Source organism: Sporolactobacillus putidus (assembly GCF_014647035.1).
GTDB lineage: Bacteria > Bacillota > Bacilli > Bacillales > Sporolactobacillaceae > Sporolactobacillus > Sporolactobacillus putidus.
In genome coordinates this window covers 1-57,671 of record NZ_BMOK01000004.1, presented here as the reverse complement: position 1 = coordinate 57,671, position 57,671 = coordinate 1, and the positions used below count along the sequence as shown (strand labels likewise).

Genomic DNA, 57,671 nt, shown 5'->3' with positions numbered 1-57,671 from the left:
CCAAGATAGCCGAACAGGGAAGTCAGCGTCCCGCCGATCTGAAAAATGCCGTACAGAAAGGACGCGACAATCACGGACACTTTATTTCCATAGCCCAATGCTCCAAGCTTTGCAATATAGAGCGTTGGAAGCCAGATGAGACTCCCTGTCGCGATGTTCATGAAGAAGCCCTGAAGAAACAGGAGCAGGTTGCTTCTCTTTCCAAGCATCATAGACATCTGGCTCAGGGTGATCCGGTAATTATAGCTCTGTCCTTCTTCAATCAGCGCTCGAAGTTCCGGCTCGGTATTCCCGATTTTCGGTTCTTCTACAAAAAAATAAAAAACGATCAGGAGCAAGCCGAGCAGGCTGAGTACCTCAAACGGCACGCGCCAATCCGACAGCGTCGAGATGATTGACGCAATCAGAGCACCCGCGATGCCGCCGAATCCCTGCGACATCCCCCAGAGGCTGAGGATCATGCCTCTGGAATGGTAGGGAACATAGTCGGTCAGCGCGCTGAAACCGATCGAGGCCACGCAGCCGAGACCGATTCCGGTCACGATCTGAAAGGCCAGCAACAGAAGATAGGATGGGCTCAGCGAGGTCAGGTAGACGCCGGCCACCCAGATCAGCGTCCCGGCAATAATTAATTTTTTCCGGTTATATTTCCCCGATAGGTAGCCCCAGAAAAGGGAGGAAACCGCTGTCGCAAGAATGTTCACCGCCGAAACGACGCCCATCGCCGATATGGGGACGCCCAGATCCTGTGAAATATTTTTAAACAGAGGAGGAAAAAGCCCGATGACAATGTTGTCAAATGCCGCAAGACTGACATAAACACAAATGGCGTAAATTGTTTTGAATTTCTGAAATGACATGGAATGCCTGTCTCCTTAAGGTTTGGTGTTGCACAACCTTTAACTTTTTGCTAGCATTATTTTATAACTTTCTTAAAATAAATTGTTTCTTGTCCCAGTTTATCATACAATGTAATTTAGACAGAAGAGGCTGTTTATCTAGCGAGTCAGTCCAATTGTTAGAGAAAGGATATCTTCGATGATTAAAAACATACTCATCATATCGTCTAATTACACCGGCCATGGACATAAGAGCATTACCGAATCTTTGAGCGAGAAATTCGATATTGTTCCGGATGTCAAGATCCATGTTGTCGATGGCTTTTCTCTTGGCGGAAGCACACTGCTCAAAGTAGGCAAAATGTACGGGCCGATCACAAGAAATTCAGAGAACCTGTGGAAGATCATCTGGGATTACACTTCGGTGAAAGTGCCGTTTGTCAACCATTTGATTGAACTGAAAATCAGAACGAGATTTCTTGCACTGCTCGATCAAGTCAAGCCGGATCTGATTCTGACTGTACATCCGAACTTCAATGGTTCAATTATTAACATATTGGAAAAAAATAATATTCATATTCCTTTTGTAACACTGATTGCCGATCTGATCAGCATCACGCCGTTCTGGGCCGATCCCCGCGCCGATTATATCATCAGTCCTACCGAAGAAGCAAAGGACAAGTGTATTGAATTCGGCGTTCCTGCCGACAAGATCAAAGTGCTCGGCTTTCCCGTCCGTTCACGCTTCTACAACCACGCAGCCAAGGATGTCCCGGATCATTATACCCCGGGCAAGCCTTTGAACTGCCTGATCATGAGCGGCGGCGAAGGTGTCGGTAATATGGGCAAGATGGCTAAGACGCTGATTGAAAATTTTGGGTTCAATATTACCATTGTAGCCGGAAGAAATGAAAAATTACAAGCTCATCTAAAAAAATCTCTGGGAAAAAAATACGGCGATAAAGTAAAGATCTACGGTTTCACAAGAAACATACAGGATCTGATCGCCAGTTCCGACATTGCCTTTATCAGGAGCAGCCCGAATGTCATGATGGAAGCTGTCTCATGCAACACGCCGATCGTGATCACCGGTGCGCTCCCCGGCCAGGAATCGGGCAATCCGAAATTTGCGGAAAAGTACCATCTGGCCATCACCTGTGATTCGATGAACGACCTTGTCCCGACGATCAACGAACTGCTTGAAAATAACGTGGCCATGCTAAAAGAAATCAAGAAATCGCAGCAAGAATATGTTGATCCGCTAATCCCTGAAAACATCGTCAAGTTTATCTTGAATATTCCAAGCGAATCCCTGCAGACGGCCGGTGTCTCACATGAAGCCTCTTCAATGAACAAAATGAATTACGAATCCTGAGATTCTCTGAAGCTCAGATGCACAGCGGCAGAAGGCGCGCCGGTTTTATATGAACAGGCGCAGGCTTTCTGCCGCTTTTACAATGTTTCCCCAGCCCTCGCCAAGAATTATGTTTCACTGAGGATGTCTCAAAAGTCAATTTGATGTGAGACATCCTTTTAATAAGCTAATAAAGCGCCTGAAGCGTACATTTTGAATCAAGCGCGCAGGCGCGGGACTCCTGCGGGAAAGCGAGCAACCGGAGCGCAGCAAAAGTTGTTTGCGGATAACCTTTTAGGACAGCCCCATGCGTCTCTATTCTGTCACTATTTCCCTTGATTTTCATTTTCATACTTGAGGCAATTTTATTAACAAATCTTTCAATCAGTAAAAAATTTTGAATTTATGTTAAACTGATTCTATCGCTAACTTATTTCAGATCTCTGTTGAATTGGACAAACTGGTGAAAAAAAAAGGGGGCGTTTTCTTCATTCCAGCAGGCGGAAATCGTTTTTCCCCCAAATGATGAAAAAGCGAATTGAAATGGCTGGTCCCGATGTGTACACAGGAGCAAAGAGCCTGAAGTCGTCAGTAAGTGCTGAGAATCATTAGTAAACGTTGGAAAAATCAACAGTAAGCAACCCAAAATAAATAAGACTGAATAATCAGAATTACAATAAAATATTTTTATCCGGCACGGACACGAAAAATATCTGGGCCTTTTCCATGTATGCCTTCACCTTCTGTGCCATGCTCACTCTAGTGATTCTGCAGGTCAAAATGTACGCCGGACTGAGGAAAAAGGCGAAGCGCTGTGAGAAGAGCATTAAAAAAGTGCTGAATCAATAACTTGCCGGACTGAACCGTGAGGTGAAAAAATTGGAACATTTCCTGCTTTTTATACTTGTCTCCATCCCGCTTATTCTGCTTCCGGGACCTGATATGGCCCTTACGACAAAAAACACACTGGTCTCGGGAAAGGCGGGCGGTATCCTGACTATCAGCGGTACCACAACCGCTCTTCTCATTCATACAACCGCCGCTGCTCTTGGCCTGTCCGCGCTTCTTGTAAAATCCGCTTTTCTCTTTTCTCTATTCAAATATGCGGGAGCGGTCTATCTGACGTATCTGGGTACCCGTGCTCTCTTTGCTCTGCGCAAGAACGAGCGTCCTGCGTTCGAAATTGGGCCATCCGCAGCAAGGCCCGCTGTCCGCTCCGGAAATAATTACCTTCAGGGCCTACTGACCGATCTGCTGAATCCGAAGGTCGCTGTTTTCTTTCTGACCTTTCTGCCGCAATTTATCAGTCCGGACAACCGTTCGGCGCTTCCGTTCATCATTCTCGGACTGACTCATGTTCTGTTGAACTTTATTCTTTTTTCGGTTTATGTCGTACTCATTGACCTCATCAGGGTATGGATCCAAAAGCCTGCTGTCCGGCGGGCCATTCAGGGCATGACAGGGTTTATTTTAATCGGATTCGGCATTAAGCTGGCGTTTGACAGGCAGAACTGAGCCCGCGCACACTCGACTTAAAAAGTATCAGGGTGAGTTTCCCCACCCTGATATGGACTTTCCATATGCACTTGTCCGGATCCATCCAGTTCAGGATCTGCGCACCTTTTCTTTCCTGATCTGTTTGCTTCGCAGCTGCCCGCAGGCAGCGTCGATATCCGTTCCGAATTCCTTACGGACAACAGCATTAATGCCCTTTTTCTGCAGCGTGTCGTAAAAAGCGGCGACCGCGTCTTTTTCACTGCGCTGATATTCCGAATGCTCCTCGACCGGATTGTACGGAATCAGATTGACAAAGGCCAGATGACGCTTGTCCTCCAGCAGCCCGGCAAGCTGAAGCGCCTCTTCTTTATGATCGTTAATGTCTTTAAGCATAATATATTCAAATGTGATTCGGCGATTGGTCTTTTTCAGATAATAGTCCACGGCTTCCATCAGTTTCTCGATCGGATAGGCGCGATTGATCTTCATGATCCGGCTGCGCAGCTCGTTATTCGGCGCGTGAAGCGAAATAGCCAGATTAACCTGCCAGTCGATATCGGCGAACTCATAAATCTTCGGAACAATTCCGCTCGTCGACACCGTGATGTGCCGGGCACCGATCGACAGACCCTTTTGATCATTGATAATCCGCAGGAAGTCTATGACGTGATCAAAATTATCGAACGGTTCGCCAATCCCCATGACGACGATATGGCCGACCCGTTCCCCGTTTCCCGCCTGATCAAGACGCTTCTGAATCGCGACAAGCTGTTCAACCATTTCGCCGCTTGTCAGATCACGGTTCTTCCGCAGCAGCCCGCTTGCACAGAAACTGCAGCCGATGTTGCAGCCGACCTGCGAGGTCACGCAGACTGAAAGCCCGTATTCATGCGGCATCAGCACGGTCTCGATCAGGTTGCCGTCCGTCAGCTGAAAAAGAAATTTTGTCGTTCCGTCCTTCGCCTTCTGTGCAATCTGCTCCTTCAAAGTCCCCATCACAAAATACGCTTTAAGCAGCCCGATGCTTTTCCCGGACAGATTGGTCATCTCGTCGAAATCGCCGGCGCGTTTCACATAAAGCCAGTCCCAGATCTGCGCCGCGCGAAACTTTTTCTCTCCGTGCTCCAATACCCATGCCGTCAACTGTTCGAATGTCAAACCGTATATGGATTGTTTGTCCATTTCCTAACCTCTTTCAAAAAACCGCGTGATGTTTTCATCATACCGACTACCGTTTCAATGTGCAAGAATGACCGGAATATTTTCGAAGATCCGGAATACCCCGCGCGGATCCGGGAGAAATATCGCGGTCAGTCCTTGGACCGCCTGAAAGATAATTTTTTCCCCGGACGTTTGTATTGCACGTCAAGAACATCAATCAGAAAGACGAAAACCGGAAGTCCGACGATCAGGCCCCAGATGCCAAAAAAATGCTCGGAGAAAATTAATACGACAAAAGTCAGGAAGACAGGCAGTTCGGTTTTAGCCGACATCAGTTTGGGATTAAGTACGTAAGCCTCCACACCATGTACGGCGAGAATCGTCAGCACCATATAGATGACATCCTGGATTCCACCGATAGTATAACCGATCATGCAAAGCGGTATAAGAGAAATAATAACTCCCGCAACAGGGATCAGACTCAGCACAAAGATCATCAGAATCAAGCTGAACAATTGCGGAAAATGAAGAATTGAGAGAATCACTGATGTGATCGCAGTGTTTACAATCGCTATTACGAACTGTGCCTCCAGCACTTTACCAAACGTATCGATAAAACGTGCGCCGAAAAAAGCCGCTTCATCGTAAAGAAAACCGATTTGGCTTTTTTTAAAGCCGGCCGCAAACGTAATCAGGCGGTCTTTTTCCAGTGAAAAGAACAGGCTGAGCAGCAGCGCAAGAAAGAGATCGACGGCGAACGAGCCGAATGTTGAGAATGAATCGATCAGAATCTTCACACCGGAACCCAGATACGTATTCACATTGTATTTCTTCAATTGGTCAAGAATCGCATTTCCGAGAACGGAACCTTGAAAGTCTTTAATGGTTTTCATGATGGATTTAAACAGTTCGACCGTCTGTTCGGATATAACCGGCAGATAGAAGGTTATCGAAACATAAATGCCGAGCGCAATCAGTAAATAAAGAAGAACGACGATCAGCCGGCGTGGGATCTTGAGCTTTTGGTGAACAAAAGTTTCCAGACGGTCAATCAGGAACGAAAAAATAAAGGTCAGCAAAAGCAAATTAATCAAGCTTTTCAAAAGGTACAAAATAAAAATCAGCAGGCCAAAAATAAGCACCCGCCTGACAGATTGCTTCTTCAAATAATCAATAAGTCTGTTCATAATTGATCCAGTTTCCCCATTCTGTTTTCTCAGGTCCGGTTTTCCGTTCCTTATTCTTTTTATCTTGGACATGGCAATATACTTTCATTCTAGATGGTTTTCAGAAATTATGCAAAATAAAATTAGAAGAAACACGGTCTCAGCCGGGCTCCGTCAAGAAATTTTCAGAATTTCACTTATTGCCAAACAATCCGAATCAATGATCTGCTATTTTAAACCGGCCCTGAAGCCGGGGACCCGGGGCTTAACCTGCAGAAAAAGCCGCCCGGATTTGCTGCCGGACGGCTTTCGGCTGTTTAAGCCTCGTTTACTTCATCAAGGCGAGGGCCCCCATCGGATCCCATGGCTTCAACTCAACAGGCTCCTGTTCATAGGCCTCTTTCAATTCATCGGAAAGATATTTTTTGTTGACCACAACCTGGTAGGTGAATTCATCCATCCATTTGTCGCTCATCACAAAATATCCTTTATTTCCGACTTTTTCTCCCCAGCTATTTTCAACCTTCCAACGGTTCGGCTTGCCGTCAACAAGATTGACACCGGACAAAACCATAGCATGCGTCAGACAGCTTTCCTTATAGTCCAAACGCTCTGCTTTGGAAAGTTTGAATTCCGTGCTGAACGCCGTGTCGTAATCGTAGAGATCCTTATCCATGATGCCGAGCTTGCTGTCCGAATAAAGAACCACGTCACACCCGAACCAGACAGTTTCCTTGTCTTTAATCTGACTGATGGCCAGATTCTTCAGCGTATCGATGTCGACATTTAAATACTTGATCTTGCGGCCACCGGCAACGGTCCCGAGAAACTGCACTGTGTAGGTCTTCTTGAATGGTTTGTCTGCCGTTGGCGCATTGATGATGCTGACATAGTCATCCAGATTCAGCCCGACGTATTTCTTAAAAAACTCCTTGGGAGTGATACCTGTTTCCCTGTGAAATTCTTTCTTATCCTCATCACGGTACTCGAAATCAAATGTCTTCGGAGGTTCACCAAGTGAGAAAGCGAGAATTCTGTAGATATCACCAAGCATTTCATCCTTGACTTCTTCAAGATCGGCTTTCGACTTTCCCTTTTCATGCATTTTTCGCAGCACGCCCGCGTCTTCGCGCAGCTTGGCGTTGAGAAGACCATTCAGTTCCCTTGTACGGCTGCTCTGAAATGTTTCCGGCATGACCTGCTTCGGAACGACACCGTATTTTTCGATGATGGCCACAAGCATATCCCACTGACCGCCGTCCTGCTGAGGTGTCGCCATAAGCCATGAAACAAGCCGGCCGTCCAGCGGCTCATCGGCTGTTTCGATGACACTTTCCAGAAAATAGTTTGATTTTTCAAATTTATCCCAGAACAACGTATAATTCTGAGACAGCTCGAAGTCTTTCAAATTGAACATATCGTTCAGTTTGTGGCGGAACGTGTTCAGTGCTGCAAACATCCAGCATCTGCCGCTCATTTTCTGGTCGGTGACTTTCCCGGTTTCGATCTCCTCAGAGAATACAGGATTCATAGATACGAGCGAATCGTTGTTTAAAGTTGCGGCATTGATACCGTTTTTCATGATCGCATCTTTGACAATTTTGTTCTTCGGCTTTGTCTGTATTTTGTCGGAATACTTAGTAACCATGGATGCTGAAATTTCCTTTGTCAATTCCGTTTCCCCCTCCGTAAACAACTCCCAAGATCATTATATGCTTAAAAAGAAACACTAGCAAAACCGTTAACTGCTAAAGATGCCCATCCGTACAAAAATATGTAAGAATTTCTGACATACTTTTGTACGGACTGGACTGTCCCTTCCTGCCGAAGCGACAGGGACCCGGCCTCTAATGCCGTCCCGCCCGCAGGCTTTCCAGTTTCCGGGTCACTCTTTTTTGCAGAAGTTCCAGCCGTTCGGCTTGTTTCAAAAAAAGTTGCTCCGCCTGAAGCACGGTAATTTTTTTGAAATTCAGTACGCTGCCCGGCGGAAGCTGAGACAAGAGAGGCAGATCCACGGCTGCGACCTGCGCGATACGCGGATAACCGCCGGTCGATTGATGATCGGTTAAAAGAATAATCGGCTGCCCGCTGCGGGGAACCTGTATCGAACCGTTTGTGACCGCCTCCGAGTAGAGCTCAAGCGGATGTTCGAGCGACAGATTCTCACCCTCCAGTCTGTATCCCATTCGATCGGACGATGCCGTCACGCGATAAGCGGATCTGAGAAACTTATTTCGGCTTTCAGCTGAAAATCTCGGCCAGAGCGTATCTAATGTTACCCGGATCGTCTGAACGCCCTGATAGGACCGGCGCAGTGAGAAAAACCAGCCGTCTTCCGGAACAGGATCGTCCATGACCCCGGCTGCAAGAGAAGAAGGCCGGCCGACGGGCAGACGGTCCTGCTCCATTAAAGGGCGGCCCTTAAAACCGCCCTGTTTTGCCCGTTCGTAAGTCGACCGGCTGTTAAACCACGGATCGGTGTCAATTCCCCCGGCTACCGCAAAATAGCCTCTGCTGCCAGATGCAAGCCCACCGATGGAAAGAATCTGGCCTTCCCGCGCCAGAAGCGGCCGGCCGATGCCGACTGCCCGATTATCCAGTTTCGGCCTGCACTCCGCGCCCGTTATCGCGAACAGCGTGTCCTCGGTAAAGAGCACGGTCGGTCCCATAAAAGAATATTCAATCACGGCGGTCGACGAAGGATTGGCGACAAGCCAGTTAGCCAGTTTGGCCGAAGGCGGATCCATGACACCCCCCACAATCATTCCGAACCGCTGGTAACCCGTGCGGCCGAGGTCCTGCACGGAGGCGGCGAAACCCTTTTGAATCACTGTGAAAGCCATCATCTTCTCTCCTTTGTCCGTTTGTACTCCTGCTCTGTGATCGGATCGAACTTAACGAGGTCCCCGGCCATGAGCAGCGTCGGGGGATCGGTATCGGGAGTGAAGAGAGGCAAAGGTGTGCGGCCGATAATCTGCCAGCCGCCCGGCGAATCAAGCGGGTACGCACCGGTCTGTCGGCCGGCAATGCCGACCGAACCAGCGGCGATTTTTACCCTCGGGGCAGCCCGCCTCGGTGTGGCAAGCTCTTCCGGCAGTCCTCCAAGAAATGGAAAACCCGGAGCAAAACCAAGCATATACACGAGATATTCCGGTTCGGAATGTTTGGCGATCACTTCATCAACGGACAGATTGTGGATGTCCGCGACTTCCCTCAGATCCGGTCCAAAATCGCCGCCATAACACACGGGGATATGCACCGTTCTTCTGCTTTTCTCCTGCTTCTTCCTTTCTGCCATACGCTCTAGGAGCCCCAGCAGATAATCGACCACCTGCTGCTGGGCCGGCAGATCCTTTTTCCCATATGCAATCACTTGGCGCGGATCATAGTAAAAGACCACATTAGTATAGGCGGGTACATATTCAATGAATCCGCCGAATGGATGCCTGTCAAAAAAAGCTGTGAACTGATTGATTTTCTGCTGAATGACCGGATCAATGCGATCCCCGAAAATGACGCGGACCGCCAGTTCACCAAAAGGTTCTATTTTCATTTCTGTATTCCACCCTGCATCTAATTAAAAAGAAAACTCGCCCATGGGCAAGTTCCCCTTGTTCGCACCGACAAAAAACGGAATGAACAGACTTATTTTCTATTCATGCATATGAGTGAAGCGCTTGTGTTAAAGAATACTGAACGCCGTATCCTTTCGGTCTGTAATGAACATATGCCCGGGGGCATGCGTAATCGCAATCTCGGGTCTGGAAGCCATCACCGCGGCCTGCGGCGTCACACCGCAAGCCCAGAATACCGGGATCTCATAATCATGAATCGTGACCGCATCGCCAAAATCCGGATGGGACAGATCGGAAACACCGATTTTCGCGGGATCGCCGAAGTGAACCGGAGCACCATGAACAGACGGAAAGCGGCTGGTCACCTGAATCGCTCTTATCGCCTGCCGTTCGGTCATCGGACGCATGCTGACAACCATCGGTCCTTTGAAGACGCCTGCCGATCTGCAGGGAATATTCGTCCGGTACATCGGGACATTGCATTGCTCTTCAATCTGGCGGACGGGAACATCATTTTCCAGCAGCGCCTGTTCAAAGCTGAAACTGCAGCCGATCAGAAAAGAAACAAAATCCTCCCGCCACATCCGTTTGATATCGGTGACTTCATCGGTCAATACCCCGTGTTTGTATATACGGTATTTCGGAATTTCTGTCCGTATATCCGCGTGATCCGCCATCAATTTCACGATCGCATCCCCGGTATCAAGCACTTCCAGCAAAGGGCAGGGACGCGGATTGCGCTGGCAGAAAAGCAAAAAGTCGTACGCGTATTTTTGGGGTAATATGACCAGGTTCGCCTGTGTATAGCCATTGGAAAGACCGCTTGTTGGTTTTCGCCATTTACCTTCGCGAATCAATTGACGAACCTTGGAAGGCAGCATACCGGATAAATTTTCAAACTCAGTCATTTCAGTCATCTCCATAACATCAATGCCAGGCCGCTATCTCAATGCCCTGATTCTTTAACTCCCGATTTATTTTTTCTGCAAAAGCGAGCGCCGCTTCGCCATCTCCATGCAGGCAGATCGTTTCGGCGCGGACAGAAACTTTTTTGCCGCTTGCAGTCGTCACTGTTCCGTCATGGATCATCTGCAGAACCTGCCTGATCGCCTGATCCTCGTCTGTGATCAGCGCATTCGGCTGCGAACGGGCAGTCAGGGATCCGTCCGGTTGATAGGTGCGGTCCGCATAAGCCTCATAAACCACATGAAGACCCGCCTTTTCAGCGGCCGCTGTCAGATAAGTGCCGTCCATGCCAAAAAGCAGCAAATCGGCGCTGACGTCTTTTACAGCCTGAACGACCGCCTCAGCCATGTCCTCGTGATCGGAAGCCATATGATATAACGCCCCGTGAGGCTTGACGTGATTCACCCTGACCTTCTGGGTGCGGGCGAACGCCTGCAAAGCCCCCACCTGGTAGACGACCATATCGTAGACTTCCGCCGGAGTAACGTTCATCTCCCGCCGTCCGAACCCTTCGAGATCGCGAAGCCCGGGATGTGCGCCGATCGCAACCGCGTTTTTCTTCGCCCGGCCAACCGTCCGGTGCATTTCTGAAGAGTCTCCCGCGTGAAACCCGCAGGCAATATTTGCGGATGAAATCAGCGGCAGGACTTTTTCGTCATTTCCGATGACATAGCGGCCGAAGCTTTCTCCCAAATCGCAGTTCAAATCGATCTGAACCATTTTAAAATCATTCTCCTTCAAAAACAATTAATCTCTCAGAAAAGAGACGAGAATCCCTTGATGAGCGATTGAACACCCGCGTATGCCATAAATGCGACAATAATCCAGCCGGTAATCGAAAGCCAGATCGGGTGTTTGTATCCATCCCCCATAATCCTCTTTTTTGTCACGGCGATCAGCAGAATAGCCAGTGCAATCGGAAGAATGAGCCCGTTAATCGCACCGACCATGACAAGCACCTTCGCCGGGCTGCCGATAAAATAGAAGATTGCCGTTGAAAAGACAATAAAGAAAATAACCAGATACGGCCGGATTTTTTGGTACAGATCATTTTTCTGTTCAGATCTAGAATAATCCAGAAATGAAACGGATGTAAAGGTTGAACCCAGTGTTGAAGTCATTCCGGCCGCAAATAAAATGAGCCCGAAAAATTTATAACCGAAATTCCCTGCTGCCGACTGGAAAACGCTCGCCGCCGGGTTCAGGGGATTAAGCTTAAATCCTTCGGCAATCACAGCCAGGGCTGCCAGAAACAGCAGGATGCGGATGACCGATGCAACGCCGATACCTGTCAGCGCGCCTTCGTTTATGTAACGTACACTGTTTTTTCCTCTGAGACCGCCCTCAAGCAAACGGTGTCCGCCTGAAAATGAAATGTACCCGCCGACGGTACCGCCGACAATGGTCACAATCGAGTAAAAATCAATATGGGAGGGAAGAAAGGCGTGGTAGGCCGCCTGGCCGACCGGTGGAGCACTGATCGCAACAATAAAAACGATCAGCAGAACTTTTACGACCGCAAGAACCTGAACGGTCCGGTCCATCACAATAAGTGCATTGCGAACAAGAAAAATGATAAGAGCAATGGCTCCCCCGATCAGCGCTCCGTTCTCCGGCGATATACCGAACAGGACATTAAAACCCAGCCCAACACCGCCAATATTGCCGATGTTGAAAGTCAGGCCGCCCATGACAATCAACGCGGTCAATAAATAACCGAGACCGGGAAGCAGTTCATTGGCAATCGTCTGCGCTTTTTTCCCTGAAACAACGATGATACGCCAGATATTAAGCTGGACGCCAATATCCACCAATATACAAATTAAAATAGCGAAACCAAAATCCGCACCCAATTGCGAGGTAAAAGTCGCCGTCTGGGTCAGAAAACCGGGACCGACGGCCGACATCGCCATAAGGAAGGCCGCTCCCATCGCAATATTGAATGCTGTCCGTTTGTTCTTTTCCAAATAACTCACCGCCTGAAACTGAAATATAGCACGATTATACGCGAATTTAAAAAAGTTTTCAAATTACGATTAATTTCTGGAAATTTATATCAACATATATTCGATGGTTTTAAGGATAAAATTTTCCTTTCAGCGCTCTTCAAAAGTATCAAGTCTCGACGTTTTCACTCTTTGACGGGTACATTAGAAAACTTGACTTCGTCAAGCCTTTGGCGCGGGGGTTGCCTTAGTTGCGCTTATACTATAATCCTTTAAAAATTTGTACTTTCTTATAGTAATCGAAAGAACCCGGGGTGATTCACCCCGGGTCTTAGACATAAACCTATGATTCAGCTGTCTGGACGGCTCATACTTGTTTCAGAATACGGCTGAGAAACTGCTTGGTCCGTTCATGACGCGGATGCCCGAAAATAGATTCAGGGCTGCCTTGTTCAAGAATAACACCGTTATCCATGAACAGCACTTCATCCGCGACTTCCGATGCAAATTTAAGTTCGTGAGTGACAATGACCATCGTCCACCCTTCCTGAGCCAGGTCTTTCATCACCTTCAGAACATCGGCAACCAGTTCCGGATCGAGAGCCGAAGTTGGTTCATCAAAGAGCAGCAGTTTCGGTTTCAAGGCTACCGCCCGGGCGATGCCGACCCGCTGCTGCTGTCCGCCCGATAATTGATGCGGGTATTTGTCCAGATGTGCCGACAATCCGACTTTGCTGAGAAGCTGCTTCGCATGAACGACCGCTTTTTCTCTTGGCACCTTTTGAACAAAAACCGGCCCTTCGATGACATTTTCCAGCACCGTTTTATGCGGAAACAGGTTGTAGCCTTGAAAAACCATCGCTGATTTTTTACGTATCTCCCGCCTGCTGTTTTGTGAAACCGTCTGCTCAAAATCAATCGTCCTATCATCAATCTGAAGTGTTCCCTTCTCCGGAATCTCGAGCAGGTTGAGACTGCGGAGGATGGTTGTTTTTCCTGAACCGGACGGACCGATAATGACCAGCACTTTTCCTTCATCCAGAGTAAAATCAATGCCCTTCAATATTTTATTATCGCCAAACGACTTATGAATCCCGCTTACTGTGAGCATCATAAATCTTCTTCCTCCTTAATTTGAAGCCACATAACGGTCCAGTCTGGCTTCGATCCGTCCCTGCAGGAGAGAAAGGAAAAAACAGAAAATCCAGTAAATCAAGGCGGCCTCTGAATAGAGCAGCAGAAAGTCGTAGCTTGTAGCCGTTATTTCCTGCGCTTTTCTGAAAAGTTCCGTCACCGTAACCGTTGAAGCAAGTGATGTATCTTTAACAAGACTGATAAATGTATTCGACAGCGGCGGAACCGACACGCGTGCGGCCTGCGGCAGGATAATCCGCCGCAGCGTCTGAAAATAGTTCATGCCGATCGTGTAGCCTGCCTCCCACTGGCCCTTGGGCACGGAGAGTATCGACGCGCGGATCGTTTCAGCCGCATAGCCGCCGACGTTCATTGAAAGAGCAACGATTGCGCCGAGAAACGGACTGATTTCAATGCCGAGATCAGGCAGACCGAAGTAGATGATCGAAAGCTGCACAAGCAGAGGCGTCCCGCGAATGATCGAAATATAGACACGGGCAATCGTTTGAAGCGGTTTGATATGCGAAAGGCGCAAAATTGCCATAACCATCGCAATCATGAGTCCAAAAATAAAAGAGATAATGGCCAGCGGGATCGTGTAGACTAAACCGCCCTGTAAAATCGGCCAGAAAGAGTGAGCGGCAAGCTGCCAGTCTACTGTAACCTGGCCCAGTACAAAGAATGACATTTACTTACTGATGTCCTTTCCAAAATACTTCTCTGATATTTTCTTCAGTGTGCCGTCTTTCTTCAGCGCCTGCAGCTCTTTTGTGAAGGCTTTATCCAGTCCGCTGCCTTTCAGAACAGGGAAAGCAACGTTTGCGGTATCGGTCGGCACGACAGCGGCAATTTTCAGGGAGTTGTCTTTCGTTGTATTGAAGTACTGCAGCACGGCACCCTGATCGTTAACGAGCGCATCCGCTCTGCCCTGACTGACGAGCTTCAGGGCCTTCGACAAGTCATCTTCGCCGACGATAACCGCTCCCGCTTTCTTTGTCTCTTCACCAAAGTTGCTGGTCAAACTTTGGGCAACTTTAACACCTTTCAAGTCGTTCAGAGTTTTAGTCTTATTATTATTTGCGCGTGTCACGATCACGGATTCTGATGTCGAATAAACACTGGAAAAATCATATTTTTTCAGACGATCCGGCGTCACGGCTACATCATTGGCAATGGTGTCAAATCGCTTGGCGTTCAGTCCGGCAAACAGTGAATCCCAGACCGATTCCTTGAACTGTACCTTTACACCGAGACGCTGGCCGACCGCCCGAATGACATCGACATCAAATCCGACCAGGTCGTTCGTCTTGTTGTCATGGTAGGTGTACGGTGCGTAGGTGCCCTCCGTGCCAACCGTCAGTACACCTTTTTTCTTTATCTGATCCAGTGCACTACTTCCGGATTTCGAGGAGCCACTGCTTTGCGAGCCGCAGGCTGCCAATGACAGCGCCAGAACGGCAATCAATAAGCTTAAAATTATTTTTTTCATTTTTATTCCTCCCTGTCCCGTACATTCTGGCCGCATGTTCTGTTTCTGTATTCATGCGCCTTAAAGTATCATCACGTTTCATGCTTGCCTAACCCGTACGATTCCTTATCAGCAATCCGCCCTGAAAGCTCAATTATATAGGCAGGTGAATCAATTCCAAGTAAACGTATGTAATTAAGCGGCCATTATCAGCGATAATTCTACCACCACTTTCTCAATTAGGCAACCGGAAATCCAGGCAGGTATTTCTGCGATTGTTCCATCTTTTGGAGCGATTCGCTCTCCTTTCCGGGTGATTGACTCATGACGGGACGATTCGCCAGCTGTACAGGGCGATTCCGGACTGTTTTGGGGCGATTGTTCCATCTTTTGAGCGATTCGTTCTCCTTTCCGGGCGATTGACTCATGACGGGGCGATTCGCCAACTGTACAGGGCGATTCCGGACTGTTTTGGGGCGATTGTTCCATCTTTTGGAGCGATTCGTTCTCCTTTCCGGGCGATTGACTCATGACGGGGCGATTCGCCAACTGTACAGGGCGATTCCGGACTGTTTTGGGGCGATTGTTCCATCTTTTGGAGCGATTCGCTCTCCTTTCCGGGTGATTGACTCATGACGGGACGATTCGCCAGCTGTACAGGGCGATTCCGGACTGTTTTGGGGCGATTGTTCCATCTTTTGGGGCGATTCGTTCTCCTTTCCGGGCGATTGACTCACGACGGGCGATTTACCCATGACGAAGCATTCTCTGCGTGAGGAGGTGATCGTTCGTTTCCTTCAACTTGATTTTCTCAAAATGGCTGCAATTAACAGAGAAGCGTACGCCGACAAGGTCAGCACCTGATCTTGCCTTGGCAAGGCGTTTTCGCGTTTTAATTCCTGTAGTACACAGTTGGAGAGAAGCGGCCAAATTCCTAAGGGATCTGAGGAATACAGGCTTTACAGCCTGCTGGCGGACTTTTTATTTCACTCGGTCAGTTTAATAATGCCCGCTGCCGTCTCTTCGGTCGTCACCAGCGCATTGATATAGCCGCCCCTCAACGCGCCGGCAATTCCGGGCACTTTTTCCAGAGATTCGGCGACGCCGATGGCATAGCGGGCCCGCTTGAGTTTTTCAAGCTGTATCGTAATTGTCCGCTCCGACAGACTCGTTTGAACAGGCACACCCTTTTCATCAAAAAAGCGCGAACAGATGTCTCCCGCAGCTTTCCTGTCACCCAGTTCTTTCACCGTTTCCTCACCATAGAAAGCATGCCATGTCGATCGCCCCGTGATGTTCATCGAGCCTATTCCGAAGACAGCGACCGACAGGTGCTCCCACATCGACGCAATTTCCCGAAAGTGGCTCGAGCGAAGAATATCGTCTCTCGTTTCCTTTTTTTCTACAATGGTCGGCAGATCAATCATCAGTGACTGAGCCCCAAGCTTTAATGCCGCCTGGTAGCATATGGTGTTGGAATGAAAACGGCTTTCAAGTTTGCCTGAAGATCCGCCGACAAGAGGCACACAGACAACGCCTTTTCTACGTGAAGTCTCAAGGGCATCCACCGTCTCCGCCAGACTGCTCCCCCAGGAAAACCCGATCACATCGCCGTCCTTGATGATCTTGGCCAGCAACCTAGCGCAGGCCTGCCCGATCGCCTGAAGCTTCACCGCACCGGACTGATTGCGGTCTACGGACACGACAATCGCCTCTTTCAGTCTGAATCGTTTCTTCAACGTTTGTTCGGCAGCTATGTTGTCTCCCGCAATACCGTAATTTATCGTGATCCTGACTATGCCGTCTTCCTTCACTTTTTTCAGCAGCCTGCTGATCGTCGTGCGGTAGATCCCCAGTTCTTTGGCAATCTGGCTCTGTGTCATGTTCTGCTCATAATACATTTGGGCAATTCTGATTAACAGCATCCTGTCCGTCTTTTTTTCCACTGCATTTCCCGCTTTCCTCTTTCGGCACATTTGTTCAGCATCCGATAATTTGTGCGTTTCATTTTCTGTCCATTATACTCGCGGGGTCCCCTTCGTGTAAAACGTTCTCATTTTGAAAACTCGCTGATCATCCGCTGTATCACAATTTTTTTCAAAGAGGTAGTAAGGGCTTCCAAAAAAAGTTTGACAGGGATCGGGGGCGACGGTATACTTGAGCCAGAAAGATGCACATATTGCTTTTAATTGCACAAATGTGCAAATGTGGGGAGATGATGGAGACGAGCCAGGACACGATTAAACAAGACTGCGCCAGAGAAGCCTTAAAACTGATTCGCAGCCACATGATCATTGGTTTGGGCGGCGGAAGCACAATCGGTTACCTGATCGGGTACATTAAGCAAGCAAAAGAACTTCACGTTAAAATTGTAACCCCTTCCTTAAAAACCAAACTGCAATGCCTGGAAAACGGGCTCGACGTCCTTCATACCGAGACGATCGACCATGTTGATCTCGCTTTTGATGGATGCGATCAGGTTGATAAATGGCTCCATGCGCTGAAAAGCGGGGGCGGTATCCACACCAAAGAAAAACTGATTGCTTCGATGGCGGACGACTATATTCTGCTCGTCGACGAATCAAAAGTTGCGGACAGGCTGACCTTTGAACAGCCCGTCGTTCTGGAAATTCTGCAGGACGCGGCGGCCTACGTCAAAAGAAAAGCGGCCGCTCTGGGCGGCGAACCCATGATGCGCAAAAGTGCGGCAAAGGACGGTTTTACGGTGAGCGATAACGGCCATCTGCTGATGGATGTCTTCTTCAAACAAGTCGACGATATAGATATCCTTGAAAAGGATTTAAAAGCAATCAGCGGTGTGATCGATACTTCCCTTTTTACAAACGTTGTGACCCGGGCACTTGTTGCCGGCGACAGTGGTTTACGCTGGATCTTGAAAAATCAAAATCAATGAGGTGAAAACAATGAAAACGCTCAATTGGGCCATTCTCGGTCCCGGAGGAATCGCCGCGGAATTTGCCGAGGCGGTACATGGGGCAGGCGGAACCATTTACGCCGCAGGGTCTCGCAGTCTGGACCGGGCGAAAGATTTTGCCGAAAAACATCATATTGAAAAGGCATTCGGCGACTATGACGAGATGCTGAAGGACAACAACATCGACATCGTCTATCTCTCAACACCGCACTCCAACCACTATGAGTATTTGATCAAGTGTCTGGAAAACGGTAAACACGTACTTTGTGAGAAGGCCATCACGGTCAGCAGCAAGCAGCTGAACCGTGTCGTTCAGCTGGCGAAGGACAAACATCTTATTGTTGCTGAGGCCATGACGATTTACCACATGCCACTTTACCGGAAACTGAAAGAAATGGTGGCCGGCGGAAAAATCGGCCAACTGAAGATGGTCCAGGTCTCCTTCGGCAGCCTGAAACCGTATGATGTCAAAAGCCGTTTCTTCAACATGGATCTTGCCGGCGGCGCGCTGCTGGATATCGGTACTTATGCTTTATCCTTCACCCGTTTCTTTCTGTCGAGCCAGCCGGGCGAAATTCTGACTACGGTTAAACCGTTTGAGACTGGTGTCGACGAGCAATCCGGCATTATTTTAAAAAATCCGGATGATGAAATGGCTGTGATTACCCTGACCATGCGGGCAAAACTGCCGAAAAGGGGAATCGTCACGGGAGACAAAGCCTATATCACGGTGGATAATTTCCCGCGGGCGAGCAGTGCTACGATCACCTACCCTGACGGAACAGCCGAAGTCATTGAGGCGGGCGACACATCAAAAGCCATGGTCTATGAATTCGAAGATATGAATTCGGCGGTCTGCGGGGACGGCACCGAGAACACCCTTCCTCTATCCATCGACGTCATGTCGATTCTGAGCAATGTCAGAGAGCAATGGGGGATCCGTTATCCTTTTGAATCACTTAAATCCGATCACTGAAAAAATAAAAATTTTATAAACATCAAAAAAACAGAGCGTTTTCATTTTGTTTTCAGTTCATTGCATTATAATGAAAGCGTATCAAAAAATACATTTCTCTACAGAAAGGAGATTCATTCATGAGTGTACCAGAATCTGTATTGAACCAAACGGTTGACTCCGCATATAAACTTTACATTGGCGGAAAATGGGTTGACGGTTCAGGCAACCGGAAACTGGCAAGCTATAATCCTAGCAATGGGGAAAAACTCGCAGAATTCGTTAATGCCAGCCATGAAGATGTGGACGCTGCCGTAGAAGCAGCGACAAAAGCGTTTGAATCCTGGAAAGACGTAGGCGTTCAGGAAAAAAGCGCAATATTACTGAAAATAGCAGATCTGATTGACGCCAATGCCGACCGTCTGGCTCTTGTCGAAACTCTGGACAACGGTAAACCTTTGAGAGAAACGAAAAATGTAGACGTTCCCGCAAGTTCCGACCATTTTCGCTATTTTGCCGGTGTGATCCGTTCCGAAGAGGGTACGGCAAAGGCGCTTGATGAAAATACGCTGACCATTAATCTGAAAGAACCGATCGGCGTAGTCGGCCAGATCGTTCCGTGGAACTTCCCTCTGCTGATGGCCGCATGGAAAATTGCACCGGCTATCGCCGCAGGCAACACGGTCGTCATTCATCCTTCTTCATCGACATCGCTGAGCCTTCTGGAACTGGCCAAACTGCTCGACCAGGTTCTTCCGGCCGGTGTCGTTAACGTTGTGACCGGAAGAGGCTCTGATTCCGGCGACTACATGCTTCACCATCCGGGTTTTGCAAAACTCGCCTTCACCGGTTCAACCCAAGTCGGCTATGAAGTCGCCGACGCTGCTGCAAAAGCGCTGATTCCGGCGACTCTGGAACTTGGAGGCAAATCGGCCAATATCTTCTTCGACGACGCTCCGTGGGAAAGAGCGATCGAGGGCGCTCAGCTCGGCATCCTGTTCAACCAGGGACAGGTTTGCTGCGCGGGCTCCCGACTGTTCGTTCAAGAAGGCATTTACGACAAATTCGTCGCTGCCCTGAAAACCGCCTTTGAAAAGGTCAAAGTCGGTCTTCCTTGGGAAGACGGCGTTCAGATGGGCGCTCAGGTCAATGAACGCCAGCTGGACAAGATTCTGGACTACGTCAAGATTGGTGAAGATGAAGGGGCTAAACTGGTAACAGGCGGCTGCAAGCTGACTAACGAAGGCCTCGAAAAAGGCGTTTTCCTGGCACCAACCATTCTCGCTGATGCGACGAACGACATGCGCATTGCTCAGGAGGAAATCTTCGGACCTGTGGCAACTGTGATTAAGTTTAAAGATGCGGACGAAGCGATCAAACTGGCCAATCAGTCGGAATACGGACTTGGCGGCGCCGTGTGGACCAGCAATCTCAACACGGCGCTTCGCGTGGCTCGCGGCGTGCGGACCGGACGCATGTGGGTCAACACTTACAACCAGCTGCCGGCGGGCGCGCCATTCGGCGGCTACAAGAAATCCGGTATCGGGCGTGAAACCTACAAGAGCATTCTTGATGCTTATACGCAGACAAAGAACATCTTCATTAGCACAAAGGAAACGGCAGACGGATTGTATTAATTCAAGCATTTCAATTTAAAAGGCCCGGAATGCAGGGCATTTATCCTTTAGGAGGCAAGCATGAGACGCTTGCCTCTTTTTTCATGATTTTTCTCATTTACAATTTTTTCATATTTGAAACACCATTGAGAGGCCCGATAAAAACGTTAAAATACGAATAGTATACGTGTTTTTTTTGTTTGTGATCCCGATCAATACTTTTCACAGGCAGGGCTTAATCAGCATTTTCAGTTCTTAATAAATATGCTGAAGATGAGTAATTGTTTGCAGATACAGATTCCGTGTAAGATCGAAACGGCGTGCCACCGGTGTGATTTAAGAAAAATTTGGTGAAGCCACGTCTTTGACGACGGCCTGAGCCCTAGTTTTTCTTATACTAGACACCTCTAATCCTTTATTTTTATTTGTATAAGAAATATCTTCGGCATCCGTACGGTATGAAACCGTATTAAGTTACACGATAATAGGATAAGAACAACTTGCTGTCTCTTCGGAAAAGAAATAATCGAGAAAAGGGAGTTATTCATGAACCGTGTATTAAAATTTAATAAGCTTACTGCTGTCTATTTATTGACGATGGTGGTTCTCTTAGCTGTTGCCATTTTTAATCTGTTCTATCATCTAGGCAATTTTCCGCTCATCAGTTATGATGAGTCCCGGCACGGAGTCAGTGCCTACGAAATGCTGCAGAGCGGCAATTATCTCGTGAATACATATATGTACAACCCGGATTACTGGAATCTGAAGCCCCCGCTCAGTTTCTGGAGCATTGTGCTCGGCTATAAAATTGCGGGATATAATGCGCTGGGACTGCGGCTGGCCTCGGCTGTCTGCGGTCTCCTGACGATCATTATGGTGGCCGTCTTCATGCTGAAAAGGCACGGAAAACTTGCCTCGGTTATATCGGCACTTGTTCTCACGACATGCGTTCAATTTTTAACCAACCACAGTGCAAGAAACGGAGACCCGGATTCCCTTTATGTCTTTCTTTTTACGGCAGCTATTCTGGCTTTGCTGCTTTCAGGGAAAAATAATAAATGGATCTATGTTTCGGGACTTGGGTTTTCACTCGCTTTTTTAACAAAAAGCTGGCATTCATTTAACATCGTTGTCATTATTGGACTTTATCTGATCTTTTCAGGTAAATACAAATCGTTTTCATTTAAAAACTGGCTCCTGCTCGGTTTGAGTATGATCACGCCGATCATGGTTTGGGCGGCTTTCCGCTATCAATACGACGGCCTGACTTTTTTCAAGGAGATGATTACCTACGATCTGCTTACCAGATCCACGACGACGATTGAAGGCCATGTCGGGGGCAGGCTCTACTACGCCAGGATCATTTCCCAGTTTTTCATTTACTGGCTTGCCATCCTTTATGGGTTGATGCTCGTCTTTCTGAATCGAAAGTTCTCGTTTAAATCGATCAAAATGCTGAAACCCGAAGAAAGGGCCTATTGGATCGGGATTATCTCGTGGGTTATTGTTCCTTTGATCTTCTTCAGTTTCGCCAAAACAAAAATAAGGTGGTATATCCTTCCTGTCTATCCCGCGCTGTCCATCATTATTGGCATTCTCGCCAGCCGGCTTGTGCGAAATGGAAAATTGATGCTGAAAATTGTTCTTCTGGCCTCTGTGCTGCTTGTCTCAGCCTCGTATGAATTGAAAATTCACAGAGACTTAAGCCATATCACCCCCAACGTGCAGCTGGAGCTGATTCAGAAACTGCGCGGAGTGAACGGAATTAAGGGAGACAGCCTGTTTTATTACAATAGAAAAAAGATATGGCCGCAAAATGCGGTTTTAGCCGCGGAACTGACGAGTGACCTGCATGTGAGCAACGGGAATTTCAAAGAATTTTTACGGAAAGACAAGGCCCTGCTTTTAGTACAAAAAAAATATTATACGCAAAAATTTATGAAGGCCAATCGGTTAAAAATCCTAGTCTCCAACCCATGGGGCTTTATCGTCTATAAAAGGCTCTAACGTCCGCCCAATTCCCGAAACACGGAGGTGCCGGTCTCATCGGGAATTGCCGAGTTTCCTGATGACTGTTTCAGCATGTGCCAGGCTGGCGGCGTTATTAATTTTTATTAAATACACCAAAATACTTGTATTTAAATGTTGACAAACAGAAACCAGGGCGCTAGAATTATCTCAATTAAATAAATCTTATCAAGAGTGGCGGAGGGACTGGCCCTGCGAAGCCCGACAACCAGCACTTTGTGTGTATGGTGTTAATTCCAGCAGATTAAATTCTGGCAGATAAGAAAAGAATCGGCTAAAGGCTGCTTTCCTTTTTTCTCCAGGAAAGCAGCCTTTTCACGTGCAGCTCTTTCCAATCTGTAGCTCTTTCCAATCTAAGATTTTATTTAATTAAAAAAATTAAGGGTATAGGGAGAGATCGAAATGGCTGATGAACAAAGACACTATGGTTTCGAAACATTGCAGGTACATGCGGGACAGGTTCCCGATCCGACGACCGGAGCCCGTGCGGTTCCTATTTATCAGACAACTTCATTTGTATTTAAAGATGCCGATGAAGCGGCGGACTTTTTCCAGCTGAAAAAACCGGGCAATGTTTACGCACGGATCATGAATCCGACGGAAGATGTGTTCGAAAAGCGTGTGGCCGAACTAGAAGGCGGCGTTGCAGGTCTTGCCACATCATCAGGACTCGCAGCGATCACCTACGCTATTCTGAATGTTGCCAATAGCGGCGATAATATTGTCGCCGCCAGCACACTCTACGGCGGAACCTATGAACTCTTTTCTGTTACACTGAAGAAACTCGGCATCGATGTTAAATTTGTCGATCCGGACGACCCGGAAAACTTCCGTGCAGCCATTGATGACAAGACGAAGGCCCTTTACGGTGAAACGATTGGCAACCCGAAAATCAATGTTCTTGATATTGAAGCTGTGGCCAACATTGCCCATGAAAACAAAATTCCTTTCATCATTGACAATACATTCGGCACGCCTTACCTGGTCCGCCCGATTGAATATGGCGCAGATGTCGTTGTTCACTCGGCGACAAAATTCATCGGCGGACACGGCACAGCCATTGGCGGCATCATTGTTGACGGCGGCAAATTCGACTGGCGCGCGAGCGGCAAGTTCCCCGATTTCACGACACCGGACAAGAGTTACGGCGGACTCGTTTACGCGGATCTGGCCCCGGCATCATTTGCGGCCAAAGCACGCGTCCAGCTGCTACGCAACACCGGTGCAACCATTGCCCCTCAGAATGCCTTCCTCTTCCTTCAGGGTCTCGAATCGCTCTCGCTTCGCGTTGAACGCCATGTTCAGAACGCGCGCAAGGTAGCCGAATTCCTGAACAACCATCCGAAAGTAACATGGGTGAACTACCCTGAACTGGAAGGCAGCCCTTATCGCGAACTGGCAAAGAAATACCTGCCGAAAGGTGCGGGTTCCATCTTCACTTTCGGTGTCAAGGGCGGGCTGGAAGCAGGAAAAACATTAATCAATAACGTAAAGTTGTTCTCACTGCTCGCCAACGTTGCCGATGCAAAATCATTGATTATTCATCCGGCCAGCACGACTCACGCCGAACTGACTCCGGAAGAACAGGCAGTCGCCGGTGTAACGCCCGACCTGATCCGTGTATCGATTGGCGTTGAAAGCATTGATGATATCATTTATGATCTCGATCAGGCGCTTGCCAAAATTCCCGTTCCGGTCGGCAGCCGGTAATAAAAGAGAGAAAAAGCAGTTCTAAATCATGGGGGATCAGTTAAAACCATAAAGAAAAAAATCCTTTGGCAGATGCCGGAGGATTTTTCTCTTTTTACACTATAGGAAAGAATAAAATTTTTAAGGATTATCAGTGTAAGCGACCGAACAGATCGCCGCGTCCTGCGGCATGTTCGGCATTAGGCCGTCCTGGCCCCCGCAACTAAGGCTCAGCCTGCGCCAAAGGCCTGCCTTGCCAAGTTTTCTAATGCTCCTTTATTTGCTGAAGCCGAAGCGGCCCTTTCTCAGCATGGTTTCCACACCGCCTATTTTGACGAGCGACCGATTTTCAATGACTTTTTTCATGAAAAAAGCCGGATAACCCCTGAGATTCCGACCCATCACCTGACCCACTGCGTCATTCCCGCCAAGCGAGCAGACGGTTCCTTTTGATTTATAGACAAATGCTTTAAGGTCGCGCCCATCTACCAGCGCCTTCAGATTGTATGCCGCATAATCCGCCTGCTGCATGGCAATCTGCGCCGTCGTCGGATAAGGCCGGCCGCAGCCCGGATCAATAATTGCGGAACAATCCCCGATGATCAGAATGTCCGGGTAACCCGGAACGGTCAGATCGCCGTTTACCTGAACCCTGCCCCGCTGCTGTTCGAATCCGGAAGCCGCGATGACGGAACTTCCCCGGACGCCGCCGCCCCAGACAAATGTTCCGGCATGAATCACGTGCAGCTCTTCGCCGCTTTTATAATAGACATGATTCGGTAGCACCCGATTGACACGGCCCGGGACAAATTCAACACCGCGGGCGCGGAGCCTGCTTGTTCCATAGCCGGCCAGTTTGCGGTCAAACATCGGCAGTACAGTGGATTCTATACAGACAACACGCACTTTGCTTCCGTTTACATCATAGCGTCTGATCAGCTCCGGCAGGCGTTCTGTAACCTCACCGAGAAACTCCAGGCTTGTAAATCCCGCGCCGCCGACAACAATAGTCAGCCGCTCATCTTTATGATCTTCAGCCCACCTGGCAAATTGTGTTTCGATATGATGGCGGATTCTCTGAACGGAAGGAATATCGGAGATCGCCAGTGCATAATCTTCAATACCCTGAATGCCGAACGTCTCAGACTCGAACCCAAGACTGATCAGTAAGAAATCGTAAGCAACAGGCCCTCGCTGTTTCAGAATCACTTTTTTTTCTTCCCGGTCCACCCGGAGCACCGTGTCCTGGACGAATACCGTCTGCTTTTTGTCAATAACGCAGGAAATCGGATAGCAGATTTTTTCCGCATTTGTCGTTCCTGCGGCCACTTCGTGCAATGATGTCGTTTCACAGTGGTAATCGTTTTTATTGATAATAACAATATCAGCGTTCGGATGCGATTCCTGAAGCTTTTTCAAAGTCCTCAGGCCACCGTAGCCCGCCCCAAGAATGACAATTCTTTTTTTTCTCAAAACCGTTCATCCCTTTCGCAGTTGAAAAAGTGATTATCGACGATTTATTTATCAAAAACACTTGATTGTCACATAATGTTCACATTATATCCATCTCTATTTTAGCCTACGTTGGAAACGCTTTCAACCTGATTTATTAAAAAATTTACTGCTTTTCGATCGATTTGAACGGCTGAAGTCGCGGTTTCTTTCATATAGTTATCAACGTTGTTAATATGATAAAAGGTCTCTTTACATGATCTTTCTATCACGCAAAGAGACCTTAAGCATAAAAAAGATGATGATTCGCAACACAATTTTCCGGCAAACTGATGAAAAATCCTGATGCAATATTTAGGAGGGCGTACGGGAATTGAACCCGCGATCATGGAATGAGAATCCATTGGCTTAACCACTTGCCCAACGCCCTATAGGACATGCCTAATCGCGAATTTCTTCGCGACATGGCTCGTTCAGCACGTTTGATATTATACCATATTAAAAAGTGTTCTTTCAAGTATTTTATTAACCGATGCTGAAGCTCGTCCTTTTCTTTTGGATCAAATGACCAAGCCGATCACTTGATATTTTTCTGATAGCAGTCATAGGCCCTTCCGACGTCTTCAGCACGATGGGCATCGGATCCATACACAAAACGGATCCGCATCGACAGGGCTTCCCTGATGATCTCTTCCGTTGGATAGGTTTCTCCGCAGTACTTTTTGTAAAGACCTGCCGTATTTAAGTCCAGTTCATATCCCTTGTCGCGGATCGCGGCAAGCAATCGGCTGATCTTCTTTTTTCCCGCGGATGAAAATTCCGTCTCTTCGTTGATATAATGTTTTCTGAACTTCTGGCATAATGTGATGTGCCCGATCCGTTGTGGCTTAAAAGGCCCCAAATCTGCCTCAACCGATTTCTGAAGATAGTCCAGATAAACGGACTGCGCCTTATGAAAGCTTCCATAGAAGCCTACAATGCCGTCCTCATAATCCTCGCTGCTGTAATCGATAGAGCGCCAGCCTCCTCTGCCGGGCAGAAAATGCAGCGACAGCACACTGTCCTCAATGCGCTCGCCGTATTCATTGAGAAAATCTGTTGTCCAGCTTTCAAAACCAGGCAAATAATCCACTTCAAAACCAATTTTGATTTTTATCTCCGACCGGTACTTTTGCTTCAGATCATCCATTTTTTTAAAATAGGCTTCAATGTCGCCGGTTCGCATGCCCGCAGTTTCAATGGCCCTCTTTGCTCCGGTGCATCCGCGCGTAAATTCACGGGGCAGCGGCGGGTGCTCCGTAATGGAATAGTCAGTAAAACCTTGTTCAATCGCCCGGATAATAAACCGTTCCGTATCCTCACGGGATCCATGCGGGCAAAATTCTGTATGTGTATGTCCGTCTCTCTTCAAATGCAGTCCTCCACGTTTCTTTTCCTTATGATCAGGCCTTGCCAAGACTGATCATGTCTTCCCCGTCAACAAAAAGCGTTTTATTCTCTCCGATACCGGCATGATCCGGCGAATCGTTAATCTGCTCCACATACAAGATGACGTCCTGCGCCTTGACCGCATAGCGAACGATATTGCCGAGAATATTGACGTCCGTTACTGTTCCATTAATCTCAATACTTTTTGTTCCGGGCGCGGTACGAACGGCTTCCGGACGCAGGGCATAGGATCCGTTCCCCGCTTCAAAGTTCGTTTCTCCCAAAAGCGATCGGACCTGTTTCCCGGACAAAACATTATAGTTGCCGATAAAGCGGGCGACAAATTCATTATCCGGATGGGTGTACAACTGTTCCGGTTCTCCGAATTGCGAGATGGTGCCCTGATTCATCACGTAAATCCGGTCGGATATATACATGGCCTCCGCCTGATCGTGGGTGACGAAAATCATCGTCATGCCAAGCTTTTTCTGCAGCGCACGCAGTTCTGTTCTGAGCTGCTGGCGGATCTGCGCATCCAGCGCGCTCAGCGGTTCATCCAGCAGCATGACTTTCGGCTCCACAACCAATGAACGGGCCAAAGCCACACGCTGCTGCTGTCCTCCGGAAAGTTCATACGGATAGGCATCCGCTTTCTCTTTCATGCCCATCATGTCCAGGGAGCGGATGACTTTCTCCTGAATCATCGATTTCCCAAGCTTTTTCATTTTCAAACCAAACGCGACATTATCGAATACCGACAGATTCGGAAACAGGGCATAGGACTGAAAAACCATACCGATTTCGCGTTTTTTCGGACTGACACGTGTGACATCGTGTCCATCGATCACGATCCGACCGTTTTCCACCGGTATCAGACCGGTGATCGCCCTCAAAAGTGTGGATTTCCCGCAGCCGCTTGGACCCAGCAGAGTAACCAGTTCGCCTTTTTCGATGTTCAGATTGAGATGATGCAGTATCTTTCTGCCCCCAAGGGCCAAGGAAAGATCGTTAATCGTTAAGTAGCTCATTTGAAGCACTTCCTTTCATTTCCGAGATAGACAGCGTCGTCTCTTCCTGACCGGCCATTAATTTATAGCTTTTGCGTGAAGTGGCTTTCACGATGACGGCGCTGATCATAAGAAGAAGCAAAAAGTAGGTCACGACAACCGCGCTGGACAGGTGCCCATTGATTTTCATCACTCTGAGCATGTAGATGCGGATGGTTTCAAAATCGCCTCCAAGCAGCATATTGGTGATCTGGAACTCGCCAAGGAAGGTTGAAAAAGTCAGCAGGCTGCCGACCATGATGCCGATTTTAATATTCGGGAGCAATAATCTGACGAACGCCTGCAGCTTTGAAGCGCCCAGTATTTCCGAAGCCTCCATTAATGTTTTCGCATCCACTTCCCTTAAGTTATTGTGAATGCTCTGATACATAAATGGCAGAGCATAAATAAAGATGCCCCCGGACAGGACGGCGGTAAGCGGGACAGGACTGCCGGAATAGGTTCTGAGAAGCCCCGTGGCCAGCACGACGCCCGGAATCGCATAAGGCATCAGAACCGTCGGTTTCATGAATTTTTCAGCTTTCGGAAGATAGATGCTGATCATGACGATGCTCGGCACGACAATAATCAGCACGGCAATCAGCGTTCCGAATGTTAACAGGCACGAGCGGACGACCGACTGGATAAAGCGCGGATCTGCGTACAACTGTTCATACCACTGGAGGGTCAAGCCAGTCGGAAGAATCGATTTTCCCCATTCCGTTGAAATTGAATAGACAAACGTCAGTAAAAAGGGCACACACATGAGCAGAACGAAAAGCGACAGGATCAAGCTGGACGAGAAACTTTTCCTCATTTCATATCCCTCCGAACGAGGCGCAAAAAGTACTCATCGATGATCACAATAGCAATCATCATGACCGCAAACAAAACAGCCATCGCGCTGCCGAGCTGCGGCTGAGCGAATATATCTCCGGAGACAAGCGCTGCAATTCGTGTCGTCACAAGATTGATATTGCTTCCGACCAGAGCATAGGCCGTTTCATAAGTCCCCATAGCGTTGGCAAAAAGAATGATAAACGTGCCGAACACGCTCGGCAGGATATGGGGCAGCCCGACACGCAGCCAGAAAGCGGCCGGTCCCGCCCCCAATAGTAAAGCGGCTTCCTTCCATCTCTTATCAATGCCTCTGAAAGCGGGGTAGAGAAACAGGACGCCGAGCGGAACCTGAAAATAGACATAAGTCACCGCGAGACCCTGCCAAGAGTATAAGTTGAATCCGTTTAATAATGGAATGCCGATTTTTGAGAGCATCAGGGTCAGTATGCCGGCATTCCCGACAAGAATAATGAAGGCGAACGCCAGCGGCACGCCGGCAAAGTTGGCCGTCATGTTGATAAACAGCATCATCCGGTCCTGAACCCTCTGTTTCGACCGCACAAGTGCCTGAGCCACCAACATCGCAAGAATGATGCCGGCAAGGCTTGAAGCGAGAGAAATAAGAAAACTGTTCTTAAAGGCTTCATAATAAAATGGCTGCGTCATGATCGTCAGATAGTTTTGGACGGTCCATCCCGTATCGTCCGCATCGGCAAAACTTGCCCGAATCATGATCACGAGCGGCACCACAAGAAACATCAGCAAGACAGCAATAAATGGAAAAAGGCAAGCACCTGCCTGCCTTTGTATTTTTTTGTTCAATTCAACACTTCCTTGCTTTTTCATTCTTTTCATTCGCGCAACCCAGGGAATTCCAGCGGCTTCATATCGACCGAAGGCGCAATCCCAAGCAGCCGGCAAATAAGCGGCGCAATCATCAGCTGCGGCACATCCTCGTCATTCACCCTGGCCTCCACCTGATCGGAGATCGTATACAGGGGCACGCGCCGGACGCCTTCCCGTGTGCCGCCATGGTGGCCGTATTCATCCATCCCGTGATCGGCAGTCACGACAATCTGGTACCCGGCTTTCACCCAGACCGGCAGTATTTCTGCAAGAATCAGATCCGCTTTATCGACACTTTGCCGGTATTCTTTTGAATCCGATGTGAATTTGTGCCCGGTATCGTCGATATTCATTGAATGAACATAGAGAAAATCCGGCTGATAAGTTTTAAGCAGATAATGAGCGTCGAGAAACAGGTGGGAATCCGGATACTGATCTTCAAAATAAAACATGCCGTGCTGGATCGCTTTCCGTTCATCGTTCTGCACGCGGTCTTCATGAAAAACGAACGGCGCGCGGTTGTACAGTTCGCTGACCCAGTGATAGGCGGCGGCAGCTGTCGTCAATCCGCGGCCGCGGGCCAAATGAAAGATACTCTCTTTTTCTGACAGCCTGACGCTTAAATTCGTTACAATGCCGTTTTCACACGGAGACGTCCCCGTCAGAAGCACTTCATAAAGCGGACGCGAGTTGCTCGGCAGCTCGGACATAACCGGATAGCGCGCGGCAAGCCCTTTTTCCGTCAGATGCTCAAGATAGCCCAGTTCCTCTACTGCCGTATCATAGCGGCAGCCGTCCAGTGTAATCATCACAAGCTTACTGCTTGGCATTTGCCAGTACCTCTTGCTGCCAGAGCTGCGGGAGTGTTTGCGCCGTTTTATCCCAAACGCTGATATCCTTTAAAGGAACGACGTTTTTGTATTCCGATTCTGGAAGAAGCTTCGCCTTGATGTTTGCCGGTATTTTCACATCGCTGCGAATCGGGCGTGCATAGCCCTTGGCCAGATTGATTTGCCCTTTGTCCGACAGAATGTATTCGCGGGCTAGTTTCGCCGCGTTCGGATGAGCCGCGTTTTTGTTGATCACAGTCGAATAACCGAACATCAGCGATTTGTCTGTAGGAATCGATACAGCAAAACGGTTCTTATCAATCTGATCACGATAGCCGAGGCCGAGGAAATCCCAGATAATCGCGACATCGATCTCTCCCTTTTCCAGGTTCGGAATCGACGCATCGGTCATTGAAAGCCGGCCCTGCTGTGCAATTTTCTTAAAGAAATCAAGCCCCGGCTGGATATTGCCCGGATTGCCTCCGTTTGCTTCAGCGGCTGCCAGAACAATCATCTGCGACATAGCGGCTTTGGTCACGTCGCCAATGGAAATTTTATAATTTCCGTTCAGCAGATCTGCCCATGTCTTCGGCGGATTTTTCACATTTTTTGTATCCGTCATGAAAGCAATCGACCCGGTGTAGCTGACTGCGTAGTAACCGTCTTTATCTTTTGCCCAGCTTGGTATGCTGTTCCAGTAAGACGTTTTATATGGAGCGGTCAGGCCTTTCTGTTTTGCCAGACTCGCAAAGTTCAGTCCGACGTCACCGATATCCGCAGAGCCGCTGGACTTCCCAGCCTGGAACTTGGCCAGCTCTTCAGCACTCGACATATCCGTATCCGTATGTTTCATGCCGTATTCACTCGTGATGCCTTTCCAGGTATCTGCCCAGTCGGCCCAGGAATCCGGCATGCCGACGCTGGTTACCGCTCCTTCTTTCTTAGCGGCTTTCGTAATTTCGGAAATCGATTGATTACTTGATCCGGAAGCGCTGCTGCCTGATCCGCAGGCTGATAAAACGCCGAGGATCATAATACCGGTCAGAATGATTGCGACAAAACGATTCATTTTCATTGTCGTTCTCCCTTTTTTGTTTTATATTTGTTTTGTTGGTTTGACAATATAAATGATACATATAAATTGTAAACAGACAAATAAACGAACATTAAGATGTTGTAAATCAGTGGACAATCATTTCACGGATGTTAATGGAAGGGGTTCATGATGATGAATCAAACATCAGAACAAAGACGTGACAAAATTCTATTCGAATTAAGAAATAACGGGAAAGTCTATGTCGTCCGGCTCGCTGAATTTCTCGAAGTGACACCCGAGACGATCAGACGGGACTTATCCGATATGGAAAAAAAACAACTACTGACACGCACTCACGGAGGAGCGGTCCCTTTCACGGGCAACTTACTGGAACCCATATTCGATAAAAAAAGGCGCATGGAAAAGAAGGAAAAACAAAAAATTGGAAAAAAAGCTGCTGAGACCATTAAAAAAGGCGACACAATCGTGATTGACACAGGCACGACGACACTGGAACTATGCGCTGGCATTGAGGGCGTCGCGAATATCACGATTCTTACCAATTCACTGGCGGGTGCGGCACTTCTGACAAGACGTCTGGAACAAAAATATTTTTCCGGAAAGATCATTGTGCTCGGAGGTGTCGTCAATACGGCTCAGCACTCGATTAAAGGCAGTCTGACGGCTGAGATGCTGGCTCCATTTAAGGTGAACAAAGCGTATCTGTCGTGCGGGGGAATTTCAGAACAAAGCGTCAGCGATTATGATATTGAGGAAATCAATATTTCAAAAATCATGATGTCCATTGCCGACGAGAATTTCGTACTGGCCGATCACACAAAACTGGACAGGCAGGCCTTTTATACCATCAATAAACTGGACTGTTTTGACAATATCATCTGTGATGCCGAACCGGACGGCAAATGGGGTAAGCTATGCCAGCAAAATCAGATTACCTGGATCAAAGCATAATGCTGCGGTGCCGTAAAATAAATTTTACTATTCAGCGGCGGCAGATTTTATTCACTAAGGGATCTTTTCTTGATTTGGAATGCCATGGCCAATATATTTCCGTGAAGGGCGATTTTTTCTCAGGACGGGCGATATAATGCTCTGAAGATTGATCAATATTCAGGTTCGGGCCCCCTGAGCGTTCTTCAGGTCGATTAACGGACAGTTAGCCACAATCGAGATTTTGTACTTTCTTGAACAACGAAAAAAGAACGGAAGCGCCCCGTTCTTTTTTTGTATCCTGTCTTTCATGTTGATTGCTTCCTGATTATTCCGCTTCAGAGACAATTTTTACGCCCGAGCTAGCGCCGATTCTCGTCGCGCCTGCAGCAATCATCGCTTCAGCCTCCGCTTTTGAGTGAATGCCGCCGGCCGCTTTGACGCCGATTCCTTCGCCGACAGTTTCCCGCATCAGCGCAACGTCTTCCGGAGTCGCACCGCCGGTCGAAAAACCAGTCGATGTTTTTACGTAGTCTGCACCCGCATGGACCGCTAGCCTGCAGGCCAGTATTTTTTCTTCATCTGTCAGGAGACAGGCTTCAATGATCACCTTGACAAGTGCCCTTCCTTCCGCCGCCTGAACAACAGCGCGGATGTCTTTTTCCAAAGCATCCGTATTTCCGCCTTTCAATGCACCGACGTTGATGACCATGTCCACTTCTTCCGCACCCTTTTCAATCGCATCACGCGTCTCAAACGCTTTCGTTTCGGAAGTTTCTGCACCAAGCGGGAACCCAATCACTGTGCATACTTTTACGTCTGAACCTTTAAGCTGCCCGGCAGCGAGCGTTACCCAGCATGGGTTGACGCAGACGGAAGCGAATCCGAATTTCTTTGCTTCATCCGTCAGTTTCAAAATATCCGCCTTTGTTGTATCTGCCTTAAGTGCCGTATGATCAATATATTTTGCCAGATTTGTCATCGTTGTCCTTCCTCTTTCCTTTTATCTATTCGGTAATGATTCTGCGAATCAGCTTTGGACGCTCGGCATGATCCGATATTTTAATAGTCCTGTAGAGTTTGTCGATCACGTCGTTAATCTTTTCCCGGTCAGAATGAATCGTTGCCAGCGATTCTCCGGAAGCAACCGGATCGCCTACTTTTTTATGCAGAACGATGCCTGCCGCAAAATCGATGCGCTCTTCTTTCGTCGCCCGGCCCGCCCCAAGCAGCATGGCGGCAAGTCCGATTTCGTCCGCGGCCATCTCCGAGACAACGCCTGAATTTTTTGCCGTCAGCTCCATTTGAAATTTAGCCTGCGGCAGTTTTTCAGGATGGTCGGCCACACTCGGATCGCCGCCTTGATTGGCAATAAACTGCTTGAACTTGTCAAACGCGCCGCCGCTGTCGAGCGCGTTCACCAGCTGCCGATGCGCCTCTTCCAGAGTCTCCGCTTTTTTCGCAAGCAGCACCATCCGGCTGCCGAGGGCCAGCACAAGCGCCCTCAGATCATCCGGACCCTGCCCTTTCAGCGTATCAATCGCTTCCCTGACTTCAAGCGCGTTGCCGATCGCCCGGCCAAGCGGCTGCGACATATCCGTGATCACCGCCTGTGTTTCTCTGCCGACACGTTTCCCGATCCGCACCATCGTTTCCGCCAGGCGCATGGCATCTTTTTCATTTTTCATAAACGCACCGCGGCCGGTGGTGACCTCCAATACGATAGCGTCCGCCCCGGCGGCAATTTTCTTGCTCATGATTGAACTCGCAATCAGAGGAATGGATTCGACCGAACCGGTGACATCACGCAGAGCATATAACTTTTTATCGGCGGGTACGAGGTCGCTGCTCTGCCCGATGACCGCGATCTTGTCCCGGTTGACAAGATCGATAAACCGTTCGGTCGTCTGTTCTACCTGGAATCCGGCGATCGACTCCAGCTTGTCGAGTGTCCCGCCCGTAAATCCAAGCCCGCGTCCGGACATTTTGGCGACCGGAACACCGAGCGATGCGACAAGCGGCGCGAGCACGAGTGTTGTCGTGTCGCCAACACCGCCTGTTGAATGCTTATCCACTTTTATTCCGCGGATGGCAGACAGATCGACCGTCTCGCCCGAAGCCACCATGGCTCGGGTCAGCTCGGCAATCTCGGCATCGGTCATATCGCGGAAATAGATGGCCATCGCCAGAGCGCTCGCCTGATAGTCGGGAATAGCACCCTGCACATAGCCGTCGATGAAAAAGCGGATTTCCTCAGGAGAAAGCGCACCGCCGTCCCGTTTTTTCGCTATAATGTCAACCATTCTCATAAGGCTCACCCTCCGTTCTCAGGTTAATGCGGTTAGAAAACTTGTCCCCGTCTTTGGCATCGCGATACCGAAATTAGCCGCGGTCGTGGCGCCGATATCGGCGAATGTTTGCCGAACCGGTAAAGAGCGGCCTTCCGGAAATCTCGGAGAATACACGAGCAGCGGGACATATTCACGCGTATGGTCCGTTCCCCGGAACCCGGGATCATTCCCATGATCAGCCGTAATCATCAGAAGATCCTCTGTACCGAGTTTTTGCAGCGCCAGTCCCAGCTGGCGGTCAAAGGCTTCGAGTGCCCGGCCGAAAAGCACCGGTTCGCGCCGGTGCCCGTATTTCGCATCAAAATCAACCAGATTGGTAAAGGAAAGCCCATGAAAATCACGTTCAAGCACCTGAATGAATTTTTCCATGCCGTCGTCGTTGCTGACCGTATGCCAGCCTTCCGAAATGCCGTGTCCGCTGAAAATATCATTGATCTTCCCGATCGCAAGCGAAGCAAAACCTGCGTTAACCAGACGGTCCATGACCGTTTCTTCCGGCGGCTCCAGCGTCAGGTCGCGGCGATTGGCCGTCCGTTCAAAATTGCCGGCACGGTCGCCAATATACGGCCGCGCGATGACACGCCCAAGATGATAAGGCTCGGCGATCGTCAGCTTGCGGCTGTATTCGCAAATAGCATAGAGTTCTTTGAGAGGAATGACCTGCTCATGTGCGGCGATCTGCAGGACCGAGTCGCCCGATGTGTACACAATCAGTTCCCCGGTTTTCATCTGCCGCTCGCCGAACTTTTTGATGATTTCCGTCCCGCTCGCTGGCTTGTTCCAGAGCACTTTCCGTCCGCTGTACGATTCGATCTTTCCGATCAGTTCGTCGGGAAATCCATTTGGGAAGGTGCGCAGGGGGGTCATAACCGGCAAGCCCATCATTTCCCAGTGTCCGTCCATGCTGTCTTTTCCGGCAGACATCTCGTGCATTTTTGTATAATAGGCCGCCGGGTGCTCCTGAATCTGCACCCCCTCAAGCGGTTTTTCCGGCCGGATGTTTGAAAGTCCCAACTTCTCCAGGTTCGGCACGCGCAGCCCGCCCATCGCCTCCGCGGTATGCCCGAGCGTGTCGCATCCTTCATCGCCGTATTTTGCAGCATCGGACGCTTCGCCGATGCCTACCGAATCCAACACGATGATGTGAATTCGCTTGAATTTTTCTGTCATGCCCCATCCTCCTGTTTAATAATAAAGAAAAACTTGGCGAAGCCAAGTCTCAGATGCCGGCTGAGCCTCTTAGTTTTTCTCATACTAAATTCCGCTAATCTTTTTATACTTTCTAATTTGCAGAACAAATATAGATCCGATCGATTTTCTGCTGCATCTTCAGTGTAAAAGGCGTGATCCAATGTTATTTTACCATATTCGGACGTGAAGGCCCTCCTACTCTACGTGAGGGCATTCAAGACATCGGAAAAAGCCGCAAAAAAAACTCCGGGATTTCATGGACGGTATTTGTCCTGGCCATGAAGTGTCCCGGAGATTCTTGAACGGAATGCATCTATTTTAGTTTTGTTCGTACTGCCTTGAAGCTTCCTTGAGGTGTACCAGATCAACAAGCATGGAATGGTAAGGAGCCTGTAATCCATGTTTCTCAGCCAGGCGGACGATCGCCCCGTTAATATAGTCCACTTCTGTCGGCCGGTTCGTCGTCATGTCCTGATGCATGGACGGGTAATGGAGCGGGTTGGAAACTTCAGATACGTACATGATCTGTTCGACCAGTTCATCACGGCCGACCTCCATCTTAATTCCTTCTGCATCAAAGGCGTCATAGGCTTCATAGATCAGCTTCCTGGACAGTTCTTTCGCATTCTTATAAGCAGCAAACTCGCCCATCCGGATATTCATTAAAGTACACAGCGTGTTGACAACGGAGTTGAATACGAGTTTGGTCCACACCGTCCCCATATAATCCGTACAAACGGTCGGGTGCATCAGCGCTTTTTCCATTTCTTCGGCTACTTTATAGATAAACGGATCAGGCTCCCCTTCCACTTTAACAATGTGGACATGCCCAGCGCCGCGTTTTCCAATAAAATCCACTTTCCCCGGGCCTCTCATAACAGTCGCAATCATCGCTGTGCCGGCAATGATTTTCTTCCTGTCAACAAACTTGGCGATGTCTTCCGCTCCCCCGTACCCGTTCTGATTGGTCAGAACATAGGTGTTCTTACCGATAAAGTGTTTGCAGCGCTCCATAATTTCAACCGTATGCATGTCTTTGATGAAGAAAATAACAAGTTCCGGTTCATCATGGTACTCCTCCGGATAACAAACATTAATTTCCACCAGGTGCGGATTTTCCCCGTCGCGGGTGACCTCCACGCCATGATTTTTCCGAATCGCCGCAACGTTCGGTTCCCAAGTGTCAACAAACTGTACGTCGTTCCCTACTTCCTGCAGCAGAACGCCATACCTCAGTCCCATTGCTCCTGCGCCAATGACTACGATTTTCATCCTTTTTCGTCTCCTCTTTGTTTTATATGTGTTTTGTGAAACCAAATTAGCATAGAAGCCAAAAGTCGCCGCTTCCCTCTTGAAGTAAAAGCCCCATCCAGATGATTCTGAATGGGGCTTTCTCTCAAGTCCCGTACCGAAACGAACAGGACTCAGACAAACATTGATCCGGTCAACGTCTGCCGAGTCCTAACTAATCAAAATAATGACCAATACTTCGCTTCTCCAGGCACGGAACATCATAAAGATCCTCTCTATCAAAAGCAAAAGATTTTGACAAGTGTAGTTATCTTACATGATTCGTTTCTTAATGTCAATAAAATATTATGAATATTGATGAATATTGAATAAAATCTACGCTGTTTCGACAATAAAATGGATGTGAATAAATTAAAGCGTAAAATTTGACGAAAATGTGAACAAGTTATACATTATATTTGTGAAGGCGTTTTCATAAAGAGTATCCTAAACGAAACGTTCTATCAATATAGCAATTAAATTGGAGAGTGAGTGGCGTGAGATTTAAAGACAAAGTCGCAATCGTAACAGGCGGTGCGGGCGGTATCGGTGCTGCAACAGTTCGTGCTTTCGTGAACGAAGGGGCGAAGGTGGTCATCGCTGATTTTTCAGAGCGAGGCAAAGAACTGTCCGACGAATTGAATGCGGATGGATTTGATACTTTTTTTATTAAGACCGATGTAACCGATGAGGATCAAGTGAAAAATCTGGTCGATAATACAGTCAGGAAGTATGGAAAATTGGACATTATGTTCGCTAACGCCGGAATCGCTGTTGACGGCAGCAAGAGTATTCACGAACTGAGTTATGACAAGTGGAAAAAAACGATCGATATCAATCTGAATGGTGTTTTTCTGTCCGACAAATACGCAATAACACAAATGAGAAAACAAGGAACAGGCGGAGTGGTGGTTAACACTGGGTCTATCCACAGCCTTGCAGGACGAGAAGGCTGGACCGCCTATACATCATCCAAAGGCGGCGTCAAATTGCTGACACAGACATTGGGTGCAACTTATGCACGGGAAGGAATACGTGTCAATGCGGTCGGACCCGGCTATATTGATACACCGCTGATCGCCAGTGAGACCGAAGGGGAAGCAAAAAAACAGCTGACTGCCCTGCACCCGATGGGCCGATTGGGCAAGCCTGAAGAAGTCGCCAAAGCCGTTCTCTTTCTTGCGAGCGACGATGCTTCTTTTGTAGCGGGATCCATTCTTATTACTGATGGCGGATATACAGCGGTATGATGTCATTTTATCCGGCACAAAATCAAGTCTCCTAACCATTAATATAAAGAACAAACAAAAAGCAGCCCTGCCTGATTGAACAAGCAAGACTGCTTTTCGTTTTGAATCAAACAAATGATTTATTTTACAGCCGGTTCAGGCAGCTGAACTTCTGCTCTGCCCAAATCTTCGCCATTAATAGCTGTATTGAAGTTATCGAAGCTTGTTGAAATCATGTTGGAAACCGCTTCGTCTGTCATCGCCGCAACGTGAGGCGTGATCAGTACCTTCGGATAAAGTTCAACAAGTTCCTTGATCGTTGCGTCAGGGAATGCACTGCCGTCTGAGAAATCCTTGCCGAAGAAGCGTGCTTCATCGGTGAGCACGTCTGCACCGAAGCCGTCGAGCTTGCCGCTCTTTATAGCCTTAATGACAGCAGCTTCATCAACCAGTTCACCGCGGGCAGTGTTGATAAGGATCGCTCCGTCCTTCATTTTGCTGATAAACTCTTCACCGACAAAGTTTTCGTTCTTGCCGGGGAAGTAAGGGAGGTGCAGGCTGACAATATCGGATTCAGCAAGCAATTCATCCAGTTCCTTGAATTCAACCAGTTTCTTGGCGAATTCACTCTGGAAAATATCATAGCCGAGAAGCTTGGCGCCGAGACCTTTGTAAAGTTCAGCTTCCACACAGCCGATGTGGCCTGTGCCGACAATGCCGACTGTGCTCTTGCGAATTTCATGGCTGAACATCGTTTCCGTAACCTGAAAATTCAAGGTTGCCGTTCTGCCTGTAGTATAAACCGTGTGGCGCGACAGAGACGTACCGAGTGAAACAGCGAGTTCCGCGATCGCATTCGGTGAATAAGCAGGTACGCGGGCAACTTTCATGCCGAAGTCCGAGGCAGCCTGCAGATCGATGTGATTGAAACCGGCCGTACGCGTGAACACGTATTTGATGCCGAATTCATTAAACTTTTCCAGATTTGCACGATCAGCCAGACAGTTGACGAACAGAAGCACACCATCGAAACCTTTCGCCAGATCACCGTTGTCTGCCGTCAGCAGATCATTGACCAAAGTCAGTTCATAACCATACTTGTTCAGTTCGCCATACAAGTGTTCCTCATAAGGTTCAACGCCATACGCAATGATTTTAAAAGCCATGCTGAAACATCCTCCTAAAAATTTATTCTTCGCCTGATGTTTCTGACCATCAGGCTGCCAACCCGCTTATCTCATCCGTGAAAATCTGTGAAAAAATAAATTTCGTGATTGCTTTCACAAGAAAAGCAGAAGCGCTGAATTTCAATGCCTTGCCACCGATTCGCCTTCAACCATTCCTAGTTTCCCCTTGCCAGAGAAAAATATCATGAAATCTTTTTTCACGTTAAGATTATACCATCGCTTCAAATGAACTACAATCGACCTGAGCACCCAAAAAATGATTTTTTTGTGAATACCAATCTGCCGCCCGCCTGTAACCCCCGCTTTAAGAATCTTATTGGTATACCTATACCCATATTTCAACACCTGAAAACCCAATTGTAGAAGCACTCCTTTTGTTTAGCAGGAAAATGAACTTTATTCAGAACGCCGGTTGAGAAAACTCGAGGCAGCAGTCCTCGGTGCCATAACTCAGCTGGGGTCTTGCGGAATGATTAGACGTGAGACTATTCACTTGAAGCTCGGTATTTTAATGCGGCTTGGTTCAGAGGGGGTAGTCTTGAAAAAGAAGAGCGGATCCTTTTATGTTCTAGGAATCCGCTCGCATAATTGGTTAAAGGTTATCAACTGTGAACCACAACTTTGGTCTTTTTCTGGCATTTGGAAGGGGAAAAACGGCTGTGATTTCAGAATTTATGCCGCCAAAGGCTAGAGAAACATAGGACAAAGCTGCTCCGCACATAGCGATAACAAAAGACAAAAACTATATTTAAACTTTATATAACTGGAAAGATTTGATGAAAATTCTTTTTCTATTCTTTCTCAGTTTTTAATAAAGGATCGTAATTGATCACTTCCAAAATAATTGAGATATCTGGCGGAATTTCAGAGCCTTCCGGGACAATAATCATTAAATTACCGATACCCTTTCCTCCTGATGTATAAGCGAAATTGTCCTCCATTTGTAATACTCCATTTATAAATACGTTAAAATAGCTGTTATTTAGGTTTAACTTCGGGAACTCGGCAGCATCCTCGCCTGTATCATCCAAAAATTCAGATACATCGATTTGTAAAGTCGCTCCTCCTGCCGTATTTTCTTTTGTTTCATAAAAAAACCTGCTTATTGTTGGCACAACGGAAATTGCTGTTTCAGCCGGAAATAACTTGATTATCTTTAATGGCATACAGTATTCCTCCTTCTTTTTTTAACAAACTTAGCTTATCAAAAGGATTTTTCATGATTTTTTGATGCTGAAGTTTTTTATAACACTAATAGCATTTTATGTAAAAGATGATAAATGTGTATAAACGAATGACTATAAGGACAGGGATCATTAAACTTTTCTAACGGTTTTTTCACGTGTAAAGAGCATATCGAATAATATAAATAATAATTTTCGGGGGATTAGTAATGAAAAAAAAAGATATTCCTAAACCTTACTTGAATTATCCTGCAGTTTTTAGCACTGAGATCCGAACTTTTATTCCTGCTCCGGTTAAATGTTTTGAGTTCTATACTATCTCGGATGGGTTAAAGAGAGAATATTCAAACAATGACGCTTTAAAAGGATATGGGAACCAAAAAATTTTAGATCCCAGTAAAACTTCCTTTAATAATCTCTTTGTTAATGGAATTCTGCAACCAAAAGTCAGTTACAAAGTAAAGGAGGGCAGCCTTTTTTTCATTACAGAAGACCTTCCTCCAGCCGGAGTTCCAATTATTTTACAAATGATCGTGGTTTAGGGTAAGCATCAGCGAAACAGCACCACAGTTTCTTGCCATCCTAACCATTTGGGAAAGCTCTTATTTTATATGAACATCTTTCAAAATCCGGTCCCATAGAGCGTTATTCCCTTCCCACTTCTCGATATTAGGAAACTCTAGAGAACAGACCTTTTCAAGCGGCCAGTTTTTGACCACTATGTCATTAACATTCGAATGGTTGATAACGAGTATGCGGAAATCACCTTTTACCAACTCAGACAATGTCTCCTCCAATGCCAATACCTCATCAAATGCCCCTTCAGTCCGGACAAAAAGTATCCGCTTACTTGTTTCCAGCTTATTTAGAAACCTGTTAATTCGGCGATCAAATTTTGTTTTTACTTCTGGGTAAGTGGCTAAATGAGTGAGTGTATTTTTGCTTGAATCAAAATCATGATTAGACATAATATTGTATTGCGTATCTGCTACCAACAGATTATGCTCGTTTGCATAGCCTATAATCGACAGATTTGATAACTCCATAAACCCATGAAATTTATTTTTAAGAAGTCGATTCACATCATGCAAAGATGGTGACCCCATCCAATCAATCACACCAGCAAAAGGGCGTAAATTATGCTTTCTTAATTGTATACTTCCCAGGCACAAATCGCCTAAGCTAAAAATCGAATCATACTTCCCATTTATTTCCTCAAAATCCATGGTAATCCTCCTTTTTTTAAATTTTAATTTACAATATAATAAATGCCATTGTAATGAAATTTGGAAAGGCTGCATGGTAATAAATTTGAAGCACAGGCTGAAACAACTCGCAATATGCGAGTTGTTCCTACTCTAATTCTTGTGAACTTAGAACTTCTCATTTAATGGGATTGGCAATGTGTAATTTTCAGGTAGTTCCTTCTCGATCACGTCCCACACCGAATGATCAATGGTTACTAAGTCATTACTAGACCCTGGTTCTAAAAAAAGATGTTTATAATGACGACCATCAAACCGGTCTAAAATCTCTGCTCCCCTTACATCCGGTATTCTATATTCTTTAGGGAATCTATTTATCATTGGATTCCAAATTTCATGCTGGATAAATACATTAGGCGTATTGTTGGGCGTTAAAAAAACCGAGTTTAAGTTATCACTGTTCATTTGTTTAAATATACCAATTGTCTCGGGGGCAGGCAGAGAGAACGTCCGGGGCAATACGCTCTCTATAGACTTCCATGTACCATTAACAAAAATCTGAGGGGCATCAAGAGGATTATTGAACAATTGATTATAATGAGTACTGCTCATGGTTTCAAATACCTTAAGTAGTTCTTTATATGGAATCTGATAATTTTCTGGGATTTGTTTTAAAGTTTTAGTCCACAAATTGTGATCAACAAATAGATCCGGTGTATGATTTATTTTAGAAAATAACCAATTATAATGATCCCCGTTCATGCTTTTTAATAAGTTCAACGTTTCCGAGTGAGGCAAATTGTACCCATTGTTTACCCTTTTGCATATTGGATCCCATATCAAACTGTTTACAAGTATTTTGGGGGATGAAGAAAGCAGTGGGAATAAATGATCATATTTATCGCTGTAACCGGGTTTATAAGCCAAGACGCGTTCTTCATTTAATTGCTCTTGGGCAGGCTGACCTTTTTTAACTTTCCAAAATCGCTTTATCCAGGAAAATTTTCTGGAGAACCAACTTAATAACGTGTATTTAATGATTAACAGAGTAGTCCGTATCATTGGTTGCATCCTTTCCTGCTTCAAATTTTGCCTGTTCATAGATTTTTAGTAAATTTCTTACAGCCCTTTCTTGAGACCAATAACTGATTCCCCATATTTTTGCATTAGACCCTAGTTTTTTTCTTAACTTGTCGCTATCTAATAAAATATCAAGGTTTTCATAGAGAGCCTGAGGGTTACCTACAGGTACAACTATTCCCGTTACACCATGTTCAACCATTTCAGGCAGTCCACCTGTGTCACTTACAATAACCGCTTTTCCTGCAAGCTGCGCCTCAATGACAGATAATGGCTGATTTTCAAGAAGACTCGGTAAAACATGTATATCGGATAAGGATAGTAAATACGGTATATCTTGTCGCTCACCAAAAAAGAAAACATCATCTGTTAACGTCAGACTCTTTGCCTGTGCTTTTAGTTCCTCCATCTTATCGCCATCTCCGATTATCCAGCACACCCAATCTTTCTCCGCTCGCTCTTTTTTTAATTGACTTAGTGCGGTTATCAGATGATGGACCCCTTTTAATTCCACGAGTCTGCCTGTATAAGTGATGACTTTTTTGTCCAGTGGTTTTTTTATAGTGGATTTTACTTTCATTTTTTCCAAAAAACTTCTAATATCATAACCGTAATGTTGAACTTGAATTTGCTCCAAGGGAACTTCAAATTCATTTGTTAAGATATCCTTCAGCCAATTATTAGCTACTATTGTGGTATAAGCAGAAGTGGCTCCTAAATTTTCCAGTTTTTTGAAATATTCTCTCGCCATGAATGATGTAGAAGAACGATGGATATTTTCCAGCTGATGGTAAATTGCATGGGCAACTGAGCCATGCAACGTTGCTACTAAAGGAATGTGATCCGGTTTTATGCGGCTCATGGCAACAGTTGACAAAACATCCTGTGTATGAATAACGTCATAGTCTCTTAATCCAAAATATGCGGCTGCCAATTCATACATATACCTCTGAAATTCCGTGTACTTCACCAAATCGTTTGCATAGATCTCTGGATAATTCTCAGGTGTAATCTTGGCTTCGAGCAAAGGACGTAATTGATCATTAGATAATTTTTTCCCTTTATTAACTAGGTGAACATAGGTATTATCCTCGCCATATCCTAACAAATCGACCTTGTGTCCTAATTTTTCTAAATTCTCTCGTAATTGAACCATGTATTTCCAAACACCGCCTACATGTGGAACAGCCCAATATGTGGCAAGTAGTATTTTCAATAGTTAATCATCCCCTTCGTTGTATATTTTAACTATATTGTTCAATCGTATGTTTGGTTTGGATGTTTGCCCTAAGCATTACAAATATCCCTATTTATCTTTTAGTGTTTACGGTATTGGCGACAGCCGGGCAGTGAAAATCCGTTACAGGCTTGGCAGTAGGAACTGTTAACAAAGGAGGACTTCGTTCAGCCGTTACCCGTGCTTTTAAAATAGATTTTGGGTCGTATCTTCTTTAACTTTTGCCTAGTAAAATAGGCAAAAGTTTTTTTGGGTCTAAGCTAAAGATACTGCCTATGACGGCTAAAAGAGAAATGCATACGTTATAGAAGTTGGAGGTTGATCAAAAAAGTCGTTCTGTTCATTGATACGACGACCAGGAAAAGAAACTCATATAATATTTTTTGCAAATTTTTTCAGCAAACAGTGGGATCAGGGCCGAAGTTTATTTATTCTTTTGCATTTTTATAGATGTATTCAACTTATTGTCACTTCGAATCTTAGGAGGCATTAGCGTTGTTGAATAATCAAATCATCCTTGTAACAGGCGGAACAGGATCATGGGGATACGAGTTAATTAATCAACTGTTAGATAAACAGCCAAAGGAAATTAGAATATTTTCAAGGAATGAAGCCAATCAATTCACAATGAAGCAACTATTTGATCAAAATCCTAAATTGCGTTTTATCATTGGAGATATTAGAGAAAAAGATACTTTAATTGAGGCTTGCCAGGATGTTGATTATATTTTTCACTTGGCTGCATTAAAACATGTTCCTGTTTGTGAAGAACAGCCTATAGAGGCATTAAAAACAAATGTTATAGGCACTCAAAACGTCATCGATGCTGCGATTCATTGTGGCGTGAAAAAAGTGGTCTATATTTCAACTGATAAAGCCTCCGATCCATTGAATTTTTATGGATTTTCAAAGGCAATGGGTGAGCGGTTAATTATTCATGCTAATACATTAAATACGCATACAAGGTTTGTATGCGTCCGGGGCGGAAATGTATTAGGAACAAACGGAAGTGTTATCCATGTTTTTAAAAGACAGATTCAGGAAAAACAAAAGATAGGTATTACAGACCTGAACATGACACGCTTTTTTTTGTCTGTACAGGACGCGGTTAAACTTGTTTTAAAGGCCACGTATGAAAGTATTGGGGGAGAAATTTTTGTTATGCAGATGCCCTCCTGTAAAATTGTTGATCTTGCACAGGTGTTAATAGAAGCTTACGGGGAAAATAATATTGAATTTGATATTCTTGGAACGCGCCCTGGGGAAAAAATTCATGAACTTCTCCTTTCTTTAAATGAAAGCCGGAAAACAATTATTTATGACAGAGAATATTTTGTTATCCTGCCAACCCTTCCTATAAAAGGGTTAATGGAACACTACTCCAAATACCCTGCGGCAAAAATAGGAGATTACAGCTCTGAAAAAGGATTAATGGGCAAGGATGAAATCAAAGAGATGCTAAAAAAAGGCGGGTTCATTAAATGAAGTTGTTGATTTTTGGAGGGGAAGGAATTACAGGACACATTTTAACCTCATACTTTAGTGAATTCCCAAATTTTACAGTTTTTTATACATCAAGAGACATCAACGATGATAAAAGCATCTACCTCAATTTACCAGATACGATAAAAGCAGAAGAAATCATTGAAGCCATTAGGCCCGATGTTGTCATTAATTGCATAGAAATGACAAGGAATAAAGCTGAAAAGAATCCTTTTCTAGCCTTTCAAATTAATGGTTTGTTCCCACATCAACTCGCAAAGTTAATAGAACGTCAACAGGGTAAGCTCATTCATTTAAGTACAGATTGCGTATTTTCTGGAAATAAAGGAGATTATTCCGAAAAGGATATCGCAGACGGTACTTCCGTCTACGCAAAGTCTAAGCTTTTGGGAGAAATTACCGATAACAAACATTTGACTATTCGAACATCTGTCATTGGACCCGAATTAAATCCAGACAGTCCTCGGTTATTTTCAAGGTTTATGAAGAAGCACACAGGAGAAATAAAAGGATATGAAAAATTATTATGGAACGGTATTACAACACTGGAACTGGCCAAAGCAATCAAAGTTTTAATAGACAACGAAGTAACAGGGCTCTATCATTTAGGTTCAAGTTATAAAATTTCAGAAAAAAAATTATTAGAATTAATGAAGCGTATATTTTCGAAAAACAACGTTACCATCTCCCCAGATTTTGGAGTTACTCTTGATCGATCGATTAAAAATACGAGAACAGATTTTGAATATTTTATTCCTCCTTATGACTCGATGCTGGAAGAATTAAAAAAGTGGATGGCTAATCATCCAAGCATCAGAAATAATCATTCTACAATCCTTTTTCTCGATAATAACCCGTTAGAAAAGCAAGAGGAATAGGGTCTTTTCATAGAGTGTAATTAGAGCTTGCTGCTATAAAAAAGGTTAACCGGTCTGTTACGAAAAGTGAAATTCAGCAAGCCTTATTTTGTATTTCCCTTTTAGAAAGGGAAATATTTTGTTACCCTGAATGGCCCCCTAATTTTTTTAATATTTCTACAGCTTTATTTTTTTCCTCTTGAGAATAACGGGACTCGCTCTTAACTCCTCCCAATCCATCTGCGATACCTACAACTTGAGTGGGTTTCATTACTTTATCAACGATAATATCACCCATACGGCCTATAATCCCTCCTGAAACTAGGTGATACCCTTTATCTTGATACTCTATGCGTCCCATTACATGTGTAAAAAAAGATTCTACTTCATGGCTTAGAAGGAGTAGATAATACAAAAAAGCAATCCGGACATCTAGTCTATAGCAAGTGATTCCTTTCTCCAAAGCCTCTTTAATAAATGTGGATTTAAAATTATGAATACCTCCGTCGATTACTAACGAGTGCTCATCTAATAATGGTAAATACCCCTCTCCTATAATTTCTTCAGCAGATAAAAAAGAAACAATGATATTGTACTTTTTTTCAGGTTTATTGATCGCTTGTATGGGTTTAGAGAATTTAGGAAGAATTAAATTTAAACATTCAGCAATTTGAGCTGTCTTTTGATAGCTTCTGCTGTGCAAATGCACGTTTGCCTGTCTCTCAGCGAGTCGCAAGGCTATTTTAGTACTTAAATTTCCAGACCCAATGACCAAGACAGACCTGTCTTCCAATTCGTCATTATAATGATGCCTTATTAGTAGATCACAGGATTCTATAGTCGCATCGTTGGGTTTACAAGTCATCACTTTAGATGTTTTTACGATTCGTCTTGCTTCACTAATAAGAGATATATTCTGTTTTTCCTCAATATCAATTAAAATATATTCGACTTGGCCGTCCAAGGCTAATAGACAATCTCTCGCTTGCTCTATTTCCGTTACCAAAAAATTTATTGCTGTAAAGCCCATCGCAGCTCTTCTTGGTAACGAGCGCAATCCATTTGACTTTCTAGCTGTCATGCTAATAATCCCAATTGATTTGTCTTTAATCGTCCTCAGATATTCCAATTCTTTCTTGATCAGTTGACTATAATTAATCCTGTCTATAAGAGTCATCCCCATTGCGATCTTTTTTTCTTCATACATATGTTCATCTGTTTCTTTTAAGAACCCTTTTGTTTCTCAAGCAACGGATGAGGGATGATTATGAATAATAAAATTAGTCATTTCAATCGTATTCAAGATGTGAGCTTGACTCGGCGGGGTTGAGGACGATCGCTTATGGATACCACTATCTTTAATCGATGATCAAAAAAAATCGAGCTGCAGCGCTCGATGTATGATACATTGTATCCCTGGGCCGGCGCAAAACCGGAACCGATGTCAAATGAGAATCAAATATTATTTAATATCCTTGTACTGGTTGCTGATGAGATCCAGCTGCGCGATTTTGCCGGTTGCCTTGTAATAACGGAAAAATCCGATCGCAGGTGCCGTATTGGGATCCGCCGCGCTGTCGTTTTTGTGGTTTTCGCGCAGTTCAATCGAGTAATAGGCACCATTATCCGTCGTGTCGGTATAAACCTGATCCAGTGAATAACCGGCAGCCTTCACAACTGCCATCTCCGCCTCTTTCTGAGTGGCCTGCTGAACCGTGCTGCCCGACTGGGACGAACCTGAGACCGTGCTGCTCCCGCTTGAGCCCGGCTGCCCTGAATTCCCGGCAGTCTGTCCATCGCCCTGCACACTGGAACCACTGTCCGACCCAGATGATCCGTCCGCGGCCGGCTGGCTTGCCCTATTCTGAGCCGCCTGTCCCTGTTTTTCCTTGAGCGCCTCATTTTTGATCGTCTGAGCTTTAGTTAGCACGGTTTGATCAACGTTCGTCTGATTGATCACCGTGTCGGCTGAGTAAATAGCTTTATTCCAGTTTCCCTTGTTCAGCGATTCCTCAGCCGACTTAAGAACCCGTGTCTCCTCAAGCAAGGCTGTCGCCCGTCTGTCCGCTTTTTTGTCCGCCAAAGCCTTTTCGAAAGCGGTCACCGCTTGATCATAATTGCCTGCAGTCACTGCGTCAAAACCTTCTTTCATGGCTTGATTGTAGGCTGCACTTCCTTGGCTTCCGCATGCGCTGAGCAAGAGTGTCATTAATAGTACGGCTGTAATGATTTTTTTCATAGCGGCCTCCTAATCTGCTTGCATAGTCGACAGTACTCTTCGATCATCTTAGCGCACCTGATAAAAAATACAGGTTGCCTTCCTATGTATCATCGGCTCCGATCCGTCTTTTCTGCACAAAACTGATACGGGCCGCAACATTCAGGATGAAGGGTAAATAGCATATTGTTTCGATCTTTTACTTGATCACTGCTTCAACTAAAAATCGTTTCATCACTTGTAATCTTGAGCTAACTTTCTGAACGCTTCCAGTGAGCGTTCGACCTTTTCCGTGGGGATACAATAGGCCATTCTGAAGTAGCCGGGACATCCGAAACTGTCCGCCGGAACCAGAATGAGATCATACTTTAACGCCCTGTTGCAGAATTGGACTGCGTCTTCTTCCAACGCTTTCGGGAACATATAGAACGTTCCACCAGGCTTGACACAGGAGAATCCGAGACCGGCCAATGCCTTATATAAAATATTCATATTCGTTTCATAAACGGATAGATCCGCGGTTAAATCGACAATTTCTGCCACGGCAAGCTGAATAATAGAAGGCGGACAATTATGGCCGATACCCCTTGAGATCTGCCCGCACATCTCCACAATCAGTTTTGCATCCTTGCACGCGGGATTAACCGCGATATAACCGATGCGTTCACCGGGAAGAGACAGGGACTTGCTGAAAGAGTAACAGGTTATGGTGTTGTGATAATACTTGGCCACATAAGGCGCATCCACATGCTCAAACACAATCTCTCTGTAGGGTTCATCCGAGATCAGGAAAATATCATGTCCGAATTCACGTTCTTTTTCTGTTAAAAACGCCGCGAGTTTCTTAATCGTTTCCGTTGAATAAACGATTCCTGACGGATTGTTCGGTGTATTGATTAAGACGGCCATGACCTTTGATGAAAACATCTTTTCAAATTCAGGAAAATTGATTTGAAAATTGGCGGTATCCGCCGGAACAATTTTCAAAACAGCACCTGTTTTATTGACATAAGGATTGTACTCCGGAAAATACGGGGCGAACGTGATCACTTCGTCCCCTTTTCCAGTTACGGACCGCAGCGCGTGAGCAATTGCGCCCGCGGCTCCCGACGTCATAAAAATATGTTCTTTTTCATAGCCTATTCCGAAACGTCTGTTTAAAGATGCCGCAATCTTTTCACGGACCGAATCAATGCCGAGGCTTGGGCTGTATCCGTGAACCGACGCCGGATTTTTGCTCGTCGCCAGTTCAACGAGTTTATCGGTAAACGCCTGCGGTACCGGAACTGACGGGTTGCCCAGACTGTAATCAAAAACATTTTCAAAGCCGATCTCTTTTGCCCTTTCCGTACCATATTCGGAAAGTTCCCTGATAACCGACTTCTTTCCCAGCATCTGTTTATATTCTTCAGCGATCATGTTCTTCTTCCTCTCCTGTCACCCGTTATCACGGTTCTTCAGCCTTTTTATTCATCCGATTTTTCATCATTTGCCCAGTAAAGATTCCGCAAGACCAATCGGTAAAAGATGGCATGTCATTTTTATTATAACGTTCTTCCCGCAACTGAAAAAGACGGTTTTTCACTTCATTATGTTTCAAAAAACGGAAATTTGAATTTTGTTCTCAGTGATCCATTACAAAACGGTCGTTTAAAAACACAAAAGCCCCTTGGTACTTAGGACAAGTTCTCCATAAGGTACTAAAGGCGCTTTGAAAAAACTTGAAGTTATCTATCTTTCACCTGTTGAGAAAAACATCCTACTTCCACGCATCGTTATATCCACGCTCTGTACATGTCGTTTGATACAATTTTTCGTAAAATTTTATCGTCTTATCCATAGCGTCGCGTTCAATAAAAACACGGATCAATGTACCGAGCACTTTCATCGCCACGACCACCTTTTCGTATGTTTTAAACAATGCAACAGGCAGCATTTTCATGAGATAAACTAGTTGCGGAGCTGGCGTGCCTGTTGATAAACAAAATCCAGCCATCCTTCTCTCTTGTTGGCACTGCTTCCCTTCACTCCGGCCAGCATCATCCTCTTCACCGAACGAACGCCGCAAAACTGAAGGATGTATTTACTTACAATTTTCCACTCGACATCTCTGCGAATCAGCCGATCAAACCAACCCGGTGTGTCCATTGAGTAAATGGCCCACGCTGATTTCCCGGTCAGGAGGCCCTTCGGCATCAATCCTTCATAGACGTAAGCAAAACCAGCGACAAATACCCTGTCAAAGAAACCTTTCAAAATGGCCGGAAAACCGTTCCACCAGACTGGATAGATAAAAATGTAATGATCCGCCTTCTTTACCAAAACACGATAGCGTTCCATCTCAGGATCAATTTTCAAATCTCTTCTTCGATGCTCCTCATCAAAGGTTAATATGGGATCGAAGTGTTCTTGATATAAATCGATCGTTGTCACATTGTGATTGGCTTCCTGAAGTCCCTTTTGGACCTGTTCAAGTACAGCGTGATTAAAACTTTTCGGATTGGGATGCGCATAGATGATGAGTACATTCATTTGGGCAATCTCCTTCAATGGGTTCATTTTATTTCGAAACCGCGTTCTTTCAAGGCCTCTGAAATAGGCTGCCCTTCCAGGAAGCGGGATAACAGCGTGCACATAAACTCAAGCTCTTTGTCCGAATAGATGTGATTCAACCGGTTATACATCTGTTGTTCCATACTCTCTACAAGCTGTTCTTTTTCTTCACCGATTTGCGTGAGCTGAAGCGTGACATACCTGGAATCTTTCGTATGTACGATTTTCTCAGCCAAACCGTCCCGAACAATGCGTTCGACAAGTCTTGACGGACTTCCGGATTCACAGATCAATAACTTCCCAAGTTCTTTAAGAGAGATCCCCCTCCTTTCATGTAAAACGCGCAGTACCTCCGCCTGCGATGCGGTCAGGCCGATACCCTTTAGCATGTCATTGAGCCATCGGTTTCCTTGCCGCTGCGCCGCCAGAATGAGATATCGCAACGCCTCCGCCTTAAAATACTGATTCTTTTCCATTTAAATCCCTTCACCTTCAAAGATTTCATTGAGATACGTCGCAAAATAGATGACTCGTCATTTATTAATTATATAATAAGTGACGAGTCATCTATTGTCAAGAAAAAATGGCCCGAAATGGGCCACAACAACATTACGCGTGTTCTGTTTTGTCCTTGTTTTTAAAAACAATCATCAGCATAATGGGTAGCGCGACAAACAGAGGATACAGATATCTTATGAGTGCAATAGGTCCGAACAATATGGAGATCCATAAAGCCAAAAGCATAAATAGAGGCAGCAGAATCTTATACCTCTTTTGATAGAGACAGATCAGCATAGTTATGCCTAACAGCCAAAACATAAATCCCTGACTGAAAATCATAGACAAAACAGGAATCTTTTGATAGGAATCATACCCAAAAATATTGTCATATAAGGCATCCAAAGCAGGAAGTTTACTATTTTTGACTACATGAGTGCCTCCCGCTATTGCCTGTAGAGTAAGCGGTCTGTCTTGATACAGGATATAGCCATATTTATCTTTGTAGACAAAATCAGGATAATAATCAGGAAATGTTAATTCTAGAAAGGCATAAATATACGTACGCGGATACTTAAGTCCTATGGACACATAACTTTTTACATAATACATCAAATTGGAATTAAGTGTTTTTGTGTCAAAGTTTGATTTTTCCGGGTCAGAAACCCATGGAAGATACATTCTCTTTATTTGATCTTCTTTTCCCAACAAATCGGTAACAGCAGATTTTTCTTCATCAGTAAATCCGCCATAATGGTAAACGACAGCCCGTGAAATCTGTTGAATCGGGACGGACAGCGCCTCCCGGCTGTCACCCCTCTCTATATTCAAAGCAGCGTAAATCGGACCCGTTATGATATTCCAAGAAATGACGCAGACTAAGCAAATCAAAAAAACCTTTAAAAAATATTTTCTGAATACAATCAAGAGAAACGGAATGCAGAGTAAAAAGGCGTAATATCCATTATTCCTCAAACTGAACATTAAAAGCAGCGCTAAAATATATCTGGCCTGCAGCAGATACGACGAAAAAAACTTCTTGCTGTCCATGACCATATCTATAGTAAATAGCACAACGATCAGGAATGCTGCAGAAAAAAGAACATCTTTTGTTGTACAAATCGCAAAAATTTGATTGACAGGGAAAAAGGCAAAAAATACAATTGAGAAAACCTGAACAATCACAGGTGTTTTCTTTTTCGCCAGAAAGTAACAGCAATACGAAAACACCGCCGACATCATTAACATCTGAGTTAGTGAGTAGATAAGCATCCCTGCAGAATCAGAACCAAAAAGATTTTTGCCTACACTGAAGCAGATGCCCATATACAAGGTGTGCAATGGCGGTATCAAACTGTTAAACTTACCGCTATTGTATTGCTGTAACTGAAATGGGGCGTCATATGAATAGAGACCGGGATAGGCAGCAAGAAGCGCGGGAATATAGCAAATAAATATAATGGCCCACACAATAAGAAAATAGCTTAAAGAACTGGTAAAATATTTGGAACCGCTATTTTGAATACGGCTATTATATAAATAATTTATAGCGGCAGGGATATAGTATAGGATCATTGCAAGCAGTGCCGCAAGCAAAACCGCGAAACCAAAAACAGAGAAAAATAACTTAGTATAAGAGACATCCAATCTATTTAAAGTCAGATCAGACCCTATGACCATAGCTGCAGAAAAAAAGATACCCCCGATTGACGATATGATCAACAGCCTTAGATTCATTATGGATATTGCTTTAAAGAGAATAAATGTGAAAACTGAAAATAAAATGAGCGTCATAATACCATAGTGCATAGAATGCCCGGCATCCGTAATTGTGGTTGCATAAGGAATCGATAAGATGACACAGATCGACATAATCATTGAGGCGATCACACGATAACCAAGTGGAATTAGCCCGTTTTTATATTTCATGCTTTACAAGATCCACCTTTATGTACAACAATTTTATTTTAGCTATCCGGCGGTAACCATTTTCACGTTCCCTACTTGTTTCGATCTATTGGAGAAGGAGATTGGTCATCCCCTTCTCCCCACAATATGACTTCATTCCTTGCGGGTTTATTGTATTTTGAGGAGATTTTTGAAACTGATAGGGGTGCTTTCAGAAACAAGATAAACACGGGTACACTCCAACCTTTCACAATATTCTATTCTAATTAAATTTTTACCTTAATGCTACAGGGAACATAAAATAAGGGTCAAAAAATTAACTTATGGTACTACTTAATTTGCCAAATAGCAATAAAGGATCCACCCTTTAAGTCGATATACTCATTTCTATCTGTTTTACGCGATGCAAAAAACCTCACTGACTTTTGATGTAGTTATCCGTAATGGGTCTAAGTGAGGTTTTTAGATTTTTTATTTTTATTTCCGATTGTCTGTCTTTTGTCTCAATTACTTTAATAAATAAACTCTTGCCTCAAACGGTTTTAGAGCGATTTTACGAATATCATGATCTTCACCTTTATCATAGTTGCCTATAAGTAAATGAGAGGATTTTTCTGATAAACTTTTCGGGAGACAAAATTCTTCATTTTGATCTGAGAAACTGCAAATCACTACTAACGTTTCCCCATCGCCTTTTCTTATATAAGAAAAGACGTCAGGATCGTCTTCACAAATAAGCTGATAGTCTCCATTAACGATGACGTGATACTCTTTCCGCAATGCAATCAGCTTCTTGTAATAATAAAAGACAGAATCCGGATCTTTCAATGCTTCTTCAACATTGATTTCTTTATAATTCGGATTAACTTTCAGCCATGGCGTTCCGTCCGAAAAGCCGGCGTTCAGCGAATTATCCCACTGCATCGGCTTTTTCTTTTTTTTGCAATGTTAAAAAACAGCGCAGATTAAAAGATTTTTTGGATCCAATAAAATCTCTGTACCGTTCAATTATTTGATGATCAGTCCGTATAGCATTGGGAATCGGGACCGGACCAATCTCAAAATCTGTCGCTAGACTTTCCGCCCGGCACCCGTTCTCCGTGCATATAACGGTATTCCAGCAGATGATTCAAAACGGATATTTGCTGCAATAATTTCTTGCCGATGTTCGTTTCCATTACCTTTTTTCTTTCCAGTTCCCGATCAACCAGCCGTTTCACGGATAAAACATCCGTCCCATGAAGGAGAATATCCTCTTTTGAAGTAAATCGCTTGTGAGCGACCAGCTGCATGCCGTAGGAATTATATAATAAAGTATAGCCCGCGATTCCCGTTTTCGATTGGTAAGCCTTAGAAAATCCGCCATCGATGACAATCATTTTGCCGTGCGCTTTGATCGGATTTTCTCCGTTAATCTCCTCAACCGGCGTATGTCCGTTAATAATATGGCCCTGATCAGGGTTGAGATGGAATTCCTTTAAAATTTTCCGGCAGATTTCCTCATCCTCGCGCAGCTCGTAATAAGGGTTCTTTTGTTCAATATGCGCTGCCTTATCCGCTATGAAATATCTCTCAAACGTGGTCATCTCTTTTTTCCCGAAAAGCGAGGAATTTTCTCCTGTCCATAAATACCACATCATATCTGTTGCCAGATCATCCGTCACTTCAGGATGCGCGAAGCCGTATCGTAAATAGTGTTCAAAAATATCGAGCAGGCCTTTCCCGGCGTACGGCTTATCGTTGATCACCATTTTCTTCATGGAACCGTCTTCATTTAAAGGAATACAGCCATGAATTAATAAATTGCCATTATATTTTAAATAGAGGCTGCCTTTCCTCATGAGAAAATTCATATGCCTGGCCAGTTTTTCGGAATGCTGAACGGAGAACAGCAGTTTATCCATGACCTGCGCTTCTTCCTCCAGCAACTGATCCGGCTGATCCGGATTAACGGTCGCGAAACAGGTGTTTCTCAAAGCGTACGTCTTCCCGTTGAGTCTCATGGTCTCTCTGTCGTAATCGATTTTCTCAAGCAGCAGTCTGCCGGACATATTGAAGTCCGGACGCCGTTTGATGATGGGAATCTCAAGTTTGAACTGAATCATCGCGATTGCCTGATGGATTTTCGTAATCTGCAGCTGTTCAGCATCAGAAATATCTTTTTTGCCGGCATCCCGTTTTGGCCGGAAGGCGCGGTTATCATCATAATATTTTTCTGCCAGATTCAGAAGCGGTCTTAGATTTATGCCGTACACATCTTCAATAATATCCAGATTGTCGTATCTGGCGCAGATCCGAATGAGATTAGCCAAACATACCTTTGACCCGGAAAAAGCGCCAAGCCACAGTACATCATGATTCCCCCACTGAATATCGACGGAATGGTAATTGATGAGGGTATCCATTATCTTATCCGGTTCAGGCCCGCGATCATAGATATCTCCGACAACATGAAGATGGTCCACAACCAGTCTCTGAATGGTATAGGCAAGACCAATGATGAGCTTGTCAGCCTGACCGAGAGAGATGATTCGCTGAACGATTTTCGTATAGTATTGTTTCTTGTTCGTCAGTTCATCCGTCTTATACAGCAGCTCTTCAATAATATAAACAAACTGTTCGGGCAGCGCTTTGCGCACCTTTGAGCGCGTATACTTGGATGAAGCGAAAGAAACGAGTTTGATCATCCGTTCAATAGTTTCTGTATACCATTGGTACAAACTCTGAACATTCTCCGCGGCGTTTTTAATCAGCTGTAGCTTTTCTTCAGGATAATAAACCAGAGTCGCGAATTCATTCATTTCCTTTTCAGACCATTCGCCTTCAAAAAGATCCCGGATTTTCACTTTAACATTTCCAGAGCCGTTTCTGAGCACATGCTGAAACGCCTGATACTCTCCATGCAAGTCGCTGACAAAGTGTTCCGTCCCTTTCGGTAAATTCAGGATGGCCTCAAGATTAATGATTTCGGTGACAACTTTTTCCTCACTGTCATATTTCTCAGCCAGCAAATCTAAATATTTCGTATCCACGGTCCGGCATCTCCTGTACAGATTCAGTCAATTCTTTAATCATGCGGAGAAAAGGCTGTCCTAGCCGGAAAAACGACTAATGTGACAGCCTCTTCAAATGAGTGTTGAATCGAGTTCTATTTGAGTGAACACTTTTCATTAGAATTGATGTTTCTGTTATAACTATACCACTTTTTCTCCTGTTTCTCATATACTCTTTCCTTTACGTATGTGTCAAGCTTTTCTCGGAACCTCTGATCTGAGAAGAACAATCTTATTCTAAAGTGTACACCTTAGGCATATACTGGCATCACACAACTTCGTTCTTTTGTTAGTTGAAATGAAGCATTTTGTTCAGTTGACCCACGGCGCTGGATGAGGAAGAGTGACACCCTATCCGGCCGTGATACG

53 protein-coding genes, 1 tRNA gene and 1 riboswitch (1 of these 55 running past the window's edge) are annotated in these 57,671 nt (G+C 45.7%); of the genes, 12 read left to right on the top strand and 42 right to left on the bottom strand.

The window, feature by feature from the left end; genetic code table 11:
- Positions 1–860 carry the 5' portion of an MFS transporter gene (locus tag IEX81_RS05925; RefSeq protein WP_188802159.1) on the bottom strand. 586 nt of this gene lie to the left of the window's left edge, so the window shows 860 of its 1,446 coding nt (coding positions 1–860); the start codon lies at positions 858–860; the stop codon falls past the left edge of the window.
- Positions 861–1,038: 178 nt separating this feature from the next.
- Here IEX81_RS05925 and IEX81_RS05920 point away from each other — a divergent pair, with 178 nt between their 5' ends.
- Both IEX81_RS05920 and IEX81_RS05915 read left to right on the top strand, forming a co-directional pair.
- Complete coding sequence (locus IEX81_RS05920) at positions 1,039–2,214, top strand: MGDG synthase family glycosyltransferase (protein ID WP_188802158.1); 1,176 nt, start codon at positions 1,039–1,041, stop codon at positions 2,212–2,214.
- Between the two features lie 858 nt (positions 2,215–3,072).
- Positions 3,073–3,708 carry a LysE family translocator gene (locus IEX81_RS05915; protein WP_188802157.1) on the top strand — a complete coding sequence of 212 codons (636 nt, stop codon included), beginning with the start codon at positions 3,073–3,075 and terminating at the stop codon, positions 3,706–3,708.
- A gap of 90 nt (positions 3,709–3,798) precedes the next feature.
- Here the strand turns inward: IEX81_RS05915 and rlmN are convergent, their stop codons facing one another.
- The 14 genes from rlmN to IEX81_RS05845 all read right to left on the bottom strand — a co-directional run bounded on the left by rlmN (position 3,799) and on the right by IEX81_RS05845 (position 17,052).
- A complete protein-coding gene (gene rlmN / locus IEX81_RS05910; protein ID WP_188802156.1) occupies positions 3,799–4,872 on the bottom strand; it encodes a dual-specificity RNA methyltransferase RlmN in 1,074 nt (357 codons plus the stop codon).
- A 128-nt stretch (positions 4,873–5,000) separates the two neighbouring features.
- On the bottom strand, positions 5,001–6,038 hold the full coding sequence (locus tag IEX81_RS05905) for an AI-2E family transporter (RefSeq protein ID WP_188802155.1): 1,038 nt from the start codon (positions 6,036–6,038) through the stop codon (positions 5,001–5,003).
- Between the two features lie 307 nt (positions 6,039–6,345).
- Positions 6,346–7,689: a C1 family peptidase gene (locus IEX81_RS05900; RefSeq protein WP_308424066.1), complete on the bottom strand. Its 1,344-nt coding sequence runs from the start codon at positions 7,687–7,689 to the stop codon at positions 6,346–6,348.
- 175 nt (positions 7,690–7,864) lie between these two features.
- Complete coding sequence (locus tag IEX81_RS05895) at positions 7,865–8,860, bottom strand: 5-oxoprolinase subunit C family protein (protein WP_188802154.1); 996 nt, start codon at positions 8,858–8,860, stop codon at positions 7,865–7,867.
- A complete protein-coding gene (gene pxpB / locus IEX81_RS05890; protein ID WP_188802153.1) occupies positions 8,860–9,570 on the bottom strand; it encodes a 5-oxoprolinase subunit PxpB in 711 nt (236 codons plus the stop codon). Before pxpB ends, IEX81_RS05895 begins: the two co-directional genes overlap by 1 nt.
- A 129-nt stretch (positions 9,571–9,699) precedes the next feature.
- Complete coding sequence (locus tag IEX81_RS05885; RefSeq protein WP_188802152.1) at positions 9,700–10,500, bottom strand: putative hydro-lyase; 801 nt, start codon at positions 10,498–10,500, stop codon at positions 9,700–9,702.
- 19 nt (positions 10,501–10,519) lie between these two features.
- Complete coding sequence (locus tag IEX81_RS05880) at positions 10,520–11,278, bottom strand: LamB/YcsF family protein (RefSeq protein ID WP_188802151.1); 759 nt, start codon at positions 11,276–11,278, stop codon at positions 10,520–10,522.
- A gap of 35 nt (positions 11,279–11,313) precedes the next feature.
- Entirely contained in the window at positions 11,314–12,525 is a 1,212-nt protein-coding gene (locus tag IEX81_RS05875) for an NRAMP family divalent metal transporter (RefSeq protein ID WP_229727495.1), read from the bottom strand.
- A 346-nt stretch (positions 12,526–12,871) separates the two neighbouring features.
- Entirely contained in the window at positions 12,872–13,615 is a 744-nt protein-coding gene (locus IEX81_RS05870; RefSeq protein WP_188802345.1) for an amino acid ABC transporter ATP-binding protein, read from the bottom strand.
- Between the two features lie 18 nt (positions 13,616–13,633).
- The gene (locus IEX81_RS05865) at positions 13,634–14,326 is read right to left on the bottom strand and encodes an amino acid ABC transporter permease (RefSeq protein ID WP_188802150.1); all 693 of its coding nucleotides are present in this window, start codon (positions 14,324–14,326) and stop codon (positions 13,634–13,636) included.
- Positions 14,327–15,127: a transporter substrate-binding domain-containing protein gene (locus IEX81_RS05860; protein ID WP_188802149.1), complete on the bottom strand. Its 801-nt coding sequence runs from the start codon at positions 15,125–15,127 to the stop codon at positions 14,327–14,329.
- Positions 15,128–15,301: 174 nt separating this feature from the next.
- On the bottom strand, positions 15,302–15,637 hold the full coding sequence (locus IEX81_RS05855; protein ID WP_188802148.1) for a hypothetical protein: 336 nt from the start codon (positions 15,635–15,637) through the stop codon (positions 15,302–15,304).
- The gene (locus tag IEX81_RS05850; RefSeq protein ID WP_188802147.1) at positions 15,634–15,861 is read right to left on the bottom strand and encodes a hypothetical protein; all 228 of its coding nucleotides are present in this window, start codon (positions 15,859–15,861) and stop codon (positions 15,634–15,636) included. Before IEX81_RS05850 ends, IEX81_RS05855 begins: the two co-directional genes overlap by 4 nt.
- 231 nt (positions 15,862–16,092) lie before the next feature.
- On the bottom strand, positions 16,093–17,052 hold the full coding sequence (locus IEX81_RS05845) for a sugar-binding transcriptional regulator (protein ID WP_188802146.1): 960 nt from the start codon (positions 17,050–17,052) through the stop codon (positions 16,093–16,095).
- Between the two features lie 272 nt (positions 17,053–17,324).
- Between IEX81_RS05845 and rpiA the strand changes: the two genes are divergently transcribed.
- From rpiA to IEX81_RS05820, 5 genes are all read left to right on the top strand, one after another.
- Positions 17,325–18,020 (top strand): ribose 5-phosphate isomerase A, encoded by a 696-nt coding sequence (gene rpiA, locus IEX81_RS05840; protein ID WP_188802145.1) that lies wholly within the window; start codon positions 17,325–17,327, stop codon positions 18,018–18,020.
- A gap of 10 nt (positions 18,021–18,030) precedes the next feature.
- Entirely contained in the window at positions 18,031–19,017 is a 987-nt protein-coding gene (locus IEX81_RS05835; protein ID WP_188802144.1) for a Gfo/Idh/MocA family protein, read from the top strand.
- A 119-nt stretch (positions 19,018–19,136) separates the two neighbouring features.
- Positions 19,137–20,633 (top strand): aldehyde dehydrogenase family protein, encoded by a 1,497-nt coding sequence (locus IEX81_RS05830; RefSeq protein ID WP_188802143.1) that lies wholly within the window; start codon positions 19,137–19,139, stop codon positions 20,631–20,633.
- 525 nt (positions 20,634–21,158) lie between these two features.
- A complete protein-coding gene (locus tag IEX81_RS05825) occupies positions 21,159–22,619 on the top strand; it encodes an ArnT family glycosyltransferase (RefSeq protein WP_188802142.1) in 1,461 nt (486 codons plus the stop codon).
- Between the two features lie 183 nt (positions 22,620–22,802).
- Positions 22,803–22,905: riboswitch (SAM riboswitch) on the top strand.
- Positions 22,906–23,042: 137 nt separating this feature from the next.
- Positions 23,043–24,350: an O-acetylhomoserine aminocarboxypropyltransferase/cysteine synthase family protein gene (locus IEX81_RS05820; protein WP_188802141.1), complete on the top strand. Its 1,308-nt coding sequence runs from the start codon at positions 23,043–23,045 to the stop codon at positions 24,348–24,350.
- A 255-nt stretch (positions 24,351–24,605) separates the two neighbouring features.
- On the opposite strand, the gene IEX81_RS05815 is transcribed toward IEX81_RS05820, so the two are convergent.
- From IEX81_RS05815 to IEX81_RS05780, 8 genes are all read right to left on the bottom strand, one after another.
- A complete protein-coding gene (locus IEX81_RS05815; protein WP_188802140.1) occupies positions 24,606–25,802 on the bottom strand; it encodes an NAD(P)/FAD-dependent oxidoreductase in 1,197 nt (398 codons plus the stop codon).
- Between the two features lie 337 nt (positions 25,803–26,139).
- Positions 26,140–26,211 (bottom strand) — tRNA-Glu (locus IEX81_RS05810).
- 147 nt (positions 26,212–26,358) lie between these two features.
- On the bottom strand, positions 26,359–27,192 hold the full coding sequence (gene hisJ / locus IEX81_RS05805; protein WP_188802139.1) for a histidinol-phosphatase HisJ: 834 nt from the start codon (positions 27,190–27,192) through the stop codon (positions 26,359–26,361).
- Between the two features lie 31 nt (positions 27,193–27,223).
- Positions 27,224–28,237, bottom strand: a complete 1,014-nt coding sequence (locus tag IEX81_RS05800; protein WP_188802138.1) for an ABC transporter ATP-binding protein — start codon at positions 28,235–28,237, stop codon at positions 27,224–27,226.
- Positions 28,218–29,072 carry an ABC transporter permease gene (locus IEX81_RS05795; protein WP_188802137.1) on the bottom strand — a complete coding sequence of 285 codons (855 nt, stop codon included), beginning with the start codon at positions 29,070–29,072 and terminating at the stop codon, positions 28,218–28,220. The genes IEX81_RS05800 and IEX81_RS05795 overlap by 20 nt, the downstream gene beginning before the upstream one ends.
- Positions 29,069–29,917, bottom strand: a complete 849-nt coding sequence (locus IEX81_RS05790; protein ID WP_229727494.1) for an ABC transporter permease — start codon at positions 29,915–29,917, stop codon at positions 29,069–29,071. Before IEX81_RS05790 ends, IEX81_RS05795 begins: the two co-directional genes overlap by 4 nt.
- Before the next feature lie 29 nt (positions 29,918–29,946).
- On the bottom strand, positions 29,947–30,771 hold the full coding sequence (locus IEX81_RS05785; RefSeq protein ID WP_188802136.1) for an alkaline phosphatase family protein: 825 nt from the start codon (positions 30,769–30,771) through the stop codon (positions 29,947–29,949).
- Entirely contained in the window at positions 30,758–31,846 is a 1,089-nt protein-coding gene (locus IEX81_RS05780; protein WP_188802135.1) for an ABC transporter substrate-binding protein, read from the bottom strand. Before IEX81_RS05780 ends, IEX81_RS05785 begins: the two co-directional genes overlap by 14 nt.
- 153 nt (positions 31,847–31,999) lie before the next feature.
- Here IEX81_RS05780 and IEX81_RS05775 point away from each other — a divergent pair, with 153 nt between their 5' ends.
- Positions 32,000–32,779 (top strand): DeoR/GlpR family DNA-binding transcription regulator, encoded by a 780-nt coding sequence (locus IEX81_RS05775; RefSeq protein ID WP_188802134.1) that lies wholly within the window; start codon positions 32,000–32,002, stop codon positions 32,777–32,779.
- Between the two features lie 307 nt (positions 32,780–33,086).
- On the opposite strand, the gene deoC is transcribed toward IEX81_RS05775, so the two are convergent.
- The 4 genes from deoC to IEX81_RS05755 form a co-directional block, all read right to left on the bottom strand.
- On the bottom strand, positions 33,087–33,740 hold the full coding sequence (gene deoC / locus IEX81_RS05770; protein ID WP_188802133.1) for a deoxyribose-phosphate aldolase: 654 nt from the start codon (positions 33,738–33,740) through the stop codon (positions 33,087–33,089).
- A 25-nt stretch (positions 33,741–33,765) separates the two neighbouring features.
- Complete coding sequence (locus IEX81_RS05765) at positions 33,766–35,067, bottom strand: pyrimidine-nucleoside phosphorylase (protein ID WP_188802132.1); 1,302 nt, start codon at positions 35,065–35,067, stop codon at positions 33,766–33,768.
- Positions 35,068–35,085: 18 nt separating this feature from the next.
- A complete protein-coding gene (locus tag IEX81_RS05760; RefSeq protein WP_188802131.1) occupies positions 35,086–36,279 on the bottom strand; it encodes a phosphopentomutase in 1,194 nt (397 codons plus the stop codon).
- 339 nt (positions 36,280–36,618) lie between these two features.
- Positions 36,619–37,572, bottom strand: a complete 954-nt coding sequence (locus tag IEX81_RS05755) for a ketopantoate reductase family protein (RefSeq protein WP_188802130.1) — start codon at positions 37,570–37,572, stop codon at positions 36,619–36,621.
- Positions 37,573–38,087: 515 nt separating this feature from the next.
- Here IEX81_RS05755 and IEX81_RS05750 point away from each other — a divergent pair.
- Entirely contained in the window at positions 38,088–38,840 is a 753-nt protein-coding gene (locus IEX81_RS05750; protein ID WP_188802129.1) for an SDR family NAD(P)-dependent oxidoreductase, read from the top strand.
- Positions 38,841–38,959: 119 nt separating this feature from the next.
- Here the strand turns inward: IEX81_RS05750 and IEX81_RS05745 are convergent, their stop codons facing one another.
- From IEX81_RS05745 to IEX81_RS05735, 3 genes are all read right to left on the bottom strand, one after another.
- Positions 38,960–39,985, bottom strand: a complete 1,026-nt coding sequence (locus tag IEX81_RS05745; RefSeq protein WP_188802128.1) for an NAD(P)-dependent oxidoreductase — start codon at positions 39,983–39,985, stop codon at positions 38,960–38,962.
- Between the two features lie 141 nt (positions 39,986–40,126).
- Complete coding sequence (locus IEX81_RS05740; protein ID WP_188802127.1) at positions 40,127–40,363, bottom strand: hypothetical protein; 237 nt, start codon at positions 40,361–40,363, stop codon at positions 40,127–40,129.
- A gap of 434 nt (positions 40,364–40,797) precedes the next feature.
- On the bottom strand, positions 40,798–41,172 hold the full coding sequence (locus IEX81_RS05735) for a DUF4183 domain-containing protein (protein WP_188802126.1): 375 nt from the start codon (positions 41,170–41,172) through the stop codon (positions 40,798–40,800).
- Between the two features lie 227 nt (positions 41,173–41,399).
- Between IEX81_RS05735 and IEX81_RS05730 the strand changes: the two genes are divergently transcribed.
- Positions 41,400–41,732 (top strand): DUF4183 domain-containing protein, encoded by a 333-nt coding sequence (locus tag IEX81_RS05730; RefSeq protein WP_188802125.1) that lies wholly within the window; start codon positions 41,400–41,402, stop codon positions 41,730–41,732.
- A gap of 60 nt (positions 41,733–41,792) precedes the next feature.
- Here IEX81_RS05730 and IEX81_RS05725 read toward each other — a convergent pair whose 3' ends face one another.
- The 3 genes from IEX81_RS05725 to IEX81_RS05715 form a co-directional block, all read right to left on the bottom strand.
- Positions 41,793–42,416: a DUF1796 family putative cysteine peptidase gene (locus IEX81_RS05725; protein WP_188802124.1), complete on the bottom strand. Its 624-nt coding sequence runs from the start codon at positions 42,414–42,416 to the stop codon at positions 41,793–41,795.
- A gap of 147 nt (positions 42,417–42,563) precedes the next feature.
- Positions 42,564–43,457 (bottom strand): hypothetical protein, encoded by an 894-nt coding sequence (locus tag IEX81_RS05720; RefSeq protein ID WP_188802123.1) that lies wholly within the window; start codon positions 43,455–43,457, stop codon positions 42,564–42,566.
- Complete coding sequence (locus IEX81_RS05715) at positions 43,429–44,691, bottom strand: glycosyltransferase family 4 protein (RefSeq protein WP_188802122.1); 1,263 nt, start codon at positions 44,689–44,691, stop codon at positions 43,429–43,431. The genes IEX81_RS05720 and IEX81_RS05715 overlap by 29 nt, the downstream gene beginning before the upstream one ends.
- Positions 44,692–45,207: 516 nt before the next feature.
- Here IEX81_RS05715 and IEX81_RS05710 point away from each other — a divergent pair.
- Together IEX81_RS05710 and IEX81_RS05705 are read left to right on the top strand one after the other, a co-directional pair.
- Complete coding sequence (locus IEX81_RS05710; protein ID WP_188802121.1) at positions 45,208–46,197, top strand: polysaccharide biosynthesis protein; 990 nt, start codon at positions 45,208–45,210, stop codon at positions 46,195–46,197.
- Positions 46,194–47,093, top strand: coding sequence for a dTDP-4-dehydrorhamnose reductase family protein (locus IEX81_RS05705; protein WP_188802120.1), 900 nt, complete (start codon positions 46,194–46,196; stop codon positions 47,091–47,093). The genes IEX81_RS05710 and IEX81_RS05705 overlap by 4 nt, the downstream gene beginning before the upstream one ends.
- Positions 47,094–47,214: 121 nt before the next feature.
- Here the strand turns inward: IEX81_RS05705 and IEX81_RS05700 are convergent, their stop codons facing one another.
- The 9 genes from IEX81_RS05700 to IEX81_RS05665 all read right to left on the bottom strand — a co-directional run bounded on the left by IEX81_RS05700 (position 47,215) and on the right by IEX81_RS05665 (position 57,281).
- Entirely contained in the window at positions 47,215–48,279 is a 1,065-nt protein-coding gene (locus IEX81_RS05700) for a Rossmann-fold NAD(P)-binding domain-containing protein (RefSeq protein ID WP_188802119.1), read from the bottom strand.
- Positions 48,280–48,534: 255 nt separating this feature from the next.
- Positions 48,535–49,311 carry a hypothetical protein gene (locus IEX81_RS05695; protein ID WP_188802118.1) on the bottom strand — a complete coding sequence of 259 codons (777 nt, stop codon included), beginning with the start codon at positions 49,309–49,311 and terminating at the stop codon, positions 48,535–48,537.
- A 213-nt stretch (positions 49,312–49,524) separates the two neighbouring features.
- On the bottom strand, positions 49,525–50,709 hold the full coding sequence (locus IEX81_RS05690; protein WP_188802117.1) for a pyridoxal phosphate-dependent aminotransferase: 1,185 nt from the start codon (positions 50,707–50,709) through the stop codon (positions 49,525–49,527).
- Positions 50,710–51,049: 340 nt separating this feature from the next.
- Entirely contained in the window at positions 51,050–51,178 is a 129-nt protein-coding gene (locus IEX81_RS16685; RefSeq protein ID WP_268239311.1) for a hypothetical protein, read from the bottom strand.
- Between the two features lie 62 nt (positions 51,179–51,240).
- Positions 51,241–51,822 (bottom strand): NAD(P)H-dependent oxidoreductase, encoded by a 582-nt coding sequence (locus IEX81_RS05685; RefSeq protein WP_188802116.1) that lies wholly within the window; start codon positions 51,820–51,822, stop codon positions 51,241–51,243.
- 23 nt (positions 51,823–51,845) lie between these two features.
- The gene (locus IEX81_RS05680; RefSeq protein WP_188802115.1) at positions 51,846–52,319 is read right to left on the bottom strand and encodes a MarR family winged helix-turn-helix transcriptional regulator; all 474 of its coding nucleotides are present in this window, start codon (positions 52,317–52,319) and stop codon (positions 51,846–51,848) included.
- Positions 52,320–52,452: 133 nt separating this feature from the next.
- The gene (locus tag IEX81_RS05675; RefSeq protein ID WP_188802114.1) at positions 52,453–54,270 is read right to left on the bottom strand and encodes a DUF6020 family protein; all 1,818 of its coding nucleotides are present in this window, start codon (positions 54,268–54,270) and stop codon (positions 52,453–52,455) included.
- 486 nt (positions 54,271–54,756) lie between these two features.
- Positions 54,757–55,173, bottom strand: a complete 417-nt coding sequence (locus tag IEX81_RS05670; RefSeq protein ID WP_188802113.1) for an alpha-amylase family glycosyl hydrolase — start codon at positions 55,171–55,173, stop codon at positions 54,757–54,759.
- Between the two features lie 134 nt (positions 55,174–55,307).
- Positions 55,308–57,281 (bottom strand): fructose-1,6-bisphosphatase, encoded by a 1,974-nt coding sequence (locus IEX81_RS05665; RefSeq protein ID WP_188802112.1) that lies wholly within the window; start codon positions 57,279–57,281, stop codon positions 55,308–55,310.
- Positions 57,282–57,671 lie beyond the last annotated feature (390 nt).

Bases quoted from the DNA above. Each gene is read 5' to 3' on its own strand.
- IEX81_RS05920 (WP_188802158.1), top strand. From the start codon at position 1,039: ATGATTAAAAACATACTCATCATATCGTCTAATTACACCGGCCATGGA.
- rlmN (WP_188802156.1), bottom strand. From the start codon at position 4,872: ATGGACAAACAATCCATATACGGTTTGACATTCGAACAGTTGACGGCA.
- IEX81_RS05905 (WP_188802155.1), bottom strand. From the start codon at position 6,038: ATGAACAGACTTATTGATTATTTGAAGAAGCAATCTGTCAGGCGGGTG.
- IEX81_RS05895 (WP_188802154.1), bottom strand. From the start codon at position 8,860: ATGGCTTTCACAGTGATTCAAAAGGGTTTCGCCGCCTCCGTGCAGGAC.
- pxpB (WP_188802153.1), bottom strand. From the start codon at position 9,570: ATGAAAATAGAACCTTTTGGTGAACTGGCGGTCCGCGTCATTTTCGGG.
- IEX81_RS05885 (WP_188802152.1), bottom strand. From the start codon at position 10,500: ATGACTGAGTTTGAAAATTTATCCGGTATGCTGCCTTCCAAGGTTCGT.
- IEX81_RS05880 (WP_188802151.1), bottom strand. From the start codon at position 11,278: ATGGTTCAGATCGATTTGAACTGCGATTTGGGAGAAAGCTTCGGCCGC.
- IEX81_RS05870 (WP_188802345.1), bottom strand. From the start codon at position 13,615: ATGCTCACAGTAAGCGGGATTCATAAGTCGTTTGGCGATAATAAAATA.
- IEX81_RS05865 (WP_188802150.1), bottom strand. From the start codon at position 14,326: ATGTCATTCTTTGTACTGGGCCAGGTTACAGTAGACTGGCAGCTTGCC.
- IEX81_RS05860 (WP_188802149.1), bottom strand. From the start codon at position 15,127: ATGAAAAAAATAATTTTAAGCTTATTGATTGCCGTTCTGGCGCTGTCA.
- IEX81_RS05855 (WP_188802148.1), bottom strand. From the start codon at position 15,637: ATGAGTCAATCGCCCGGAAAGGAGAACGAATCGCTCCAAAAGATGGAA.
- IEX81_RS05850 (WP_188802147.1), bottom strand. From the start codon at position 15,861: ATGGGTAAATCGCCCGTCGTGAGTCAATCGCCCGGAAAGGAGAACGAA.
- rpiA (WP_188802145.1), top strand. From the start codon at position 17,325: ATGGAGACGAGCCAGGACACGATTAAACAAGACTGCGCCAGAGAAGCC.
- IEX81_RS05835 (WP_188802144.1), top strand. From the start codon at position 18,031: ATGAAAACGCTCAATTGGGCCATTCTCGGTCCCGGAGGAATCGCCGCG.
- IEX81_RS05830 (WP_188802143.1), top strand. From the start codon at position 19,137: ATGAGTGTACCAGAATCTGTATTGAACCAAACGGTTGACTCCGCATAT.
- IEX81_RS05825 (WP_188802142.1), top strand. From the start codon at position 21,159: ATGAACCGTGTATTAAAATTTAATAAGCTTACTGCTGTCTATTTATTG.
- IEX81_RS05820 (WP_188802141.1), top strand. From the start codon at position 23,043: ATGGCTGATGAACAAAGACACTATGGTTTCGAAACATTGCAGGTACAT.
- IEX81_RS05800 (WP_188802138.1), bottom strand. From the start codon at position 28,237: ATGAGCTACTTAACGATTAACGATCTTTCCTTGGCCCTTGGGGGCAGA.
- IEX81_RS05795 (WP_188802137.1), bottom strand. From the start codon at position 29,072: ATGAGGAAAAGTTTCTCGTCCAGCTTGATCCTGTCGCTTTTCGTTCTG.
- IEX81_RS05785 (WP_188802136.1), bottom strand. From the start codon at position 30,771: ATGCCAAGCAGTAAGCTTGTGATGATTACACTGGACGGCTGCCGCTAT.
- IEX81_RS05780 (WP_188802135.1), bottom strand. From the start codon at position 31,846: ATGAAAATGAATCGTTTTGTCGCAATCATTCTGACCGGTATTATGATC.
- IEX81_RS05775 (WP_188802134.1), top strand. From the start codon at position 32,000: ATGAATCAAACATCAGAACAAAGACGTGACAAAATTCTATTCGAATTA.
- deoC (WP_188802133.1), bottom strand. From the start codon at position 33,740: ATGACAAATCTGGCAAAATATATTGATCATACGGCACTTAAGGCAGAT.
- IEX81_RS05765 (WP_188802132.1), bottom strand. From the start codon at position 35,067: ATGAGAATGGTTGACATTATAGCGAAAAAACGGGACGGCGGTGCGCTT.
- IEX81_RS05760 (WP_188802131.1), bottom strand. From the start codon at position 36,279: ATGACAGAAAAATTCAAGCGAATTCACATCATCGTGTTGGATTCGGTA.
- IEX81_RS05755 (WP_188802130.1), bottom strand. From the start codon at position 37,572: ATGAAAATCGTAGTCATTGGCGCAGGAGCAATGGGACTGAGGTATGGC.
- IEX81_RS05745 (WP_188802128.1), bottom strand. From the start codon at position 39,985: ATGGCTTTTAAAATCATTGCGTATGGCGTTGAACCTTATGAGGAACAC.
- IEX81_RS05735 (WP_188802126.1), bottom strand. From the start codon at position 41,172: ATGCCATTAAAGATAATCAAGTTATTTCCGGCTGAAACAGCAATTTCC.
- IEX81_RS05730 (WP_188802125.1), top strand. From the start codon at position 41,400: ATGAAAAAAAAAGATATTCCTAAACCTTACTTGAATTATCCTGCAGTT.
- IEX81_RS05725 (WP_188802124.1), bottom strand. From the start codon at position 42,416: ATGGATTTTGAGGAAATAAATGGGAAGTATGATTCGATTTTTAGCTTA.
- IEX81_RS05720 (WP_188802123.1), bottom strand. From the start codon at position 43,457: ATGATACGGACTACTCTGTTAATCATTAAATACACGTTATTAAGTTGG.
- IEX81_RS05705 (WP_188802120.1), top strand. From the start codon at position 46,194: ATGAAGTTGTTGATTTTTGGAGGGGAAGGAATTACAGGACACATTTTA.
- IEX81_RS05700 (WP_188802119.1), bottom strand. From the start codon at position 48,279: ATGTATGAAGAAAAAAAGATCGCAATGGGGATGACTCTTATAGACAGG.
- IEX81_RS05695 (WP_188802118.1), bottom strand. From the start codon at position 49,311: ATGAAAAAAATCATTACAGCCGTACTATTAATGACACTCTTGCTCAGC.
- IEX81_RS05690 (WP_188802117.1), bottom strand. From the start codon at position 50,709: ATGATCGCTGAAGAATATAAACAGATGCTGGGAAAGAAGTCGGTTATC.
- IEX81_RS16685 (WP_268239311.1), bottom strand. From the start codon at position 51,178: ATGAAAGTGCTCGGTACATTGATCCGTGTTTTTATTGAACGCGACGCT.
- IEX81_RS05685 (WP_188802116.1), bottom strand. From the start codon at position 51,822: ATGAATGTACTCATCATCTATGCGCATCCCAATCCGAAAAGTTTTAAT.
- IEX81_RS05680 (WP_188802115.1), bottom strand. From the start codon at position 52,319: ATGGAAAAGAATCAGTATTTTAAGGCGGAGGCGTTGCGATATCTCATT.
- IEX81_RS05675 (WP_188802114.1), bottom strand. From the start codon at position 54,270: ATGAAATATAAAAACGGGCTAATTCCACTTGGTTATCGTGTGATCGCC.
- IEX81_RS05670 (WP_188802113.1), bottom strand. From the start codon at position 55,173: ATGCAGTGGGATAATTCGCTGAACGCCGGCTTTTCGGACGGAACGCCA.